Consider the following 57,671-nt stretch of genomic DNA (forward strand, 5'->3'; position numbering starts at 1 on the left):
CTCCGAACGCACCCGCTTGTAGTGGTTGTACACCGCCACCGACAACGCCTTCTTGGCCTGCTCCTGACCGATCACGTACGAGTCCAGGAACTCGTAGATCTCCCGAGGCTTGGGCAGGGAATCCCAGTCGGCCTCCGAGGGGAGGACGCCCTCCTCCTCTTCCATGATCTCGTTGCACAGGCCGACGCACTCGTCACAGATACAGATGTGACCGGGCCCGGCGATGAGGCGGCGGACCTGGCTCTGGTCCTTGCCGCAGAACGAGCACTTGAGCAGGGGCCCACTGGCACCGGTGCGTGTCACTAGAAACGTTCTCCTCACACGGGCAGCGCCCGGGTGGTTCGGCGGGGTCGCCCCCCGAGGCCAGATGATCTCAACATCCGGATTCTCACGGTAGCTCCTGCCGGGACGGGCCGCAAAGCAGGACCGCGTCGCATCCGCACCCGAAGGCGTGCCGCGGCCCTTCTCCCGCCACACCGCCCGCCAGTCAACTTCGATTGACTTTTCCTCCGAGTCAACCTACGTTGACTCATGGGGGCACGACCCTCCCTCACCGGCGGGACGCGCGCACCACGCGCCGCTCCGCCCTGCCCGCGCACCCTCCGGAGGACCAGATGACGTCCCGTTCCGCCGTCCGCACGGCACTCGCGCTCGCCGTCCGCGCCGACCTGCCCGTCCTGTTGTGGGGCGCGCCGGGGACCGGCAAGACCTCCGCGGTGACGGCGCTGGGCCGCGCGCTGGAGCTTCCCGTGGAGGTGGTGGTGGGCTCCATCCGCGAACCCAGTGACTTCTCCGGGCTGCCCGTCGTCCGCGACGACGGCACCTGGTTCGCTCCCCCGCGCTGGGCCGAGCGCCTGTCCGCGCTGGGCTCGGGCCTGCTCTTCCTCGACGAGCTGACCACCGCGCCCCCTGCGGTCCAGGCGGCCATGCTGCGCGTGGTGCTCGAACGCGCCGTGGGAGACCTCACCCTGCCCGAGGGGGTGCGCGTGGTCGCCGCGGCCAATCCGCCCGGGCTGGCCGCCGACGGCTGGGAGCTGTCCGCACCCCTGGCCAACCGGCTCGTCCACCTGGACTGGGAGGTCAGCGCCGCCGACGTGGCCGATGGCTTCGTCCGCGGCTTCGCCTCCGGGCCGCACCGACCCGAGCCGCCGGGCCCCGCGCGCGTGGCCGCCGCCCGGGCGACCGTGGGCGCGTTCCTGCGGGTGCGCCCCGAACTCGTGCTCTCGGTCCCCGGCTCCCCCGAGCGCTCCGGTCGCGGCTGGCCGAGTCCGCGCAGCTGGGAGATGGCGGCGGTGGCCCTCGCGGCGGGCCGGGCCAACCCCGGCACGGAACAGGCCGTGGCCGCCCTGGTGGTCGGGGCGGTGGGCGAGGCCGCGGGTTTCGAGGCGCTCTCGTGGCTGCGCACCCTGGACCTGCCCTCCCCCGAGGAACTGCTCGCCGATCCCGCCACCGCGCTGCCCGACCGCGCGGACCGGCTGTACGCCCTGCTCGGCGCGCTGGCCGCGCACGTGGTCGCCGACGGGGGTGCCGAGGCCTGGGAGCGGTCCTGGGAGGTCGTGGCCCGGGTGGCGCGGACCGTCCCGGACGTGGCGGCGACCGCGGCGCGCACCCTGGCGGCCGGGCGGCCGGAGGGCGCGGCCACACCCCGGGCGCTGCTCGACCTGGCCCCGGTCCTGCGTTCGGCGGGGATGCTGCCGTGAGCGCGCGCGACCCGCGGGACCCGACCCTGGACCGGTTCGCGTCGGCACGGCTGTGGGCGGCCGCCCGCGCCCCGTACCTGGCGCACGCGCTGTTCGCGCTCACCCCGGTCGTCCTGGAGCCGCGCCTGGACGAGGAGACCGGTGAGCCGGTGGCCGACCCGGACCTTCGGGCGCTGCCCGCCGACACCCGGTGGAACGTCCACCTGGACCCCGGCACGGTGGCCACGGCCCCGGTGGAGGAGCTGGGCTGGTGGCTGCTGCACGGGATCGGACACCTGGTCCGCCGCCACGCGGACCGGTCCCCGGCCGCCGCTGGATCCGCACCGGGGTCCGCGCCGGGTCCGGGCCCCGGTCAGGCGGCCGGCGGGGACGGGGGCTCCGAGCGGGAAGCGCGCCTGTGGAACCGGGCCGCGGACGCCGAGGTCAACGACGACCTGGAGGCCGACGGGCTACCCGTCCCGGACGGGGTGCTCTCTCCGCGCGCGCTGGGCCTGCCGGAGGGGCGGTTGGCCGAGGAGTACGTGTCGCTGATCGAGGTGCTGGAGGAGGCCCACTCCCGGGGCGGGCGGGGCGTCGCCGACCCGGTGGACTGCGGCGGCGCCGTCCACGGGACGCTGGGGCGGCTGGCGTCGGCGGGGGGCTCCAGCGGCCTGGACCCCCTGGAACGGGACCTGCTGGAGCTGACGCTGGCCAGGGAGATCACGGCCCGGGCCGCCGCGCGGACCGGGGTTCCGGGCGGGTGGCTGCGGTGGGCGCGGGAGCGGCTGCGTCCGTCGGTGGACTGGCGGGCCCGGCTGGGCTCGGTCGTGCGGCGGGGCGCGCACCGGGCGGCGGGCCGGACGGACTTCTCCTACCGGCGCCCCTCGCGCCGCCCCGGACCGCGGCTGCCCGGCGGGACGGCGGTACTGCCGTCGATGGTCGCCCCGGCTCCGGAGGTGGCCGTGGTGGTGGACACCTCCGGCAGTGTCCCGGATCCGGTGCTGGAGGTGTTCCTGACCGAGGCAGCCGCCGTGCTCGCCCGGGTCTGCGGCCCCGGCCAACGGATGCGGGTGGTCTGCTGCGACCTGCGCGCCCACCCCGTGCAGACGGTGCGCCGGGCACGGGAGATCCGGCTGGTCGGGGGCGGGGGCACCGATCTGCGTGAGGGGATCGCGGCGGCGGTGGCGACGCGTCCCCGTCCTGACCTGCTGCTGGTGCTCACCGACGGACACACCCCCTGGCCGGGCGAGCGCCCGCCGGTGCCGGTCGCGGTCGGGTTGGTCGGCGGCCCGGCCGGGCCGCCGCCACCGCCGGAGTGGGCCCACGTGGTGCCCCTGCCCGCCGACCCGCGACACGAAGGAACGGTTGCCGGTGTCCACGGCACGGCGCCGCCCACGAACCCGGGCCCCGGCGGGGGCCCTGACGAACGGAGGAGACCATGAACGTCGCGTTCGACGACCACGAGCCCGGACCCGAGGACCTGCACCTGTGGACCGCACGCGGTTTCACCGTGGCGGACGCCCGGCGATGGATCGACGCCGGGTTCGTGCTGGACACCGCCGAGCGCTGGCGCGGCAGCGGCGTGTACCGGCCCGGCCCCGCCCTGGAGTGGCGCTCGGCCGGGATGACCCCCTACACGGTCCGCCCCATGCTCCGCGCGGGGATGACCCCGAAGGACGCCGTGCGCTGGCACGAGTTGGGCTACTCCCCCGCCGATGCGGCCGAACGGCACCTGGCGGGCGAGCGTCCCCGGCCCCGGCGGCTGTTGGGTGCCCTGTTGCCGGTGCGGCGCGCCCCCGGCCTGGACCTGAGCGAGGGACAGGCCCAGACCATGGACGCCCTGCTGTCGGCGGGGGTGCCCGCGGCGACCGCGCGCGCCTACCTGGACACGGGCTGGGACGGGACCGACGCCGTGCCGTGGGCCCGCGCGGGGGTGGACCCCGCGCAGGCCCGGGTGTACCGGGCGATCGGGTTCTCCCCCCGGGAGGGCGCGGCGCTGGCCGGGGACGGCCGCGACGCGTTGGCGCTCATGTGCGAGTGGTGGGACGCGGGCGTGCCCCGCGGGGAGGTCGCGGCCTGGGCGGTGGCGGGGTTCGGCTCGGCCGAGGCGGCGCGCGCCCGCGCGGAGGGTGCGGACCCGGAGGGTGCGCGGGTGCTGCGCGCCCTGGGCGGTCGGCCCCCGGCACCGGAGGAGGAGCCCGACCGGTGACGGGGCCTCCTGACCCGGCCGTCTACCGGCAGCCCGCCTTCGCGCCGAGGCCCGCGGCGACGGCGTGACCCGCTCCGCGGGCGTCGGAACGGGCGGTGATCCGGCCGTCGGCGACGCGGACGGCGGTCTCGGTGGCGTCGCCGACCACGGGCACGCCCGCCGCGGCGGCGATCTCACCGGAGGCGTCGAACACCACACGCAGGCGCGGCCAGGCCCGCTCGGGGAAGGCCTGGCGCAGACAGCCGCACAGGTCGGCCACGGCCAGCCGCGCGAGCGGGGTCAGCTCGTCCGGGTCCTCGGTGACCACCACGGCGGTCACCGAGGACCCCGCGGGCGCGGAGCGCAGCGCCTCCTCCGCGGCTTCGAGGCGGTGCGTGCCCAGGACCGCCACGACCCCGTCCTCGGCCAGGGACACGGCGCGCCTGCGGACCGCGTCGAAGGCCTCCGGCGGCGACCACTCCTCGTCGGCGGGCAGGGCCTGGCGCACGTGCGCCAGGTGGGGCGGTGGCCAGGAGTCCTCCAGGTCCAGGTCGGCCAGGCTCTCGCAGGCGCGCACCACCGTGAAGGGGTCCGCGAAGCCGGGAGCGACCCCGGCCAGTTGGCCGGTCCCGTACAGGGTGGTGAGCACGGTCCCGGCCACCCGCACCCGGCGCCGGCCGGGGTCGGACGGGGGTTCCAGCGCCTCCAGGGACAGGCCGAGCAGGAGCGCGTTCAACCGCATGAGCTGGGCGAAGGCGGCCCGGACCGGTTCGTCGGAGAGGACCTCGGGTGGAAGCGCCGTCCCGGTCAGCGGGGACTCGCCGGTGGTGGGGAGCCGGGAGGCCCAGGCGCGGGCGAGCGCGCCCAGCGCCGTGCGGGCGGTGTGCCCGGGTTCGGGACGGGCGGCCTGGGCGGAGCGCTCGGCGGCGTCGGCCAGCACCGACAGGTACAGGGCGCGTTTGCCGGGGAAGTTGGAGTAGACCGCGCCCCGGGTGAGGTCGACCCGTTCGGCGATACGGTCGACCTTGGCGTCGCGGAAGCCGTACTCGGCGAACTCCTCCCCGGCCGCGGACAGCACGCGCGCCCGGTTGCGGGCCTGGCGTTGCGCCCTGGTGAGCCGGACCATCGTGTTCCCCTCGCTTCGGCGTCCACCCATCCTACGGCGGGATGCCCCGGGCACCCGGGTACCGGGGAAATCCCGATGCCCCGGGCATCCGAACGCGGGCTGGGGCCGCCTCCGCGACCGGGCCGCCGCCGGGGACCGGGCCGCCACGGCTGGCCGGGTTCCGGAGAAGGACCCCCGGCAGGGCGCCGCAGGTCAGAAGCGCTCCTCCAGCCACCGCGCGCGCCGCATCAGGTGGCGGGCGTCGGCGAGGGCGTGGTGCAGTCCCGACTTCTGGGGCGGAAGCCTCGGGTCCCCGAGCCGGACCGCCTCCTGTTTGAGGTCGTGGGTGAGGAAGGGCACCTCGCGCGGCATCTCCCTGGGCGTTCCCCACAGCTGGCACAGCAGCACGTGGTCGTAGGAGCCGTGCCACGCCCACAGCTGCGGTTCGGGGGTGGCGCGGAGGAACTCGTGCACCATGCGCGCGATCTCCCCGCGGGTGCGCACGTGCGGGTGGCCGGTGTCCAGGACGGAGCCCTCCGGTCCGCCGCGCAGCGGCAGCTGCGGCCAGACGTGCTCGGACAGCCACGGGTGCGAGCGAACGAGGTCCTCGTCGAACTCGGAGCTGACCGCGTACAGCTCGCGGCCGTCCTCGGCCACCATGCCGATACTGACCAGGACCAGCGGGTGCTCCGGCCCCCGCTCGACGAACTCGGTGTCGTAGTACACGCGCATGCGCGCTCCCCTCCGGGCGGCCGGACGGGCGGGTGCGCCCGCGCCGCGTGGAGTCCGGCCCGTCGGACACGGTCGCACACGCGCGGGCTCCGCGTCAGCCGGTTTCCCGCCTCCGTTCGGCGGCCCGACCGCTCGGGGAGCAGGTCCACCTGTCGCGCGCCGAGTACGAGTTACCTCGCCGCCTCACGGACAACACGGGCCGGATGCTCTCCGGGAGCAGGTCATCGGCCACGTGCGGTGCCCGGACCGCAACGGCGGCTCCCATATCGTCGCTACCTGCCGCACACGCCCAACGTGCTGGGGCCCAACGCCGTCCACACGCCCCCGGAGGGCTTCGGTTACACCAGGCGGGACCACCCCGGGGAGGCGACCGCGGCGCACGGCCGGAGACGGCCCGCCGGGCACCGCGGCACGACGCGCCCGGTTACGGTTCACACCGGTGGCGTCCAACCGAGCCTGCGACGCAGCCAGGCGGGGGTGTCCTCCACCTCGCGGGGGAAGTGGAGGGCGTCCAGGGCGTAGCTGAGATCTCCCGGAGCGAGGCCGAAGGCGGGCTCGGTGTCGTAGTCGTAACGGACCCGGAACCGACCGGGCCGCTCAATGACGTACTCAAGGCCGAACCACGTGCCCTTGCCCGAAACGTACATGCCCTCCCGCAACCCGGACAGGATGTGGCGCAGCCGGGAAGGGGTGCGCAGTGGTGTCTGCGCGCCGGACCCGTCGACCTCCCGCAGGTCCAGGCTCGTGTACGAGACCAGGGACCAGCAGGACAGACGGATCTCGTGCCAGTCCTCACCCGCGGCCCTCAGGATCTCCTGGCCGGCTTCGACCAGGAGGTCCTGCTGCTCTTCCCGGGACATCGGGGTCAGGGTGACGCTCGGTGCCCCGCCCGGTTCCACGGCGGGCACGAGCCCGCACATGCGGGTCTCCTCCGAGGCCAGACGGGACCAGTCCGGACGCCAGCGCGGTTCACGCCCGTCCAACTCCTCCATGACCGACCGGGCCCAGACACGTCCGTCCATCGGATCGCGCGGAGCATGCCAGTGCGGCCAGTGGTCGTAGGCGCGTTCGACCTCGACCGCCCCGGCCGTGACGACCATCCTGAGAAAGAACCACCGACCGTGTTCGGGGTGGGCCTCGGCCTCACGAAGGGCGCGTAGCAAGGACCCCGCCTCCACGCCCCCGAAGACCGTCTCTCCCGACTCCTTGGTGATCCTCCACCCCCCGGTAACGCCGTAGGTGAGCGTGGTGCTCGTTCCCGCGTCGAGGGCGTTGGCCCGGATCCAGTCCGCGACGTCGTCCAGGGCACCGCTCGGCGCGGGGGTCGGGCGCTCCGCCTCCCGCCCTCGACGCATCGCGTCGCCGACCAGCAGTCCCCACTCGGGTTCGCCAAGGCTTGCCGGTCGGGACCTCTCGGGCCTGCTCCGCCCCGCCCGCATCGTGGGGCGCTCCGTCCCGGGCAGCAGTCCGCCGTCCCGGGCGGTCGCCAGTACGGCCCCCGCGTCGGGTTCCGTGGTCCCGGTGAGGTCGAGGAGCGCCTCCACCCGGGTCTTGTCGAGGCTGCCGGACTCCGCGTCGAGCACCACGCGCCGGGCCGTCTCCCTCGCCGCGGCCCGGAGCTCCCCATGCGGACGTCGGCCGGGCAGGAGGCAGTCCAGCATCTGCTCCACCGTGCCGTCGAGGGAGGACGTCTTGGACAGGACCGCTTCCAGCCCGTCATCCTCCAGGTCGTCGGGGTAGGGCGTGCGCGCCCACGCACCGTCCCACCAGTAGACGAACGCGACGCACTCGGCGGCCTCCAGCTCTGCGATCCAGGTCCAGGGCAGCCACACGGGGGCGTCCTGGAGAAGGTCGAAGGGGCGCGACACGTAGTCGAGGGTCTCGCTGAACTCGTGGTCATAGCCGACCAGGACGGCCCGGTCCCCCTCGACCCACGCCAGGCGCCAGGTGTTCCCGCCCCCGTCGTCGTAGAGCAGGGACTGGCCCTCGAACGACAGGAGGCCACTACGCCGGGAGACGCCCAGAGCGGCCAGGGCCGCGCCGCGGGCCCACAGCACATGGGGAGGGGGAAGGTCGTCGGGGCGTCCGGGCCGGTGGAACTTCACGAGGGCTCTTCCTGGCGGAGTCGTCTCTGGGAAGAGGCGGGGCGGCCTCTCCCCAGGAGGCTACGGTGCCCCTCGGACGCGTCCGGGCGAGGGGGCCGCGCCGAGGAGCCCGCGTCCGGACAGCGCACCGAGGCCGTTCCGAAACGGAGCGGTCCGCGACCGAGGCGGCACCAGCGGCCCGTTTGCGGCGTCGACACCGGAAACGGCCGGTCCGTCCGAACGAATCGGGCGGACCGGCCTGTGTCCGGTCGGCTCAGGTGCTCTCGGCCGGACCGGTTACGGGTCGGCGGCTAGCCGGCGTAGGTCTCGAACTCGGCGACGCGCGGCGTGCCGTTCGAGCTGGTGATCTCGAAGTTGATCTTGCGCAGCGTCGTCGGGCCGACGTTGATGACACCCGCTCCGCTTCCGGTGGCCAGGACGTCACCGGTGTCGTGGTCGACGACCCGCCAGGAGCCGATGTTGCCCTCGGCTCCGGCGGCCTCGCGGATGTTGATCGTGGACACCGTGGTGTCGGAGTCCCACTTGACCGAGATGCGACCGGTCGAACCGCTCGGCGACCAGTAGGTGCCCATGTCGCCGTCGACGACGTTGCCGTAGCTGGTGCCGCTGGCCTTGCCGGAGCCGTCGGCTCCGGCCCCGGCGCTGAGGTTGGTCCCCTCCGGCGGGTCGGTCGGGTCGGGGTCCGGCGGGTCGGTCGGGTCGGGGTCCGGCGGGTCGGTCGGGTCGGGGTCCGGCGGGTTCTCCGCCTCGCAGTTGCCGTCCGAGACCTGGTTGCCCTTGTTCGCGCCCGCGATCTGGCCCAGCATCCCCGGCACGCATCCGGCGTCGTCGAGTTCGTAGGAGTAGGGGATGCTCACCGACGTGGTGGACTCGGGGTTGGGCCCGGCGGGGTAGTTCTCGTCGCCCTGGCTGGACCAGGTCACGTTGTCGAAGACGTTGCCGCCGACCTCCCAGGTGCCCCTCTCGTCGGTGTAGAAGGTGCCCAGGACGTCCTTGGAGTCCTCGAAGTAGTTGTTCTCCACCTTCGCCCTGGCGCCGGCACGGGAGTTGATGCCGGACTCGTGGATCTCCGTGTAGTGGTTGTTGTACATGTGGCCTACGCCACCGCGCAGCAGGGGTGCGCGCGAGTCCAGGTTCTCGAACCGGTTGTGGTGGTACGTGACGTAACCGTTCGAGCGGTCGCTCTCACTGGACCCGACCAGGCCGCCGCGGCCGGAGTTGCGCAGGATGCTGTAGGAGAGGGTGACGTACTGGGTGTTGTTCTTCATGTCGAAGAGGCCGTCGTAGCCCTCCGACTCCCCGCCCGACGCCTCCAGGGTGACGTGGTCGACCCAGACGTTGCGGACTCCGCTCTCCATGCCGATGGCGTCGCCGCCGTTGGACGTGGGCGAGCCGGACTTCTTGACGTTCCGGACGGTCACGTTCTGGATGATGATGTTGCTGGACTCGCGGATGTGGATGCCCAGCTGGTCGAACACGGCTCCGCTGCCGGTGCCGACGATCGTGACGTTGCTGATGTTCTTGAGCTCGATCACGTCGTCTGCGGTGTCACAGCTGTCGCCCGACACCTTGGAGGTGTTGCCGTGGTTGATGGTCCCCTGGACCTCGATGATGATCGGGGTGCTGGCGCTGGACCGGCTGCACAGGGCCTCGTGGATCTGGGTCCCTGTCGTGGCCCGCACCGTCTGTCCGCCCGCGCCGCCGGTGGTCCCGCCGTTCTGGGTCGCGTAACCCGTGGCGCTGCCGGTCTGCGCGGCCGCCGAGGACATCGGCAGGGCCAGACCGGCCGCCACCACCGCCGAGGCGGCCAGCGTCGACAGGAGCCGACGCGTGGTTGATCTTCTCACCGCTTGCCTTTCCAGTAGGGATGAGTACTGGGGTGTCCCAACTCACATTAGAGAAAGCGCTTTCCATGTCAAGGGGGTTAATGCAAACGCTTGCAGGAGGGACAAGTGTTGCTACAGCATTACAAGCTCGTGAACTGCGGACTTACTGGCAGCGGCGAAAAAATTGGGATCGAGTCCCTCAAAGCATGCAACCGGTTGGTGCACCCCACCGACCGCACCGCAGGGCTGGAAGGCCTTCCCCGACCGTCCCCGGGCCGCCCCGACGACTCCCCCGCCCCCTCGCGGTCCGGACCGTCTCACCTACACGCCTGCGCAAGCACTTCATGAGCCATGAAGTGCTTCACGGACTTCGATACCGATGGGGGGCCATGGACGGACACGATCGCGAGTCGGCCCAGCGGACCACCACCGAGGCGGCGCGTCTGCGCGAACACGCGACCGCCGCCGGACGCTGGTACGGCGGGTACCTGCTGTTCCTGGGTGTGGCCTCGGCGGGGCTGCTCATCCTCACCGACGCGGCCTCTCCCGACGGCTTCGGTCAGGGTCTGGCCGCCGGCGGATGGTTCGTGACCGTCATGCTGGTCTCCGTGTGGGCCCAGCGGCGCAGGGCGTTCCCGGCGGGCGCGGCCCGGGCGACGGCGCTGGCGAACGCGGTGTGGTTCGGTTCCTACCTCGTGGTCGTCGGCCCGCTGGTGCGGTGGCGGTACCAGGACTCGCCGCTGGCGTGGGCCCCCGCCGCGGCCGCGATGTCGATGCCCTTCGCCGCGGCCGCCCTGCTCGTGGGGAGGACCGGGCGATGAACCACCCGCGCCGCGACCTGGATCCGGTGCTCCAGTCGGCGGTACGGTTCTCCATCGTCGCCGTCCTGGTCCCGCTGGAGGGAGCGGAGTTCTCCTACGTGCGCGACACCGTGGAGGTCAGCGACTCCTCGCTCTCGCAGCACGCGACGGCCCTGGAGAAGGCCGGGTACATGAAGGTGGCGAAGGCGCAGGTGGGGCAGCGGGCCGGGACCTGGCTCAGCCTCACCCCGGACGGCAAGCGGGCGTTCGAGCGCCACCTCGCCCTGTTGAACGAGATCGCCTCCTACACCCCGGCCCAGGACGCCTCCCGCTCCGAGTGAGCCGGCGCCGCGACCCTCCGCGCCGATCACCGTCGGCACGAGCACGCGGCCCCGGCCGCAGGGGGGTGCCCCCGGGGGGGGTCGGGGGGGCTCCCCCCGGGAAACACGAAGGACGCCCCGGCGAGGCGGCCGAAGGCCACCGAGCAGGGTCGTCCAGGGTGGACCCTGGGCAACCCAACCACAACCCACGAGGCGCAACCTCGCGTTGTGAGAGAGTGCCCCGCCCACCTCACCGATCAGCGCGACCCCGACCAGAGGGGGGTACCTCGGGGGGTTCGGGGGGTCTCCCCCCGGGAAACACGAAGGACGACCCGGCGAGGCGGCCGAAGGCCACCGAACAGGGTCGTCCCGAGTCCGTGGACCCTGGGCAACCCAACTACAACCCACGAGGCGCAGCCTCGCGTTGTGAGAGAGTGCCCCGCCCACCTCACCGATCGACGCGCCCCCGACCACAGGGGGGTGCCCCGGGGGGTTCGGGGGGTCTCCCCCCGGGAAACACGAAGGACGACCCGGCGAGGCGGCCGAAGGCCGCCGAGCAGGGTCGTCCAGGGTGGGCGCGAAGGGACTCGAACCCCTGACCTATTGCTTGTAAGGCAATTGCTCTAACCAACTGAGCTACGCGCCCGTGCGTCGGACGAGATCATACCGCTTCGCCGGAATCGCCGCGCCTGGGTTCTCAGGCCAGCTCGCGCAGCCGCCGCAGGTACTCGTCCACGTCGCGGGGCTCGGAGAACCCCGTGAGGGTGGACCAGCGCACGACGCCCCCGGCGTCGATCAGGAAGGTCCCCCGCCGCGCGGTGCCCCGCTTGGGGTCGAACACCCCGTAGGCCCGGGCCACGCCGCCGTGCGGCCAGAAGTCCGACAGCAGGGGGAACGGGAAGCCCTCCCGGTCGGACCAGGTGCGCAGGGCGAAGACGGAGTCCACCGACACCGCCAGGACCTCGGCGCCGAGCCCGGCGAACTCGGGGTGGCGCGCGCTCAGCTCGGCGAGCTCTCCCGAGCACACGCCCGAGAAGGCCAGCGGGTAGAAGACCAGCAGGACGGGGCGGCCCCGCACCGGTGAGGTGTCCTGGCCGTACTGGTCCTGGAGGGTGAAGTCGGGCGCGGGGGCGCCCACGGGGGCGGTCATGGTTCCCTTTCGTCGGCGGGCACTCCTCAGCGCCGCGCGCCCGCCTCCGGGACGCGCGGCACCGGATGCCTCACCCTTCGCGGGTGATGTCCGTCACCGCTTGGGAACGACCAGGCGCGTACCCGACCAGTCGGCGCCGATGCTGACTGCGCTGGTCTGGGAGAGGCCCGACGTCGACGCGGCCTCGGCGACCTCGTTGGGGGACACGTGCAGGTCACGCCCCGCCTTGGGCGTGAGCACCAGGATGGTCCCGCCGTCGGCGATGGTGGTCACCGTGTCCATCAGCGCGTCGGTGAGGTCCTCCTCCTCGTCGGACCGCCACCACAGCAGTGCCGCGTCGACGTCGCCGTCGTAGTCCTCGTCGACCAGCTCCTCACCGGTGAGTTCGGTGATGGATGCGCGCAGGTTCTCGTCGACGTCGTCGTCGAAGCCGAATTCCTGCACCACCTGACCCGGCTTGAATCCGAGTCGGTCAGCCAAGCCGCGTTCGCTCTGTGCCTGGCCCGCGGTCGCGCTCACGAAAGTTCTCCTCCACAGATGGTTTTTCTCAATCTTGCCTGCACGAAGCAGTTGTCACAACGATGCCGGGCTGTTTGCGCGCCCGTCACGTGGGTCCGCTGACCATCGCTGATGGCCTAGTTCACACGCTAGCGGCATGTTCCGTCAACGCGCTGCCAAACCTTCGCCGTCAGGACGAGAGGTAGGACAGGCGCACCCTCCGGTCGGGGTTGTCCACGTTGAGGTCCACCACGGCGATGGACTGCCACGTGCCCAGTTCGAGTCTTCCGCCGACGACCGGGACGGTGGTCTGGGGTGCGACGAAGGCGGGCATCACGTGCGACCTGCCGTGACCCCGCGAGCCGTGCCTGTGCCGCCACCGGTCGTCGGCGGGCAGCAGGTCGGCCAGTGAGGCGAGGAGGTCGTCGTCGGACCCCGCCCCGAGTTCGATGATCGCCACACCCGCCGTGGCGTGCGGGACGAAGACGTTGAGCAGTCCGTCCCCTCCGGTCTCGGCCACGAAGTCGCCGCACTGGCGGGTGATGTCGGTGACGCTCTCCGATCCACCGGTGTGCAGCTCCAGGATCTGTGTCCTCATAGCGCCACCTTCGCGCAGGCGCGGCGCTCGTGCAACCATCCCGGTCCCGGCTGTGGATGGCGCTCGGCCCCGCGAGGGTCCATACTCGTCCCCCACATGTGCGAACCTGGTCGAAGGGAGGCGAAACGGTGACTGCTTCTTTACTTCTGGGGCCCCTGCTCAGGCACCCGGGGGAGACCAGCGCCACGGTGTGGGTGGAGACGGACGCCCCCTGTGCCGTGCGTGTCGTGGTCGACGGCGCCGTCGAGGCGACCGCGCGGACCTTCACCGTGCACGGCCACCACTACGCCGTCTGCACGGTCGGGGGGCTGGCCCGGGGCGCGCGCCTGCCCTACGAGGTGTTCCTGGACGAGGACCGGGTCTGGCCGGAGCCGGACAGCCCCTTCCCGCCCAGCACCGTGCGCACCGTGGACCCGGAGGCGCCCACGCGGCTGCTGTACGGGTCCTGTCACACGCCCACCCACGACTCCCCCGAGGGCGTGGTCCGCTACGGCCCCGACATGCTGCGCGCCACGGCCCGGCGGCTGGCCCGCGAACCGGTCGGGGGCAACCTGGCGCTGCTGCTCATCGGCGACCAGGTCTACGCCGACGAGGTGCAGGAGTCGATGCTCGCGTTCCTGCGCGATCGGCGCGCACGCGGGAGCGCCGACGACGACCCCGACGACGAGGTCGTCTACTACGACGAGTACGCCGAGCTGTACCGGCAGGCCTGGAGCGACCCGCAGGTGCGGTGGCTGCTGTCCACCGTGCCGACCCTGATGGTCTTCGACGACCACGACGTCCGCGACGACTGGAACACCTCGGCCGCCTGGCGGCGCGCCATGGACCGGCGGCCCTGGTGGCGCAGGCGCATCACCAGCGGCCTGGGCTCCTACTGGGTGTACCAGCACCTGGGCAACCTCTCCGAACAGGAGAGGGACGGGGACCGGCTGTGGAAGCGGGTGCGCGACGCCGACGGCGACGCCGGGGACCTGGTCGACGCCTTCGCCTGGCAGGCCCACAGCGAGCCGTCGAGCTACCAGTGGGGGCACCGCCACGACTTCGGCGGGGTCCGGCTGGTAATGGTCGACACCCGCTGCTCCCGCGCCCTGGGCGAGGGCGACCCCTCCGACGGGTCCAGGTCGATCCTGGGACCCCAGGGCCACGACTGGCTGGACGGGCACCTGGCCGGCGGACCGGACCACGTCGTGGTCGCCTCGACCGTCCCGGTGCTGCTGCCCCCGGCCGTGCACCGGTTGGAGGCCTGGAACGAGGCGGTGTGCGCGGGCGCCTGGGGGCGGTGGCTGAGCGGGCCCGCCGAACGGCTGCGCCAGGACATCGACCTGGAGCACTGGGCCGCCTTCCAGTACTCCTTCCGCCGCCTGTCCGACGCCGTGGGGGAGCTGGCGCGGGGCGAGCGGGGCCCGGAACCCGCCACCGTGTTGTTCCTGGGCGGGGACGTGCACTTCTCCTACCTGGCGCGCGCCCGTCACCGCGGGGGCGGCACGAGCCGGGTGACCCAGCTGGTCTCCTCCCCGCTGTGCAACCAGGCCCCGACGAGCATGCGCCGCATGGTCCGGCTGTCGGTGAGCCGCCCGCTGCGTGCGATCGGGTGGCTGCTGACGCGGCTGGCGCGGGTCCCCGAACCCGATCTGAGCTGGGACCTGGGGTCGGCCCCCTACTTCGGCAACACCCTGGGCGAGGTCGACTTCGACGGGCGCGGGGCTCGGGCCTCCTGGTACCACTGCGCCCGGGGCGGGGGCGACGCGCTGCCCGACGTGCGCATGTCCGCGGACCTCTGATCCCCTGGCCCCGTGTCCGGCCTCCCGTCCGGGGCGGGCGCGCAACGCCGCCGGGGGCGCCGCGGGTCAGGGCTGACCGGCGGCGCCCCCGGACGGGTCAGGGCTTGTTGGGCGTCGGGCGCCGACTGGGCTGGGCACCGCGCCTCGGCTTGCGCACCGAGAGCCCGAGGGCACCGCTGCCCTGCTCCAGGATGTGGCGGGCCCGGTTCACCGTGCCGCGGGGCGTGCGGGCGGGGGCGGCCTCCGCCCTGGCGTCGTCCTCCCCGTCGTCCTCGGCCCTGGCGTCCCCGTCCAGGTGGGGCATCGCCCGGGTCGGCCGGACCTCCCCGCCGGACTCCCCGTCCCCCGACGGGGCGCCCAGGTGCGGCAGGACCTCGGTCGGCTTCTCCTCGTCTGCGCCCGGGGACGCCTCCGGGCGCCCGGGCTCCAGGTGCGGGAGCACGTCGGTGGCCTCCTGGTCCACCGGCCGGATGGGCCGGGTGCGCTCCGTGGCGGCCGGATCGGCGGCGGTGTCGCGCACCTGCTCGTTCTCCTCGCGCACGGCTTCCTTCCAGGCCCGCTCCTCCTCCGACTTGCGCCGGTCCTGCCGGGCGTTCTCGGCCTGCCAGGAGCGCCAGTTGCGCACCGCGGGGGTGATGACCGGCCAGGTCACCTTCGCCGGGCGCGACAGCGCGTGCCACAGGTAGGCGGTGGTGCCCCACGCCTCCATGGCCCGGCGCGCCTTGGTGATGGTGAAGAAGGTGGGCAGGGCCAGCAGCAGCTGCGGCCAGGCCAGCGCCAGCGCGGCGAACAGCGGGTACATGCCCCCGCCGATCACCGACGCGGCCGCGCCGATCACCACCGGGACCAGGGCCAGCGTGATGCGCAGCCCGGTGAACTGGCGGAAGCGGTGCAGCGAGCGGCGCGCGGAGACCTGCGGTACCAGCCCCTCGGGAAGGGGTGTGGGCTGCACGACCAGCGCGAGCAGCATCGTTCCCACGCCCACGCTGGCGGCCAGCAGTATCGTCCACCCCGAGGCGGCCAGTTCGCCGCCGACCAGCAGGTAGACCACGCCCAGCACGGGCAGCGGCGCGGGGATCCAGAACAGCGCCCGTCTGCGCAGCTCACCCTCCTGAGTGGGCGCGAGAACGTAATCGATCATCGGACGGAAGAGCCGGGACCCTATCCTCGGTCGCTCGACCACAGCGTTGACCCCCCAAGAACGTCGTGACGGGGCGGTGCGGGGACCTCCGCCCGAGGATGACGCAGCCTCAACGGTCCCGTCGGCAACCCGCCCACCACAAAGCTATCCCTTTTCATGTGGTCCCCGGGCGTACACAACCAGTTACCGACATACCCGGCTCTGGTGAAACTTCCATAAGGGGACGGACAACGCAGGCAACGATCGGGGCACACGGCGGGTTCCCGCCGCCGTACCGTGACCGGAACCGGCCGTCCCCGCCCGCGGGGGTCAGGCGTCGTGGGTCCGCGCGAGCCGCCCGAGGGCGACCGCCACGCGCAGGACGAAGGAGCCGCGCCCGTCGGAGGGCGTGCGCCCGGTGAGCTCGGCGATGCGGCTGAGCCGGTAGCGGACCGTGTTGGGGTGCACGAACAGCATCCGCGCGGTGGCCTCCAGCGACGATGCGTGCTCCAGGTACACCGACAGCGTGTCCAGCAGGGGCGACCCCGCGCCCAGCAGGGGCACGTACACCTCCTCGACCAGCTGCCTGCGGGCCTCGGCCTCGCCCTGGAGCGCGCGCTCGGGCAGCAGGTCGTCGGCGAGCACCGGGCGCGGCGCGTCCGGCCAGGCCACGGCGGCCCGCAGCCCGTTGACCGCGGCGCGCAGCGAGGCCCCCGCGGCCCGCAGGTCCGGAACGGCCGGCCCCACCACCACCGGGCCCGAACCGAAGAGCCCGGCCAGCGGTTCGGCCGCGGCCGCAGGCAGGTCCTCCGCCGGGTAGCGGTCCCCCACCCCGATCACCACGACCACGCGGCGACCCTGCATCCCGGCCAGCACGTCGTGACCGAGGCGGCGCGCGGCCGAGCGCAGGTCGTCCAGGACCTTGCCGCCGTCGTCTTCTCCGACCTCCCCGACCACCGCGACGACCGGGGTGTGCGACCAGCTCAGCGCCGACCCCCAGGTCTGGAGGCCGTCCTCCTGGTCGCCGTGCAGCAGGGCGTCGACGATCAGGGCCTCCAGGCGCGCGTCCCACGCGCCCCGCGCCTCGGCGGCGCGCGCGTAGACCTTCGCGGAGCTGAAGGCCACCTCGCGCGTGTAGCGCAGCACGGCCTCGCGCAGCTGCTGGGCGCCGCCGGGGGCGGCCAGCTCCTCCACCTGGCCCTCGACCACGTCGATGACCACGCGGATCATGTCGACGGTCTGCTGGAGGGAGACCGAGCGCGTGAGCTCGCGCGGCGCGGTGCCGAAGACCTCGACGGTGATGGCCGGACGGCCGCGCACCGGGTTGCGGAACCAGTCGACGAAGGCGGCCACCCCGGACTGGGCGACCAGGCCGATCCACGAGCGGTCCTCGGCCGACATCCGGCGGAACCAGCCGAGGCGCTGTTCCATGCGCGCCACGGCGGCCGTGCCGAGCGCGCCCATGGAGCGCTCCAGGCGGCGCACGGTCTCGGCTCGGACGCGTTCCTGCTCCGTGGGAACGGACATGTCCGCGCCCTCCGGGGCTGCCGCGGTGCCCTGGTCGTCCGGGGTCTGGTGGGATTCGGTGTTCACCTCTCCAGGTTCGCATCCCGCGGCACCCGCCCGGCGGGCCGCCCCGCGTCCGCGGCGGACGGGGACCGTTGGCGTGAGCGGGCGCGCGCGCAGCGTACCGTCGAAGGGTGACCTCTCCCACCGGTTCCGGGCCCGTGGACGCACGTTCGGCACCGTTTTGTGGAGTCCCAACAAACGGTGTCGAGTAAGTTCGTGCTCCTCCCCCTCTGACCGGTGATCTTCTACAGGGCAAGGTTGATGTCGTGCTTGTAATCGTTGCTCCCGGCCAAGGCGCCCAGGTTCCCGGCTTCCTCTCCCCGTGGCTCGAACTGCCCGGTGTCCCCGCGCAGGTCGAGGCGTGGTCCGAGGTGGCCGGGCTGGACCTGGCGCGCTACGGCACCACCGCGGACGCGGACGAGATCCGCGACACAGCGGTCGCCCAACCCCTGCTGGTCGGGGCCGGCCTCATCGCGGCCTCCGCCGTGCTCGGCCCCCTGTCCGCCCCCTCCCCCGCGCTGCCCGCCGAGGGCGCCCTGCTGGACGCCGTCGCCGGTCACAGCGTCGGTGAGTTCACGGCGGCCGCGATCGCCGGGGTCCTGTCCCCCAAGGACGCCCTGGGGTTGATCGCCGAACGCGGCCGGGGCATGGCCGACGCCGCGGCGCGGACGGAGACCGGGATGACCGCCGTGCTCGGCGGCGACCGCGAGCAGGTGCTCGCGGCGATCGCCGCCGCCGGGCTGACCGCGGCCAACGACAACGGCTCCGGCCAGATCGTGGCCGCCGGTACCACCGCGCAGCTCGCGGCCTTCGCCGAGAACCCGCCCGAGCGGGCGCGACTGCGCTCCCTGCCGGTCGCGGGCGCCTTCCACACCGAGCACATGGCCCCGGCCGTGGAGCGGGTGCGGGCGGCCGCGGCCCCCCTGTCCCCCTCCGACCCCACGGTGCGCCTGCTCTCCAACGCCGACGGCGCCGTGGTCGAGAGCGGAGCCGAGTACCTGGAGCGCCTCATCAGCCAGGTCTCCTCCCCGGTCCGCTGGGACGCGTGCACGCAGACCCTGGCCGACCTGGGTGTGACCGCGATGATCGAGCTCACCCCGGCGGGGACGCTCACCGGCCTGGCCAAGCGCGCGCTGCGCGGGGTCGAACTCCTCGCGGTCAAGACCCCCGACGATCTCGACCGCGCCGGCGCCCTCGTCAAGGAGCACGCCGGGAACCCCGCGGCCACCGACCAGGAAGGCTAACCATGTTCAGCTCCCCGAGAGCTCCCGGAGGCGCGATGATCACCGCCTTCGGCGAGTACCAGCCCTCCCGGGTCATGACCAACGCCGACCTCGAAGAGCGCGTCGACACCAGCGACGAGTGGATCCAGAGCCGCGTGGGCATCCGGGAGCGGCGCATCGCGGGCCCCGAGGACACCGTGACCAGCATGGCCGTGGCGGCGGGCGGCAAGGCCCTGGCCGCCGGCGGCCTGTCCCCCGACGACGTCGACCTGGTGATCGTGGCCACCTGCACCGTGCAGGACCAGATCCCCAACACGGCCGCCACCGTCGCCGCCAGGCTGGGCATCACCGCACCGGGCGCCTTCGACCTCAACGCCGCCTGCGCGGGCTTCTGCTACGCCCTGGGCGTGGCCTCGGACATGGTCCGCGGCGGCAGCTCCCGCAACGTGCTGGTGATCGGCTCGGAGAAGCTCAGCGACTGGGTGGACTGGGACGACCGCGGCACCTGTGTGATCTTCGCCGACGGCGCCGGGGCCGCGATCGTCTCCGCCTCCGAGGAGCAGGGCGTCGGCCCCGTGGTGTGGGGCTCCTCCGGTGAACGGGCCGACAAGATCCACCTGCGCGAGGGCAAGTACCTGTGGCAGGAGGGCCAGTCGGTCTTCCGCTGGACCACCACCGAGCTGTACAAGGTCGCCCTGGAGGCCATGGAGCGGGCGGGCGTGGAACCCTCGGAGCTGACCGCCTTCGTCCCCCACCAGGCCAACCTGCGCATCGTGGAGGCCATCGCCAAGAAGCTGGGCGCGCCCCAGGCACTCGTGGCCCGCGATATCGTCACCGCTGGCAACACCTCCTCCGCGTCCATCCCTCTCGCGCTCTCGCGGATGATCGGACGCGGGGAGCTGCCGTCGGGGAGCACCGTACTCACCCTGGGCTTCGGAGCGGGGCTGGTCTACGCCGCCCAGGTGATCCGCATTCCCTGATCACCCGCCCGAACCCGCGGTCACACCACACCAGTCGGGTCCGCGAGTCCGCGGCTCACGTGGTGTCCCTGAGCCGACACGAATCACCGAGCAAGGAGAAAGACGACATGGCCCAGCACAGCGAGCAGGAGATCCTGAAGGGCCTCGGCGAGATCATCGAGGAGATCGTCGGGACCGAGCCCTCCGAGGTCACCCCTGACAAGAGCTTCGTCGACGACCTGGACATCGACTCGCTGTCCATGGTGGAGATCGCCGTCGCCGCCCAGGACAAGTTCGGCGTGGAGATTCCGGACGACCAGCTCAAGGACCTCAAGACGGTCCAGGACGTCATCAACTTCATCCAGAAGTAGAACCGTTCGGGGCGGCGGGACACACCCCGTCCCGCCGCCCGGCCCGCCGTCACGACCGGCTCCCCCCACATCCGCCAACGCCCCCGGCCCCGCAGCCGGGAACGACCCACGAGAAGGGCGATCGGATCATGTCCAAGACCGATGTCGTCGTCACCGGCCTCGGCGCCACCACCCCCCTCGGGGGTGACGTCGCGACCACATGGTCCGCGCTCCTCGACGGCCGCTCCGGCATCAGCATGCTGCCGGAGGAGTGGCACGAGAAGCTCCCGGTGCACTTCGCCGGCCAGATCGCGCAGGAACCCTCCGAGAAGCTCCCCAGGCCGCGCCTGCGCCGCCTGGACCGCACCCAGCAGTTCGCGCTGATCGCCGCGGAGGAGGCCTGGCAGGACGCCGGCTCCCCCGAGGTGGACCCGATCCGCCTGGGTGTGGTGGTCTCCAGCGGGATCGGCGGTATCCTCACCATCCTGGAGCAGTACGACACCTTCCGTGAGAAGGGCTGGAAGCGGGTCTCCCCCTTCACCGTGCCCATGCTCATGCCCAACAGCCCCGCCGCCGCGATCAGCCTGGAGTACACCGCCCGGGCCGGTTCGCACGTGCCGGTGAGCGCCTGCGCCTCCAGCGCCGAGGCCATCGCCAACGGTGTGGACATGATCCGCTCCGGCCGCGCCGACGTGGTGATCGCGGGCGGTACCGAGGCCGCGATCCACCCGCTCAACATCGCCTCGTTCGCGTCCATGCGCGCGCTGTCCACGCGCAACGACGACCCGCAGCACGCCTCCCGCCCCTGGGACAAGGACCGCGACGGCTTCGTCATGGGCGAGGGCGCGGGCATCCTCATCCTGGAGTCGGCCGAGCACGCCGCCCGCCGGGGCGCCCGCGTGTACGCGCACGCCTCGGGCGTGGGCTACACCAACGACGCCTACGACATCGTCCAGCCCGAGCCGGAGGGCACCGGCCAGGCCCGCGCCATCACCCAGGCCCTGGCCGACGCCGACCTCACCCCCGAGGACGTCGTGCACGTCAACGCGCACGCCACCTCCACCCCGGCCGGGGACGTGGGCGAGACGCGCGCGATCCGCACCGCGCTGGGCGACTCCGTCGCCGACCGCGTCGCGGTGACCTCCACCAAGTCCATGACCGGTCACCTGCTGGGCGGCGCGGGCGCCGTGGAGTCGATCGCGACCATCCTGGCGCTGCACGACGGGCGCATCCCGCCGACCATCAACATCGAGGAGCTCGACCCGGGCGTGGCCGTGGACATCGTCCGCGACAAGCCCCGGGACATGCCCACGGGCGACGTGGCGGCCATCAACGAGTCCTTCGGGTTCGGCGGCCACAACATCGCGGTGGTCTTCCGCCGCGCCTGACCCCTCGCCGGACGCGGCCTCCCCGCGTACGCGCGCACGACACCGCCCGCCGGGACGAACCCGGCGGGCGGTGTCGTGCGCGCACCCGGCGACGCCGTACGCGGACCAGCCGGGACGGCCCGGAAGGGTCCGGACGGGCCGCGCACGTCCGGGAAAGCGCCCCTCACCGTCGGTACGCGATTGCCTCCGGACGTGAACGCCGTCGAGCCGCCCTCCCTACACCCCGGTGAAGGTGAGGGGAACAGCCGAGAACAAGTCTTCAGGTGGGACCGATTCGGGGTCACCATGAGGACTGTGACTGCGCTGCATCCCCAACACACTCCCACGGCGCATCCGGACGGGCCGGGTGCGGTGGCCCGCCGTGCCCCGGGCGCCCCCGGCTACCAGCCCGTCGTCGACCTGGACTCGGGGACCGTGGTGGCCGTGGAGGTCACCGCCTCCCCGCCGCCCACCGCGCGGGGCTCCTACGCGGAGGTGACCCCCCAGGAGGAGTCGGCCGTGGCCGAGTGGCTCCTGGCCCTGGTCCGGGAGACCGCCGTGTCCGAGAGCCTGCTGCCGATGGTCCTGCCGCTGCCCGCGCGGATCCTGGCCGGGGAGGGGTTCGCCCCGCTGGTGGAGAGCCTGTTGCGCCGTGCGGGCCGTCGGCCGCGCGACATCACCTTCATGCTCAGTCCGGACATGGCCGAGCTGGCGCGCAGGACCGTGGTGGCGGGGGTCTCCCGGCTGCGTGCGGCGGGTTTCCGGTGCGGGTTCGGGACGGCGATGGTGCGCCCGGACCTGGTGGTGGAGGCCGCGCCGTTCCTGATGCGGATCGACCCGGCGATCGTGTCCGGGGTGGCCGGGGACCAGCGGCACGCCACCGTGGTGGAGGGCCTGGCGCGGATCGGCCGGGGCAGCGGCGTGTACGCGCTGGCCTCGGGAGTGGGCACCGCCGAGGACGTGGTGCGGCTGCGCCGCTGCGGGATACGGGTGGGCACGGGGCCGTTCTTCGCCGACCGCGCGTGGCGGCCAGGCGAGCGGGTGACCCCGGTGCCCGAGCCGAGCACCGGGCAGGGCGGGGAGGAGGACTCCGGGCCCCGGGTCACCGAGTTCATGGTGCCGCCCGTGGGACTGGACTCCGACGCGACCGCGGAGCAGGTGCTGGAGTCCTTCACCGGGGATCCGGCGCTGAACAGCGTCATCCTCATCGACCACCGGGACCGCCCGGTCGGGGTCGTCGACCGCACGCGCTTCCTGTTGTCGGTGACGGGCCGCTACGGGCACGCCCTGCACGCCAAGCGTCCGGCGCTGCGGCTGGCCGAGCCCCCGCGCACGGTCCCGGCGTGGATGTCGGCGCTGGCGGCGCTGCGGGTGGCGGGCCAGGACACCGAGCGGGTCTACGACGACCTGATCGCCACCAACTCCTACGGCCAGTGCCTGGGCGTGGTGCACATCAGCGACCTCATCCAGTCCCTGTCGCGCAGTTGAGCGGTGGACGTGGCGGCGCCCCGCACCGGGCCCGGTGCGGGGCGCCGTCGCACGTCGGCGAGCGGTCGGGTCAGTCCACCGGGTCGGGGCCCTTGGTGCCCGAGGGGCTGCTGGTGGGCGCGCTCTCGGCGGGGTCGAAGCCGTTGTAGGTGCCCTCCCGGGCCTTGCCCTCCTCGATGGTCCTGGCGATCCGGGACCGGGTGTCCTCGTCGTGCAGGTAGTCCAGCTCGGGGCGCTTGGGCAGGCGGCCGTCCCCGGAGGAGCGGCCCATGGCGCGGCGGCGCAGCCACGGCACCAGGTACTGGCGGGCCCAGCGGCGGTTCTCGCGGCGGCGCAGGATGCGGGGCAGCTGCCGTGGCGGGGTGGTCCACGGGTCGGTCCAGGACTCGGGCGGTCCCATGGGGAAGCCGAGCAGGTCGGCGATGCGCGCGGCGACGATCTGGTGGCCCGCGCCGTTGAGGTGCAGGCGGTCCTCGCTCCAGGCGCGGGAGTCGGTCAGGGCGTTGAGCGCCCACAGGTCGACGATCTCGGTGCCGGTGCGCTCGGCGACGGCGCGCATGTGCATGCTGAACACGGCGATGCGGCCCCGGTAGTAGCGCAGGACCGGGATCCACCCGGTGTCGTGGCCGGACAGGATCACCACACGGATTCCGGCGTCGCGCAGCTGGCGGATGCCCCACTCGAAGTGCTCGGCCAGCCGGTCGAGGTCCCCTCCCGGGCGCAGGACGTCGTTGCCTCCGGCCAGGACGGTGACCAGATCGGGTTTCCAGGCCAGCGTCTGGTCGAGCTGCTCACCGAAGATGTGGCGCATCCGGCGCCCGCGCACGCCCAGGTTGGCGTAGCGGAAGTCGGGGGTCACCGTGGCCAGGTGCTCCGCCAGTCGGTCGGCGAATCCCCGGTACTCTCCGTCCGGGCCGCTGTCGTCTTCCATCCCCTCGGTGATGCTGTCGCCGATCGCCACGTAGGACCGGATGGGTTCCGGTCTGTGGGGCCGAACGGCCGCTGGGGGATTCGTCTCAAGGTCTGTCACGTCAACCAATCATCCGGCTCGACCGTCCCACGCCTGCGCGCGCCGAGGGTGCGCGGGTACGGCAATCGTGGTGTCGGGCCGCGGTCCGGCCACCACCCGTGTCCGAACACCGTCGACCCCTGTCGGCCACCAGGCGCGGCCGTCCGGCCGGAAGGTCGCCCGGGCGAGGGACAGTGCCCGTCCAGCATACCCGCGGCCGACGGCAGAGCGCCTGGAACGGAGTGGGTCGGCACACCCCGCCACGGTCCATCCTTCCCGGAGGGGTCGCGCGCGTCCGTTGCGCGCAGGGGACGCCCATGTGAAGGCGCCGTGAATACCAACGACCGGTTGCCCCGGGAAGAACCCGGGACCCCGTATGAGGTAACTCACACGCCCGCGCGGGTCCGAACCCCGGAACGCCCTCGTCACGGTCATCACACAGCGCAGTCACGGTCCGGTCGCGGTGGACCTGGCACGCCCGGGGGTACCCATGTGGCCTCAGGGGACGTACGATCTCGGGGAAGTGCTCACGGCACCCCTGTCCCCCGGCTCGCCGTGCCCGCCCGTGGCACACGGACCGGCCTCCCTTCCGGCCTCCACGCGGGTGAGGGGCGCGTACTGTGGTGCATCGAACCGAAGGCCCGTGCGGTTCCTCCCCAATTCACGTGCAGACACCAGGAGGTCGAGGTCCCCAGCGGATGAACGCCGTCTCTCCGATCTGCCTCGTCGACCTCGCGCCCGCACTGCGGTGGTCGAGGTCGCCGGACGTGGCACCCCTGCTCCACCACGACCGCCTGATCGACGGCTGGTGGCACTCGCTGCCCGTCGCACGCGTCCTGGACATCGCGGGTCCGCCCTGGCTCGCGCACGGCATCGCCCGCCTGGCCCTGGAGCAGTGGTCGCACCTGCCCCTGGCCGAGTTCCTGCCGAGCCTGCGCACCCAGCTGGTGGACTGCTCCGACCTCTCCGAGCCCGTGCGCGGCGCGGTCGTGGCCACCGCCGGGGACTGGGAGCGCCTCATCTCCACGAGCCCGCAGGAGATCGGCGCGTGGCCGCTCGCCGACTGCGACCCCATGGACATCCTGAGCACGGTGGCCTGGCGGGCGCTACAGCCCTGCTGCGAGCTTCCCGGAGGGCCCACCCCCTCCCCCGCCCTGATGATGGAGGCCGTGCGCACCATCGCCCACTGGCTTCCCGACTCCGCGCCCGAGCACGTGCACAGTGCGCTGGAGTACCTCACCGCCGCCACAGGCTCCGGCGCGGGCGGCGAGGGCTCCGGGCACGCGTCGCCGCCGCAGACCCCGGCGACCCGCGCGATCCGCACGCTGCGGGCCCTGCGCGCCCAGCGCGGCGAGGAGTCCGAGCCCTCCGGCGCCCCGCTCCGGGAACAGGCGGCCACGGCCATGGTCAGTTCGGCCGCGATGATCCCCGGCTCCGCCCTGCACACCGAGGCCGTGGGCGGCGACGGCGCGCACAGCGAGGGCGCGGGCGACCTGCGCTCCCAGTTCCGCAGCTCCCTGCTGGGCCCCGGGCGCACCCTGCGCCGCCCCAGCTTCGGTCCGCCCAAGGCCATGCGCCCCGACCACGCCGAGGAGCGCCCCCCCGCCCCGGCGCTGGGACAGCACCCCCTGGTGGACCTGGTCGAGGAGATGTTCCGCTCCTGGCCGGATCTGGAGCGCACGGTGGCCGCCGAGCGCCTGTTCGCCACCGACCCCATCAGCATCCGCGTGCTCTCGGAGCAGATCGCGGTGGACGTCACCGAGATCCGCTCCGCCCAGCGCAAGGTGGAGGAGCGCCTGCTGCGCTGGCTCAACGCCCCCGAGGGGGCCGCGGTCACCAAGCACCTGCGCGAGCTGTCCGAGCAGCTGGGCGCGGCGACCACCATCGACCGCCTGATCAACGCCCACCCCGACCACCCGGTCGACGTGCCCACCCTCAACACGCCGCTGTGGCGGGTGATCATCACCCTGTTCACCGACCGGCGCATGCACAACGGCTGGCTGATCGCCGACGACCCCAACCGGCTGCGCTGGCAGACCCGCGAGCTGCTGGGCGACGCCCCCAGCATGACCGAGGCCGGGATCCGGCTCAGCCGGATCGGCATCCGTCAGCAGGAGCTGCGCGCCTGGCTGTTGAGCACCCCCGGGGTGAGCCTGCGGGACGGGCACGTGTTCACGGACCCGTCGGTGCCCATGGAGATGCCGACCAACCACCCGGGCCACACCGCCCCGGAGGACTCGGGGGCCACCACCGAGAACGGGCTGCCCATCCGGCGGCGCATGGACGCGCAGCCGTCCGCGGCCCCGGCCGACCCCGACCCCGCGCCCGCCCACCAGCACAGCCCCGGGCCCGAGCAGGCTCCCGCGGCCTTCGGCGCCGCCGCCCTGGACCCGCACCGCGTCGTACCGCTGGGCCCGGCGCCCGGACAGGCCCACGGCCTGCCGCCCACGTCCCCGATCGCGCCGCCCGCTCCGCCCTCGCGGACCGGTGCGAGCGACCCGGCCACGGCGGCCCGCTGCTTCCGCGCCCCCGACGGGCGCTGGTGGCACCGCATCGACATCACCGCCGACCACCTCAACGGCGCGCCCGTGGCAGTCCCCACCGGGTACGCCACCCACCTGGGCCTCCAGCCCGGACGGCTGCTGTGCCTGACCGCGCCGGGCGCGGACCTGCTGGTACTGGTCTGGCGCGACCAGCCGGCGTTCGACTCCCTGCGTCCCCTGCTGCGCCGCCAGGCCGCCCAGCCCGGCGACCGCGTCTTCATCACCGTGGCGGGCGACCGCCTGGACGCACGCAAGCTGCCCGCCACCGACCTGAGCGGCTACTCCCCCACGGCACGGGCACTGCACCTGAGCGGCTACACCGCGCCCGCCTCCACCGAGGACGCCCTGAAGATCCTCTCCCGCCGGATCACCGACAGCGACGACGAGGCGTTCGCCGACCCCCAGTCTCTGGTCGACCTGCTGTCCCTGCGCGGTGACAACGACATCGCCGCGGAGCTGCGCGCGGGCATGTTCGCCGCGCACTAGGCACGCGCAGCGAAGAGCGCCCGCCGCCCCCGGCCGCGGGCGCTCTTCGCGTTCCGGGCCCTTCGCCCCCGGCCGTCGGGCCACTCCCGCCCGAGGACCGGGGGCGGCGGTTTCGGGGCACCGGGGGCCTTCTCCGCGTACGCTCCCCCGCCTCCGCCGCGTACGCCCCCGCGGTGCCGCGGAGCGCGGCGGTGATGCCGCGTTTCCTGTGCGAACGGAGCGTTGCAACACGCCAAGGTCACACGAAGTCCTCATGAACACACACAAAGACAGAGAGAAAAGCACACAAAGCCTAGAAGTGGCCTTCCGCGTGTGGTTGACTACGCACCGCCCCCTTTCCGGGTGCGGTCCTACTCCTGATCCACGACCACACTGAGGAGTTCCATGTCCGCCGCGCTCTCACGAGGCAAGTCGCTCGCCCTCACCCTGGCCCTGGGCCTACTGCTCTCCCTCGGCCTCACGGTGGGCACCGCCGCCCCCGCCGCCGCCGCGGGCACCTTCCGCCTGTGCAACGTGTCCTCCGACTACACGGCCTACGCCGACTTCGGCGACTTCACCACCTTCGTGGTCAACCCCGGCCAGTGCACCAGCACCGGTCTCCACTCCTCCTACTCCTCCTACTCCGTGACCATCCGGGGGACCTGGGCCAACTCCGCGTACAAGACCACCCGCCTGTACCCGATCCCCTCCGGCCGCAGCGTCGACTTCCACGCCGGCGGCAGCTTCGCCGCTCCCCAGTTCACCCCCCTCGTCTACTGACGGCCCCGGGCGCCCGCGCCCGAAGGCCCTGACGCTCCGCGGCCCCCGCGCCCGACCGCGCGGGGGCCGTTCGCCGCACGGTATGACTCCCGCGCACGCGAACGGGCCGGTCCCCGAGGGGTACCGGCCCGTTCGTGCGACGGCGCGGGTCAGACGTTGAAGCCCAGCATGCGCAGCTGGTCGCGCCCGTCGTCGGTGATCTTGTCCGGGCCCCACGGCGGCATCCAGACCCAGTTGATCTTGACGTCGCGCGCGCTCAACATGCCTTTTACCTGGCTATACGTGGTGACGGAGATTCAAGGTAGACCAAATACCGCACAGGATCCCGCACAGTGTCCGGAAACGATGCGCGGAGTGGTTCGCTCTGGAGATGATGGGTGATCACGGGTGACGGTAGGGCTCAGGCGTCGTCCTCTCCGACGACGAGGGCTGGCATCGGACCGTAGTCCTCGAACTCGACCATCGGCTCATCGTAGACCTCGGCGGAGGCAGCGTCGTCGTAGGCCTCGGCCAGGCTCGCGCCGTGCGCACCGAGAATACCTTCCCAATCGAATCCCATGCCATCGACGCTATCCCAACTCTGCGAACGATCAGCGGCTCGGGCGAGGACCTCGTCGGCCCGCGCGTGGATCTCGGTCTCCTCTCCGTGGGGCCGATCTGCCGAAGAGAAGGCCCGGGCGCATCGACCACCACAAGTACGGGCTGGCGGGTAGAACGCGGATCGCGCGCACAAGCCCGGAGACCAACGCAGAACGCATTGGGGTCCAGGACTCGATCCAGCCCCAGCGGTCGATGCTGACCAGGGCTACCGGGTTCATGCGCCAGCCGGGGTATGGGTCGGGTTGCTCGTGCCGGTGAACCGATTCGCGGCCAGGGTCTCTGCGGCAGACGATGTCGCGCACGAGGGAGCGCAACCAGTCGTAGTTGGCACCGAGGACCTCGATCCCCGACTAGATCACGCAGGCGGGGACGGCCCCAGTTTTCCGTGCGAGGCCGGAGCGAGGAGGCATCTGGCGAAGTGCGGTCGGCGTAGGCGCAGTCGGAAAGGTAAGTCGGCGTCCGGGTGGTCGAAGAGCACAGTGCTGCGGGCCAGGAGGCGACGCAGAGAGCCCTCGTCCTCTCTGTGTTCAGCGGGCTGGGCACGGACAGGTCAGGCGCAACGGTGCGAGCGCTGAGGAGATCATGCGCGCCGACAGGTGGAAGAAGACTGAGACGGTCGACCTCTACGACTGCGAGTTGAACTCGGCGGCGCGCAACTCCGCGATGAGGCTGGACTTGTAGGCCTCAGTCCTCGTCCCCCCAGGTCGGCTCCTCTCGCTCCCAGCCGCGGCTCTCGTTCTCGTCGAGAGGGATGCGGGCGTCGATGGCCTCGGCCAACTCCGGGTCGAGCGGGGGCGTGGACGGCTGAGCGCGGGCTAGCTGGATGCGCTCGTCGGTCAGCGCCTTGATGGCGACGGTGAGCCGGTCGATCTCAGCCCGCGAGCGGCTCCACTGTCCCTCAGCGGCGGAGAGCTCGGTGAGGTATTCGTGCAGACGCCGCTGGTTCTCCGCAGCTGGGTCCTCGACCAAGAGCATCATCAGGGGCAGGTCGAGGGCCCGGGCTGCGGCGACGGCCTCGTCGAGGCGCACGGCCCTCTGCTGCTGCTCAATGCGGGTCACGGCCGAGGGGTCGACCTTGACGCCGAGGACGGCGGCCATGCGTCGGGCGAGTTCCGCCTGGCTGATCTCGGCGCGCTCCCGCTCGGTGCGCAGGCGGCGGGCGAAGAAGTCGGACGGCATGGGTGGCGTCATCGGTCGAGGGTCTCTTTCAGGGGTGGTGTACAGGCGGCGCGGAAGTGAGCAGATCGCACTGTACACACGGTCTCATGCGCCGACCGCACTGATTCGCCACCTCGGCCGTGTCGACCCAGGAAGGTCCTACGGCCTCGATCATCATGCCGTCGATTGAATAGATCCATCCCGAACGAGTATTGATCATCATTGGAATGATGTAGATTGATGATCGAGGACGCATACGTGGACGAGGACGACAGTGGGACGACCGATGATGCGGCCGAGGAGGACACGCCCATCTCCAGTCAATCGCATGAGAGAAACATACGAGTATGTAGTCATCACATGCTTGCATGATGCGAGTGAGTCGCCCATGTCAATCGGTGGCCTGTCAGGTGTGCATCGGAGATGGAAAGGCGAGAGGAAGACATCATGACGACGATCGAAAAAGCGGGGGTTCAGACCATCCCGCTGCCGAGCGCGGCTTGGGACATCGGCAGCTTTCTGCAGAACGCGACCGGCACGATCCAGGGCTGGGGCGGCTCCCTGCTGATCCTGTTCGGCTGCATCGGGCTCATCTGGGGCGCCGTACTGGTCACACTCAAGCTCATCGCCAGCCCGCAAAAAGAGCAGCAGCAAGCCGGCTGGGGCAAGATCGCGCTCCTAGTGCTCGTCGGCGGCGCTCTCTTCACCGGCGGCTTCAACATCGTCCAGACCATCGGATCCGGCGGCCAGCAGACCATCGAAGAGCTCGGCGGCGGGTCCGTCATCGTCTCCGCCTGGAACTGACCGGGACCACAACACGGGCCATCAGCGATCGGATCGGGTCGGTCGGGGCCATACGGCCTCAGCCGACCCGATCCGTCATTCGCGCATCGAGAGGGAAAGCGGCGCAGGGGTGTAGACGGACATGGCGTTCAAAGACACGATCATCGCCTTCGGCAAGAGGTTCAAGCTCGACTCGCACCACACAATGGAGCGCTTCGGCGTGGTGTGCGGGATCTTCGCGGTCACGGCGGTGGCCGTCTTCGGCGGGTCAGCCTTCGCCGCTTGGAACTCCGGCAAGGAGGCCCTGGCCAACACCTCGGTGTACACCCCCACCTTCACGACGTCGAAGACGAAGCTCAAGGGCGACGTCGACGGGGTGTACACGAACGAGCTGGGAAACAAGGCCTTGTTGATCATGCACTTCGACAAGGGCGCGAAGATCTCCTACAACGCCGCCGACTACCAGGGCTTCCTCATGGGCTCTGACGAGAATCTCAACACTGAGACGGTCGCGACGCCGGGTATCTCCTCGTCCTTCCACGTCTTCGGCTCCACCGGCTACATCGGCGTCCTCTTTGAGGCCGACGAGCCCTTCGCCCAGCAGGTGCTCAACCTGACGATGCGGGCCAACCAGGAACTGTCGTTCAAGGAGTCCGACGACAAGCCCACCGACGAGCTGGCCGGGGACAAGTCCTTCGCCCAGCACGACCAGTGGCGGGTCTTCTTCAACCCCGGGGCGATGGAGGCGGAGACGATCGCCTCGCTCGACGCGGCGACCTTCGACCCGGCCCGGGCCTTCTACGACGTGGCCCTGAAGTCGGACGAGCAGACGGCGCGCGAAGCCCTGGACTCCAAGCTCGTCGAGATGCGCACTGCACTGGCGCGCATCGACTCCTACACCACGGACCTGGAGACGACGAAAGTCGACGGCCTCTTCCTGCGCCCACCACAGGTGCCCGACCTCATCGCCGGTGACGCGGTCACCGGTGAGTCGAAGTCCGAGTCGGAGAACGGCAAGTCGAGCCTGGCGTTGACGACGAAGACCGTCGTGCCCGGGGGGTTCGACTTCAACTGGCGGCCGGGCAATGTTTACAACGGCTACCTCGACGTCCTCGTCCCGGTCGGCCAGAGCTATGGCGAGTTCCTGTCGGAGAAGTCACTCGAGAGCACGGACGAGCACGGATTCGGAGTGGACGACATCGAGTGGACGCTCTCGGACGGGTCGTCGTTGGCGCAGGACTACCGCACCTCGGACGTGACCATGCGGCCGCTGACGAACGTCATGAACAACCTCTCCCAGGCCTACGCCGACTACTACTCCGCCAAGAACGAGTATCAGTCGAGCCTCCTATTCGATCTGCTGGCCCTCGACGTCGATCTGCGCGACGTGCAGTCCAACAGCTCGGCCAACAGCGACGAGAAGTTCCTCTTCATCAATTACTGACCTTCGGCCCGACGAAGCAGGAAAGGAGCATCGATGGCCACGCAGCGGCCGAAGGGCACGGACGAGCCGACCGGTTCCGGGCAGAACGCGTCGGCTCCTGGCGGTAAGGCTCCCGCGCCCTCCTCTCCCAGGAGATCTCGGTCGAGTACGACAACGGAACCGGGGCCCCAGCAGGCACAGTCCGGAGGAGCAGGGAGGGGTACGAAGAGCCTTGGACCCGCCCCGGCAGCCCCAGCCTCGACCGGGGGCCCCGGCCCCTCCCCCAGGGCCGGGTCGAAGCCCCTGCCAGGAGACGGGGACCCGAACGGCGTGCAGCCCGCGGGAGAGGGCGCGTCGGCGGCCGGTCGGTCGGTGGGATCGGCGACCAAGGCTGCCGACGGCGCTCAGGCGCTGGACAAGGTCGACAAGGCATCGAAGGGCCTCGACGGGGCCGGTGCCAACCTCGCGGGATCGGCCACGCAGAAGGCGATCGAGGGCGATGGCGGCTCCAAGGGGCGCAGGACGGCGGGCCGCTACGCCGGTTCGGCCGTCTCCGGTGCGATTGGCGGTGCCGAGAAGGGCGCGGCCGCAGGCGGGATCGGGGCGGTGCCCGGCGCTGCTATCGGCGCGGCTAAGGGAGTCGCGGTCGAGGGCGGCAAGGACGCGATCAAGGGCGGGAAGAAGACTCTCGGCGCGGGCGGGACCGGTTATGTCCGCGAGCAGGAGGACCAGGAGACCCCGGGCTCGAAGGCGGCCAAGGGCGTCGCGGTGGCAGGCGGTGTCGCCGCAGCCCCTCCGGTCGGGGCTGTCATCGCGCTCATGACCCTGCTCAAGTGGCTGAAGATGCTGATGATGCAGCTGGCCGCGGCGACGCTGGGCTTCCTGCAGTCGCTGCTGGCCTGGGTGCTGGCGATCCCGCAGATGATCGGAACGGCCGTCGGCGGCGTCTTCGGCGCGATCGGCTCGGCCATCGCCGGTGTCGTCACGACCGTCGTGGGTGTCACCATCGCCCCTGCAGCGGCGACCGCATCGGCAGGCGTGGCCACGGTCGCGGCGATCGCACTGGCGGCGGGCACGCTCGCCAGCGCCGTCATCGACTCCCAGACGGCGGCAAACGGGGACGCAAACTCCTCGCACAGCTGCATTGTCAACACCGGGTCGGGCCCGATCAGCGTCGGCGACATCGACCCGGACCAGGAGGCGCACGCCCAGGCGGTGTACAAGGTGCTCTCGGGCATGGGCATGCCCGACGAGAACATCGCCGGGATCCTTGGCAACTGGGAAATCGAATCCGAGCTCGACCCGACCGGCGTCGAGGGCATCTACGACGAGCCTTACGAGCTCGGCCCGAAGAAGAAGGCCAAGCTCGACGGTGGCGGGACGAACTACGGGATCGGTCTGGGCCAGTGGACGGCTGACCGCAACACCAAGCTGCAGGAGTACGCCGAGGCGGCGGGCGGCGAGTGGTACGACATGGAGATCCAGCTGTCGTTCATGACCGATCCCGACGGCGACAACCCCGCAGATGTGGCGATCATCAAGGGCATGGTCTCCGAGAAGAAGGGCTCGCCGTCGGAGGCAGCCGAGTACTTCCTGACTCAGTGGGAGCGAGCCGGTGTGCCCGCCCTCGACGCTCGGCAGGAGGCGGCCGAGAAGTGGTTTGAGGCCATGGATGGTTGGGAGGAGGGCTCCGACTCGGCCGACGTCGAGCCCGTCAGTGACGGCCTCGAGCAGCTCGACCTCGGGCAGGTCAAGCCGCATGTACAGAAGGCCGCTGACCTCATCTACTCGAGGTTCAAGGACGGGCCGGGGTCCGGCATCGAGGGCGCTGGGGGCTACCGCAGCGGCGGCGGCTCGTACGACGATGACGCCCACGGTCACCACGTCGGACTGGCCGTGGACTTCATGGTCGCGCTCGATGGCGAAGGCAAGAGGACCGGAGACGCCCTGGCGCAGTACGTCATCGACAACCACAAAGAGCTCGGCGACGTCCGGTACGTGATCTGGCAGCAGCGGATCTGGAACCTCAGCGCGGGCGACACCGGCTGGCAGCCGATGGAGGACCGCGGTTCTCCGACGCAGAACCACATGGACCACCCGCATGTGAGCTGGAACTCGTCCGGCTCGGTCACCGACGTCGCCCCGGTCTCGACCGTCTCCTGCTCCGGCGGGGACTCCGACGGCGGGGGCGGAGGCGGGGGCTCGGTCGGTCTCAAGGATGGCGGTATTGACCTCAAGGCCGCCGAGAAGCTCATGGAGCTGTACAACGAGGAGGCCGACGAGGTCCTGGGCGAGGCGTTCGCCGACGGAGGCGGACCGGCCAAGTGCAACGGTTCCTACGTGCAGAACTGCACCTCGTTCTCGTGGTACTTCGTGCACAAGTACGCGCAGTGGGACAAGGGATACGCGAGCAACAACGGCAAGGACACCGCCCGCGTCATGGCTCAGCTGCTGGCCACGAACGCCTCGGGCACACCGACCCCGTACTCGGTCTTCTCCCACGGCAACTCCTCGGCTGCCGGCCACACGGGCATTGTCCTCGGTGTCGACGGTGACCGGATCCTCATCGGCGAGGCCGCGTACTGCGCCTTCCCCGGCCGCGCCCGGTGGGTCGAGGCCAGCGAATGGAAGAACGCCGGCTGGTCGTTCACCGATCTCTCCGACCGCATCGAGGGAGGCGAGCTGAAGGTCTGATCGAGCGCAGGCCGCGTCCTTGGGCCCGTGATCGCTTCGAGCGGTCACGGGCCCTTTCGCGTCTCGATGTCGAATGGCCTTACCACTCGGATTCCAATGGTCTTTCGTTGTAGCATTGAGTCACCTGTCAATGATGACGAATCGTCATAAAGGGATTAAGTGTGAGTAGAGACGAGGATGCCGACCCGCAGCTGGTCGAGGGAGAGGGGACCGCCTCGGACCGGGACCTGTCGGTGAAGGCGAAACTGAAGGCCATCGTGGCCAACCGTAGGCCGGTACGGAGGATGACCGGCGCAGAGCTGGAGTCGGCCTTTGACGGCTGGGTCACCGAGAAGCGGGCGCAGCTGGTCGCGCGCACGCCTGAGGACAACACCCGTGCCCTGCGCAAGGCAGGCGTGGCCACTATCAGCGTTTTGATCCTCGCCCTGCTCGCGGTCGCGGCCGTTTCCGAGGAGGGCTACCGAGCCGAGCAGGCCGAGAACTCTGAGCGGATCGCATCATTGACGCACGACGTCGCCCAGGCCGAGGAACCCCGGGACGACGAGGAGTCCAAGACCGCGCTCACCACCCTGGCCACAGACGTCTCCGAGAAGGCTGAGTCGGTCGCGAAGGAGCAGCAGGGCTTCATCGATCTCTACCGCCGGGCCGCATCAGCGCCCTCGCCCGACGACGGCGCTCCGAGTCCGGAGATGGAGGACGTAGCCGAGCACCGCCGAGCGTTGGCACCATACTTCGCCGACGAAACCCTCGTCCTCGACGACGCCGAGGCCTACCAGTGGTCAACGGCCGTCTCGCACGGCCCGGGCACGATCGATCCTCGCTACGCCTGGTACGTCCGCCACGACGGGCGCACCCCATCGCCGGAGTCGGCCTCGACTTGGTCTGTGGAGTCGGCGATGCCGGTCGTGGGCGAGGAAAGCCGTGCCCACGCGGTGTGGACGTGCACCGACACGAGGACCGAGGACGTCCTGGCATGGGCGAGCGCCGACTTCGACGGCGAGACGGGCACGTTCGTCGACCTCGATCTCGTCGTCACCACCGCTGGCGTCGAGCACCTGAGCGCCGACGAGTCCGGTATCACGCCGAAGAAGACCCCGAAGAAGGACGGGGGAACGCAATGAGTGAGAGGCCGACGAGTGACCGCCCGGGGTTCCTCCAGCGCAACCTCTGGGTGCTCATAACCGCCACGGTGTTCGTGGCCGCGTGCATCGGAGTGGGACTGCAGCAACTGGAGCGCAGCCGCGGGCTCGACGCCCAGTCCGAGGAGATCGCTGGCCTCGAGAAGCGGCTGGCCACGGCCCGGGCCGCTGAGGACGAGGCCGCCGAGGCCAACACCTACGAGGCCCTCGGAGTGACGACGTCGAGACTGGTCGCCGACCGGGCGGTCATCGACGACGTGGTCGCCACGGCTTTCACCTGGGACGACGGCAAGTCCTACGAGGCGGCCCGGACAGACCTCATCGACAGCTTCGGTCTCGACGAGGAGGGCTCCTTCCTTACCGAGTTCATGCCACCGGCGACCCGCACCGTCCTCGATGGTACGAGCGAGTACTACATCGACGCCGTGGGCTTGGTCTTCTCCCTCGGCGAGGACATCGACGTCGACCCAGTGAGAGTCATCGGCACGGACTACGAATACGTCGTGGTGGCCGACATCGACGTGAGTTCGAGCAACGTGCGCCCCGGCTCCGATGGGTCAACGCCGACCGCGACGAGGCAGGTGCTTCTGCGTATCACCGTCGACGAAGAGGGAGAAGTCTCGGCGCTGACGGGCGCCCCTCCCTCAGGGACGATCCAGTCGAGTTGATGACCATCCATCCGCCATTAAATCATTGGCGCTAATACGATTAATCTGCCGAACGAGTGAACGAGTGACTTGGGGAACGAATGGCGACAAAAAAGACGGACAAAGCCGCCGCCGTTGAGGATGTAACCGAGTCCGCGTCGCGGCGGACGTTCGTCACGCCTGCTGACAGGCGAGTCGAGACGAAGACGGGGCCGGACGAAGACGAGCCCTTGCACGAGGACTCGGAGGACGACGAACAGCTGCTGGCCACACGCGCCGTGGTTGCCGGAGTGATCATGGTCGTGATCGCCCTCGTCGTCGGCGTGCTCGCCTTCGGCTCCTCCGGTTCGACCAGTACTGAAGTGAGCAGAGCCAACGCGAAGGAGATCTTCAACCTGCGCGAGGAGATCCATCTTGCCGAGGCCCGCGCTGAAGAGCTGCCCGAGGGCCGAGACGTTGAGCGCGGACTCGTTAAGGCGATGGCCTCGGCCGACCGAGTCGCAACCCTGCAGAACGACTACCGACAGCTCACGCCGCGGATCGAGGCCGCCGACGGTGTGCTCGACCCCGTGCTGGTCGCCTCGACCCGCCGCGACCTCACTCCCCTGTTCACGCCTTCGGTCGACGCTTCAACACTCGACCCCTGGTACCTGCTCGCCTCCGACGCCTCGGTGCCGGAAGCCGTGGGCATCCCCGCCAGCTTCGACTCAGGCTTCGAGTGGATCCCGTCGACCCCGGCCACCGTCGAGGTCGACGGGGTGATCCCGGTGGTCTGGCAGGCCATCGAGCGCCACCCCGCCAAGGGCCAGGGCCCGGCGGTGCTCGCCTGGGCGTCGGCGGACTACGACCTGACCGGCCAGACCTTCTCCGAGATTCGCACCGGCATGACGGTTCAGGGCTCAGCCCGCGGCATGGAGGTGAAGCAGGGGTGAAGCAGGGGTGAAGCAGGACTTGGGCACGTGGATCAAGAAGCGCGCCAACACCATCTTCCTTGGCGGCTGCGCCAGCCTCCTGGCACTGTCCATGGCCAGCCTGGTCATGGCGCTGGGCCCCGGCGACCAGGCCTCGTCGGCCGAGCAGGCCGCGGGCATTAAGGCCGGACTGGTCGAGGACAAGGAGGGGGCCGAGGCCGTACTGGAGACCAGGCACTCCGAGCTGCTCGCCGAGCTCGGCGGGATCGACGCGGACAGGGTCAAGCGCGACAGGAGAGTCATCAGGACCTTCGTGCTGTCGCTGGCCGAGGCACCGGCGTCGTCGAGGTCGGTGCGTGACGAGCAGATCAGCCTCGATGCCCGCTGGGACGTCCTTGGACCGGACTCGCGCACGCTCACCGAGTTCTTGCCCGAGTGGATGGCCGCGGGCGAGGACCGGCACTACCGGCTGGCCGACCTCGACATCCAGGTCGCGGGCATCAGCGGCCTCGACTACAGCTACACCGCCCTGGCACGGCTCGAGCCGGACGAGGACACAGACGGGGCCGAGTTCGTCTTTCTGACCGCGACGACCAAGCAGGACGGCGCGCTCACCGAGGCCGTGGCCTATCGGGCCTCGAACGCCAGCCGGGCCGAGCTTGAGGCCGCAGACGGAGGCCGGGCGCCGAAGCACGAGAGTGCTGAGCCGACGACCGAGCCCTCGGCAGGAAACGGCCAGGACTAACCAGACGGACGCCCACCCATGACGACGAAGAACGAGAAGGTCGAGGACGCGATGACACCGACCGCCGAGCGCACCGAGGCGACCACCGATGGCAAGGAGACGGACGACGCCCCTCGCGCGGGTCTATCGGACCAAGAGCCCTGCCCGAGCCTGGGCAAGCGACTGCTCGACGATCTCAAGGGCGCGAACAAGTCCAAGGGTCGGGCGACCAAGGAGAAGCAGTGGGCCAAGGCCGGGGTCATTCGCGCCTCGATCCTCCTCTTCGACTGGCTGCTCGTGTTTACGACCGCCACCTCGCTCGTGCCCGCCTTGGGCGCGTGGCTGCACATGAAGTCGGGAGCGGCCGGGCCCGGTGTAGGCGTCGACGGCCTCATCGCGGTGTGGCTGGTGCCTCTGCTGTTCATCGTCGGGATGCTCATGATCGGCGAGGTCGCGATCATGCGGGCCCTGTGGCGGGCCGGGAGACAAAAGATCGAGCGGATGCGCGCACAACTGGAGTCCGAGGCCGACGGTCCTGAGCGCGCCGGTCCGGGGCGGAAGACCACCACGAGCAGTGGAAGCAAGCAGAGGAACCGGAAGCGGAGGAAATGATGCGGACTGCAGGACTGACGATGGCCGACGTGTGGGCCGAACGCGTGCTCAACCTGAGAGGGGTCGAGACCCAGCGCTTCGAGCGGATCCCGGCCACGGTCGGGGTGCTCGTTGACACGATCGAACTGGCCCACCACGGCCAGGACCAGAAGTACCGGCCCTACTTGCATGTCATCGGCGAGATGCGCACCATCGCACTGCCCGAGAGGATGCCCCACGGGCTGACCGAGCTGACCTACCCGGTCGGCTCGGAGCAGATCGACGTGTTCTATGAGTTCGATGACGCCCAGCTCGTCCACCTGGCTCAGAAGGGCTACTTCCAGACTGGCTTCCGCGTGCCCGACGGACGGGTCACCGGCGTGGAATGGGAGCTGCCAGCAGAGATCGACGCGGTCGTGCTCGCCCCCGACCCCGGCGTCGACGGCGGCCAGCTGCCGGTCGTCTTCGCCCACGTCCACCGCCGAGGCGACCTGCCCGCCAGTCTGGAGACCTCCGGCTACGACCTGGCCGCCTATTTCGATGACTTCTCCCGTTCCGGAGCCGAGGTCGCCCGAGTCACCGGTGAGCGCGCGGCGACCACCCGCTCCGGCGAACTCGACAGCCTCTTCGGCGAGGACGTCTACGACGTCGAGTCCGTCCGTGAGGACCGCGAGGCCGTCGCCGCGCCCACGGCCGTCGACGAGTTCGATGGACGCAAGCGGGAGATCGAGGACGCCATCGAGGCCGAGAGGGCGGCCTTCCAGGCCGGACTGGCCGCAGAGGAGGGCACGCCCGAGCACCTCTACGCCCAGCAGGTGGCGCCCTCACTGGACGAGAGCGCCGAGGACGAGAAGGACAGCGACCGGGAAATGGCCAGGTGGACGGCCCCCTCGCTGGTGCGCAAGCCGGCCGTCGAGGCCGACCCGGGAGACGTCGACTTCGGCGACGAGGCCTTCTCCGCGACCGGCCCTTCCTCGCTCGAGCGACGCAAGGCCGAGGTCGTCGCCCGCGCCGCCGAGCTCGAGCATGCCTCGAGCGAGGACGGGCGGGAGTACTGAGGCTCGCACAAGCACAACGCCAGACCGACCAGCCCCGGAACGCGTGGACTTCGTTCGCGGGCCGGGGCTGGTCCCATCACAGGGAGGGCCAGGACCGTGGGACTGAAACAGGACGTGGTCATCGTCAATGAGTTCAGCGTCCCCCTGTCCGGAGGCACGGGTTCGCGCGGCGGGACGCCGGGGGCGTACGTGAGTCGGTACATGGCCAGGGAAGGGGCGACCGAGTCCCTGGCACCGATCCGGCGTCTGCGCACCGACGACTTCATTCTCCGTTACATGGCGCGCGACTCGGCGGTGGAGCGAATGCCCTCGCGCAGGGAAGCGAAGTACGAGATGCGCCAGGCCCAGGGAGACGGGGGTGTGGCCTTCGGTTATGGCTCGGTGTCCCTGTCCGATGAGCAGCTGGGGGCCGCCAGCGCCGACATCCAGCGCCTCTTCGAGGACCGGCACACGGTGATGAAGACCGTGCTGTCCTTCGGCGAGACCTACCTCAAGCGCCACGGCATCCTCGACCCCGACTTCCGCTGTGAGAAGGCCGGCGACTACCGCGGCCATCTCGACCAGATGAAGCTGCGGTTGGCGATCATGCACGGGCTCGAGAGGATGGCCTCGGGCACCGGCGGCTACGACGACCTCCGTTACGTCGGGGTCGTGCAGGTCGATACCGAGCACGTCCACTGCCACCTGGCCATGGTCGACGCCGGCCCGGGCAGGCGGGCCAAGGACGGCACGCAAAAGGGCAAGTTGCTCGACCGGCACAAGGCCCGGCTGCGCCGGGGCATCGACGCCTGGCTCGACGAGAAGCAGGCAGTGGCCCACCTGTCCAGTGCCGTCGGCTATGAGCGGCGCAATGTCACGACCTACATTAAGCGTTGGGCCCATGACCGGATCCGGTCCGAGGCCCTGCCGCAGTTCATCCTCGCCTGCCTACCGGCCGACCGGGGCCTGTGGCGAGCCGGGTCGAACGCGGCGTCGATGCGCAAGGCCGATGCGCTGGTGACCGAACTGGTAGCCGAGCAGCTGGCCCGCCCCGGCTCGCCGATGCCAGCGGCCATGGAGCGCATCCGCGACTACGCCGACAACCGACGGGCCAACGAGGACCTGTCGACCGAGCAGTGGCAGGCGCTCATCGACCGCGGCCGATCCCAGATCGTCGAGCGCGCCGTCAACGGCGTCTACCAGCTGCTGCGAGCAATGCCCGCCGAGGAGCTGACGGTGCGCACCCCGATGCTCGAGCTCATGGGGATGGACTACGAGCGCATGGCCGTCGCTGCCGCCGACGAGCAGGTCCACGGCGAAGGGGCGGGCGACCTCATCCACTTCGGCTTCCGCCTGCGCAGCTACTCCTCGCGCCTGGCCCACCACCGCCGCCAGGCCGAGCACAACCGCAGGCTCGCCCTGCGCTGGGAGCGCTCGGAGGCCGCCGACGTCGCCGCAGCGGACTCGCGCCCCCTCTACGACCACTACCGCTTTGAGCAGCGCTGGCACGAGCAGGTGATAGCCAAGTACCAGCACTTCCTGCCCTTCCTCGCCGACTCCAGTGCCTGGCAGGAGGAGCAGCAGGCCATCTCCGACTACGGGGCCCGGATCCTGTCTCTGATTAGCCTGCGTGCCGACGCCTCGCTGGCGCGGATGAAGGACGCCGAGGAGGCTGAGCGGATCGGCCGTGACGTCTACGACCAGCCCGGGGGCCGGCACTTGACCCAGGGCAGGGCTGGGCGGGCCGTCCTTGACGGCCGGATCGCGACGATGAAGCGGGTCTACGACGAGCGGGTTGCCGAGCTGCGCAGCCGATTGGCGAGCTCGGGTCTCGTCCTCGAGCTCGGCGTCGATGAGACCAGGGCCGAGGCGGTCACCGACGAGGCGGTCATCGTCGAGGGGATCGGCCACGACTTCGCGGAGGTCAAGGCACTCGACCTCCATCACCTCGGCTACGACTTCGTCTCCGACGTCGAGGTCGGGCAGCGGGCTGGGCGGGCGTTCCTGGCCGCGGCACGGACTCGGAGACAGCTGGTCTTGGCGGCGATGGACTACCTCGAGGGATCGGGTCAGTCGGCGACGATCGTCGAGCTGCCCGTTGACGACGTGGCGGCGATGACGCGCACGGCGCGGACGCTGTCGGCGGGGCGGGTCGAGATGGGCAGGTTCGTCCTGCCTTCGCGCATCGCCGAGCTGCGGACGGAGCAGGAGCGCTCCGAGACGGCACGCCGGTCGAAGGCGTCCTCGCTCGACGTCGAGCTGGCGGCGCGGGTTACTGCCCGGGTCGACCAGGCCGCACTCGAAGCGAGCATCGAACCATCCGATGCCAACCAGATCGTCAGTGCGACTCCTTCAAGTTAACCCCTGAAAGACCAATGATCATCATTCAATGGTTGCCAATGGCCTATAGCAGTACTATGGTGAGGAGCATTGTAGGACGACTCAATGGATCGATCCAGACGACGGCACGGGTCACGACCGATCTGATTGCAGGCAGATTGATTGAGAGGAACGATCATGGCTTACCTCCAGGGCGAAGGCGCGATGACCAACATCAACCTCATCGTCAAGACCCACTTCAACAACGTCACCAAGAACGGCAAGAGCCAGTTCCTCGACGCCATGGTCGACCACAGGGACCCTCGTGGCCCCGGCCAGACCAACCTCCACCTGGTCTCACGGAGGCAGGAGCACAACGGCAAGACCTCCTACAACAACGGCGCGGGCTACTCGATGGACCAGTTCGAGAAGATCAAGGCCGCCGCGGGGCCCAACACCGAGCCCGTGACCAACAAGGACGGCGAACAGATCGGTGAGGCCTTCGCGGTCAAGGCCAGCGTCATGCCCGCCAAGGACGGCCTGATCATCAACACCAACAAAAGGATCGACCAGTCCGACTTCAAGATGGAGCCGAACACCCTCGACATGCAGTTCGAGTCGATGAAGGCGGCCAAGAAGGCCCGCCAGGCCGAGAAGACCGCCGAGGCCGAGCAGGCGCAGACCGCCCAGCCCGAAGCGTTCCCGGCCCACGCGGCCGAGGCGCAGGCCGCAGAGCCGGAGCCCTCGATCGGCTGATCGGGACCGGTCGCACAAACGGAAGGCCCGCACCAGGGAGGCATTCCCGGGGTGCGGGTCTTCGCCCATTTCGAGGGGCTGATGCCTGTGAGAGGAGACACGACATGGGGCCCGAACAGATCGAGGTGCCGTCGCTGATAGACGCGGCCGAGGCCTGGCTGAACGACTCGGTGCCACCCGTATCGGCCGAGCAGGCCCCGGTGTCTGAGACCTACCCGTACAAGTTCGAGATCGGCGCGACCGGCCGTCAGCAGGTGGTCAACGAGCACAAGCCGGGCCTTGGCGAGTGAAGGAGTGTGGAGACGATGGCAGGAATCAATGAGGTCCAGCTGCGCAATGTCCAAGAACGCAGTACCGGGGACGTGCCGATCCATGGAGGACCCGCGACCGGGGCGCGCCATGAGGCCAAGCCTGGTCGCGCACCCGTCTACGGGACGGATGCGACAGCTCCGCCGCCCTCGCGCGCAGCCGGGCGCCAGGAACGGACGGGCGACGTCCCTGCCTACGGACGCTCCAGGGCGGGAGTGGGCCGAGGGGTGAGGAGTGGGGGCGTGCCGGGCTACGGCCCGGCTTCGGGGCGGGGTCGGTCCCAGAAGCCGTCGCGGACCGAGCAGGTGGAGGCCGAGAAGCAGATGCTGTCGGCGGGCCTCAAGGGAGGGGTCGCGGGCAGCAAGCTGGGGGCGAAGGCGGGATCAGTCGTGCCGGGCCTCGGCACGGTAGCCGGGACGGCGATCGGAGCGGCTGCCGGGGCGAGCGTGGGCCAGGCCGATACCGCGAGGAAGGCCGGAAACCCGGGTCGAGCCTTCGCCACGGCGATACCGCTGGGCGGAGTCGTCGGAGGCGCGGTCAACGCCAAGCTCGCCAAGGACGCGCGGACGGCCAGGGAGATCGAACAGGCCGCGGCGAGCGGTAAGGCGCGGCCGGCCCAGCCGGGCGGCGCGGAAGTGTCGACGAAGAAGCTGCCGGCCAGCCAGCGAGTCAAGGATTTGCAGGTCGGTCAATCGCTCCAGTCCGAGAGCTTCAGGGCCGGAGCCCAGGTGGTCCGGGACACGGCTACCACCGCTGATCGGCCGCGCGCCTTCCATGCGCAGATCAAGGGCGTCGCCGCCGCGGCGACGAAGGGAGCGGCCACCGGCGCCTACCGCGGAGTGCGCACGGAGAGGGCGAACCGGTCCGGCGCCCAGGCCGAACCCGAGATGGCCGACGAGTGGCTGTCGAACACCGCATCGCGGACGCGATCGGTAGGACGGCCGGTCTCGGAGATGTACGACTACCGGTTCGAGGGTCAGGACCAACAGGACGTCGACCGGCAGTACGGCGGCTGAGTCGCAGGGCCGAGGACCGACCAAAGGATCCCGGGGAGCCACTCCGCGAATTCCTTTCATATGAGCATATGAATGATCATCGTCATAGTGTTTTTACTGACGTTTCAATTGAAACAGCCAGATGGCCAGGGGGTCGATCCGGTAGATGTTCAACGACGAGAGGCTCAATGCGGCCTACCCGACTCTGTCGAAGCTGTCGGACCCGCTCAAGCCGGCCGGGCGCGAGATCGTCGGCCGCAAACGGGAGCAGATGCAGGTCATGGCGGGAATGGCGCGGCCCGAGTTGTCGAACGTGCTACTGCTGGCTGAGGCCGGCACGGGCAAGACCGCGCTCGTCCAGGCGGTGTCGGTCCAGGATTCGCAGCGCCGCTACCTCGAAGTCGACCCCGCGCGGATGATCGCCGAGGCAGGCGACGGACAGCAGATGGCCGCCCTGCTCAAGCGCTTCTTCGACGAGGCTGAGGAGTTCCACCGGGTCGAACAGGAAGAGCTCGTGCTCTTCGTCGACGAGTTCCACCAGATCATCCAGCTCTCCGACGCCGCGACCGAGGCGATCAAACCGGTGCTGGCGGCCTCGGGCACGCGCGGGATTCGGATCATCGCCGCGACGACTTATGAGGAGTTCCACAAGCACATCTCGTCGAATCAGCCGCTCGTCGAGCGCCTCCAGCGCATCAACCTCTCCCAACCGGAGCGGGCGACGACAGTCGAGATCCTCAAGGGGATGGCCGGGCACTACGAGGTCGCCGACCAGTTCTACGACGACCACATCTTCCAGCAGATCTACGAGTACACCCAGCGCTACATCCCGGCCAGCTCTCAGCCGCGCAAGTCGATCCTCGTGCTCGACTCGATGGTCGGCTGGCACCGGATCACCGGCCGGGCCATGGACCGTGAACTGCTGGCCGACGTGATCATGGAGTCGACGGGCAACAACGTCGACGTCCGCGTCGACGGGGCGAGGATCAAGGCCGAGCTCGACAAGCGGGTGTTTAGCCAGGACCTCGCCACGAGCATGCTCGCCCGTCGCCTGCAGCTGTCGGTGGCCGATCTCAATGACAAGAGCAAACCGAGAGCTTCCTTTGTATTCACTGGGAGTACAGGCACTGGCAAGACGGAAACGGTCAAGCAGCTGGCGAACCTCATCTTCGGTGACGACGAGCGACACCTCATCCGGTTCGACATGACCGAGTACGCGAGCGAGGAGTCCTACGCGCTATTCCGCTCGGAGCTGACGAAGCGGGTGTGGGACCGGCCCTACTCCGTGCTGCTCTTCGACGAGATCGAGAAGGCAAACTCGATCGTCACGCGTATCCTGCTCCAGGTCCTCGACGACGGTCGGCTCTCCGACGACAACAACCGGACAGTGAGCTTCCTCAACACCTACATCGTGCTCACCACCAACGCAGGCTCCGAGATCTACAAGACGATCGCCAACTACGCCTCCTCTGATACCGGCTCCGGCGAGAACCTTGTCGAGTATCAGAAGCTCATCCGGCGCTCCATCTCGCAGACGACCGGGGGCAACCGTTTCCCACCCGAGCTGCTGGGCCGCATTGACGCGATCGTGCCCTTCCAGCCGCTGTCGGAAGAGACCCAGAAGAAGATCGTCGCTGGCAAGCTGCGCGGGGTCGTCCAGGAAGTCGCCATCAAGCACAACGTGCGGGTCGACGTCTCCAAGAAGGTGTTGCAATACCTCGTCGAAGACAAAGGCGAGTCGGACTCCGACGCCGGCGGCGCGCGCGCCGCGGTCGCCAAGCTCACCGACGAGGTGACCACCAGCATCGCGACGTTCATCAACGAGCACCCGGCCGAACGACGGGTGCGGGTCGAGGTCGCAGGGAAGCTTGTCAGCGACAACAAGCGCCTGCTCAAGTCCGACGCGCGCATCATCGTCAGCGCCCACCGAGGCTGATCATTCCATTGACCCATTGGATCGTCATTGCATAGTCGAACGACTGGCGCGAACGGTAGGATGTGAATAAACCAGTCAAACTGCGTTTCATCCAGTGAAGGGGTCGACATCCATGGCCAATCCAGGCATGACGGAGGCCAGTCGCAAGAAAGTGCGCAAGAAGAAGCCGGACGAGCTGTTGTCCTCGGTCGTACATGAGACCGCGACGGCGGGGGCCGTGGACCTGCTCAAGAAGAACGAGAGGTTCGTCTTCCCCTCCGGGAGCGCTTGGGTGATGCTCGGCCTGGCCTCTGAGGCCGTCGGCGGGCTCAATCGCCGTCAAAGTCGGCACGAGGCCAAAGGTTCGATCATCAAGCTCATCGAGAACGATGAGATAGAGACGGTCGCCACCGCAGAGATGCTCGCCGAAGAGGTCTTCGGCATCATTCCCACCGCCTCAACGCTCGATCGGATGGACGAGTACTCGCTGCTCACAGAAGCTGAGTACTCCTGGGCCGTGGTCTGGGAGACCGTCGAGGGGGACCTGCACGTCGAGTTCGTCGGCAAGGCGACCTTCCCCCAGACGCAGCAGGTCGCCGCTGGCACCCTCAGCCTCGAACAGGCGGTGGGACGGCAGGCCTGGGCCGACCACTCGGGGCTGTCGGGCGCCAACTCCGCCGATGCCGCGGCCTCTGATCCGACGCAGGCGACGAACGGTGACGAAATCTTCGCTCCGCTGGACGAGGACGACTCCCCCACTGACGACGATGATGAGCCGGTCTTCGATGACCTGGCCGCCGATGAGGAGCCCGACTTCGAGGCCCCCGAGCCGGAACCGATAAGTGAGCCCGCACCGGCCTCCGAAGCCCTTGTGGCGACGGAGCACCCCGGGGACGAGGGCTTCGGCATCGACGAGATCGACGAAGACGCCGCCGTGGATGAGCCGATGCCCGCCGAGGCAGTTGAGGGCGTCTACGCCGACGACCAGGAGACCGTCCGCGACGGCCTGGCTCGGCGCTTCCTGCCCGAGGACCTGGATCTGGGCATCCGACTCGACGAGTTCAACCACACGTTCTCGATCGGCGCTCCGGCCGTCCAGATCGAGGTGCCCGAGGGCGCGAGCGAGTGGCTGGGCGACCAGGTCGCCCAGCTCAGCCGGCAGGCCAACGCCGACCTGGCCGGTCTGCGCTATCAGCACGAGGACGAACTGCGGGCTCTCTACGTCAATCTCATGTCCACACACATCGAGCAGGTCATCCGCGCGGTGGCCACCGATCGCGAGGACAGCCGCTACAAGCAGCTCATGGACAGCATCGAGGCCAAACAGGCCGAGAGGGTCTCGGAGAGGGACGAGAAGGTCCGCAAGGCCAAGACCCGGATCGTCACCGCCTACGAGGAGCACGTGAAGGTGCTCGCGGAGAAGGCCGCGAAGGACGCCGAGGCCCACTACCGGGAGCGTAACAAGTCCCGGGTCGAGAGGGATCAAGCTGATGCGGTCGTCGAGATCGATCGGGAGATGAGCAATGCTCACACCCATGATCTGCAGGAGATCCTGCGGATCCGGCGCAACGACGCCAGCCTCAAGCTCCAGGTCGGCCAGACTCAGATCTTCAAGGTGCTCGCCGAGCGGCAGAGCGAGAACCTCGCTGCCGAGCAGGAGCGTCTGGACCGCTGGAAGGACGAGATCGGCCGGATCGTCGCAGATTACCGGGGCGATGACATCGCCCGGACCGAGGCCCTGACCGAGCAGCTGGCGCGTACCGACGAGCTGGCTGCGGCCCGCTCCGAGTACGCCGCCGCGCTCGAGGCCCAGCGAGCCGAGCACGCCGATCGGATTCGCCGGACCGAGGACGAGCTCGACCTCGTCCGCCAGGCGGCGGTCACGAGGATCAAGGAGCGCGACGCCGAGTGGGACAAGGACTTGTCGGTGGAGCGGACCAAGACCGAGACGCTGACCAAGCTGGTCCAGGACCTGCGCGAGGAGAACGCGGTGATCGAGACCCGCGCCGCGGAGTTCGCCGACCGTCGTCTGCAAGCAGTCATGGCCGATCGGGACGCCGCTGACAAGAATCTCGAGCGCTTCGCGGTGCTTCAGCGGCACGCGAGCTGGCTCATCCTGAGCATCATCGTCGGCGGCGTGATCCTCGGCCTGGGGGTCGGATTCATCGCAGGGACGCTCGTGACCACCTGAGGACAGGGGCGACGAAGCGCATGGAACGGAAGCCACGGCGGTGCTCCAGGTGGACCGGGCACCGCCGTCGGCATCAGAAGGGCATCCGAGAACGCGGGACAGGATTCGCACGCCATGGGACTGAAAGCAGTGCGGGCCAAGCGGCCCACCGCTTCCACCTGGGACAAGATCAGGGCGAGGCGGCCGGACGAGACGCTAGGCAACAGGGACGTACACGGTGACCAGCAGCTCGACCGGTCGACGCTGGGCACCCGGCGCTCGCGCATCCCGGGATTCATCGGAGCGGCCATCACCGGCGCCGCCGTCTTCGCGGCGGCCTGGTTGCTCTACTCAATCCTGGCCACCCTGTTCATCGGCGTCTCCGGCGCCCTGGGCGCGGTCAGCATAGGCGCTCCGGCCGAGCAGCCCTACTACGTCAAGACCCAGGTCAGCGAGGGCGGAAAGTCGGTGACCTGCTACAAGCAGACCGACCAGGCCGGGTTACCGGCTCCTGGCGGGAAGTGCTACGGCAGCGCCGAAGAGGTGCCAAAGCCGGACTGGTACCAGGGCGAGTCCGAGACGAGGGGCACCGACGAGCCAGCGAGGACGACCATCAGCGCTCAGCTGGCAACCGTGACCGGCTTCAAGCTGTTCATGACGGTGGGCACGGGATTGATCGTGGCCCTGGTCATCTCGACTCTGGTGACCCGACGGGTCAGCGCCGAAAATCTCATGCACAACACCGACGACATCAATCAGCACCAGAACGACCAGCACATTGCGCTGCCCGAAGAGATCATGGAGAAGTTCGACTACTTCCCTGACGCTGGTGCGCACTCGGCTGTGCAGGTCTCGTCAGTCATCAGCCACACCATGCTCAAGAAGAAGGGCCTGGGTAGCGTCGATCTCATCGAGCGGGCCGAGGCCGACATCATCGACGAGGACGGCGAGATCCTCTATTACGCCGGTGACCCCCTTGAGGACGCCGACGGCAACGTCATGACCCGGACCGTCCCACTCATCGACGAAGACTTCGGCGAGGCCCTGTTCGAAGCATCCGGCGTCCCCGACGTCAAGGGCGGCGACGGCAAGCCGCTGCGGAAGCGTTTCGACACCACCGCCATCCCGTACAACCCGGACGGCAAGGCGCAGGAGAAACTCGGGAAATACAGGACCGTCGCCGACCTCATCAAGAACGACTGGACGTTCCCCGACTACGAGGTCCAGCGCCCGGCCGGGGCCTATATTGTCGACACCGCTCCGGTGAACACCATGGTCCTGGCGATCACCCGAGGTGGCAAGGGCCAAACGATCATCGAGCCGACCCTGGACATGTGGAGCCGGGAGAAGCGGCCGTCGAACATGATCATCAACGACCCCAAGGGCGAGCTGCTGGTCAAGAACTACGTGCCCTTCGTCATGCGCGGGTTCGAGCCGGTCCAGTTCAACCTCATCAACCCGGTGAAGACGAACATCTACAACCCGCTGGGCATGGCCGCCGACGCCGCCCGAGAGGGTGACTCGACCAAGTGCGCCCAGTACGTGGAGAACATCGGCGACGTCTTCTTCCCCGTCTCCGGCGGGGAGGACCCGGTGTGGCCCAAGGCTGCCGGAAACTCATTCAAACGCGCGGCCTACGGCCTCATCGACGTTTACATGGAGGAGGAGCGAGAGCTGCGCGAGTTCGCTATGGCCGCCGACATGCCCCCGGAGGTCCTCGAGCAGCGCCTCGACGAGATGTGGGGCAAGGTCACGCTCTACAACTGCTACCAGATGTTCGTCCAGCTGACGTCGAAGAAGATGAAGAACCCGGAGGCCGAGCTCGAGAAGCGGGTGAAGAAGGGCGAGTTCGACAACGACGAGGAGGGCCTGCAGGCCGAACAGCGCCGGGTCGAGGCGCAGTCGCCGCTGTGGGAGGGCAAGCCCGAGCAGGACATGCTCACGCTGTACTTCAACGCCACCGCGGCCCTGCCGACCAACACGGTGCGCACCCTCATCGGCAACGCCGACAACGCGCTGCGCGCGATGGCCGGAGCCGAGAAGATGATCGCGAGCGTCTACGGCATCGCCCTGACCGCGATGTCGTTCTTCTCCGACCCGACGATCTCGCGTCTGACCTCGGGTAGGCCGTCGCAGACGACTGACTTCGGCAGTCTGTCCTTCCCGCGACGGATGGGCGTGCGGTTCTCGCAGAACTACCTCAAGCGCGACAACCTCATGCGCGAGATGCTGGCGAAGTGGTCGGCCTATTCCGATCCAATGTTCTCCGAGTCGCTGGGCAAGGACTTCGACCATCAGGACGTCGTCACCCCTGAGGGCTGGGCCCGGTACTACTTCGAGGGAAAGTTCCCCACTGACGAGGCCTGGGTCAAGCTCGAGCTCGTCGACGCCCAGAAGCAGATGCTGGTGCGCACCTTCTACTTCCACTTCAAGAAGAGCTACCAGCTCTCGCTCAACGGTCGGCACTTCGTCAAGGAGCAGGTCACCGGCGAGAAGATCGTCAAGGACGGCGTCATCCGCGAGCTGCGCCCGGTGCGTGAGGGCGGTAAGGCCGACGGGACGATCCTGTCGTTCGAGCCGTCGAACACGACGTACCCGCAGGACAAGCTCAATCTGGCCGACTCGGTCGTACCCGAGCGGGTCCAGGGCAGGGCGCGGGCAATCCAGCAGACGATGGTGCGGTACTCGGAGAAGACCAAGGCGGTGTTCCTGGTGACGCCGCCGCACCTGACCAAGTACGCCCAGATCGTGCTCATCCTCATCAAGCAGCTCGTCGACCTCAACTTCGACAAGAGCTACATGACCAAGAGCAACCAGAAGCCGTTGTACAAGACCCGGTTCATGCTCGACGAGCTCGGCAACCTGTCCAGCGACGGCGAGGGCATCCAGAGCTTCCAGACGATGCTGTCCATCGGACTCGGCCAAGAGCAGCAGTTCACGCTCATCCTTCAGACCCTGCAGCAGCTGCGCGACGTCTACGGGGACTCCGTGGACAAGATCGTCCAGGGCAACACCTCGAACATCATCTTCCTCAAGTCGACCGACGACTCGATGCTCGAGACCCTGGAGAAGATGAGCGGCAAGACTCATCGGGTCTATCGCGACTCCAAGCAGATCACGCAGGACATGAACAAGATCATCGGCGGCAAGACGCAGGGGGCCGTGTCGTACACGATGAGCGCGCAGGAGGAGCCGCTCATCAAGTTCAACGACATGTACTTCATCCCCGAGCGCAACAGCATCGTCTTCCGCGCCGGCGACGCGCCGGTGTGGAACCGCAACGAGACGATCCTGCCGATGAGCTGGCGTCTGTTCGAGAACACGATCCGTCACGCTGGCCACGACGAGTACACGTTGCAGACGATCCCGACCCTGTCGACGGCTGTCGACTTCGACGTCAAGCTCAATCAGCCAGACTTCAAGAAGTTGCTCGACAAGCGGATCGCCCAGGCGATGTGGGCCAGTGAGGCCAAGCAGCAGTACCAGGACGCCTACGGCTATGAGGACATCGAGATCGCCCGGCTCGACCCCGACCTCTACGCCGATGAGGTCATGGAGATCATCCGTGGCCTGGCGGCCAAGGACGAGGGTCTGGACCCCGATGCGGCGGTGATGATGGACCCGGACGACTACGAAGCCTCGATCATGATCGACGATGACCAGTTCATCGAGAACGTCGAGCTGGCGGCCGAGGTCCACGATCTCGAGGCCGACGAGTCCAGGCGCGAGGAGCGCATCTACGCCGAGGGGCTGGTGAGCAAGGAGATGCTCGTCCACCGCAACGGCGTGGCCAAGCTCAAGACGCTCGACGTGCCGCTAGCCGAGGCCTACAAGCACGTGATGCTCGAGATGCAGCATGACGATGAGCACTTCTCGGTCGGCGGCGACGGAGAGCTGCGCAGCGCCGACGGGTCGGTGGCCTACATCTCGCCGGTGCGCTCGGCGACGTACTCCGACGCGGCCCAGCGGATCAACCGTCACCTCGACGGCGAGGGCTCCAGGGCCTTCGCCGAGCAGGAGCTGACCGAGGAAGACCTGCGCAGCCTGGCGACGGTGAAGATCCACGCGGCCTTCTACCAGTACCTCGCTTCGCTGGAGTCGTGGGAGGTGCTCGCCGAGGGGGAATTCGATCGGGCTATGGCCGTCGAGATGCGCCAGGAGACCCATCGGGCGTAGCGCGGTGTCGATGAGGGGACGCCCCCGGCCTGGATGCGGCCGGGGGCGTCCGGTCGTTTCTGGGGTCTTCGGGAATCGACAACCAATGGCAACTTGAATGCACATCCAAACCTGTCACCAATGATTGATAATGATCAGTCGAATGGACTATACATGATCATGTAACCCGTAGCCCCAGAGGAGGCAGAGACATGAAGAGCGCGCACGGCCTGCGGAGGTACTTCTACGAATACGTCCTCCACCAGGCCATCGACCGCGCCCGCGAGCAGACGTCGGAGATCGTGCCGATCTCCCAGGCCAGAGCCATCCGGGCCCGGGTCGACGGGATTCTCTCCGGGCTCCCGGCGATCCCCGAGGCCAAAGGGCTTCCAGCGACAGCACAGCGCCTGGCCCATCCCAAGCTGGGCATCCGGGACTGCCTGAGCGCCATCGACCAGGCTCTGGGCGAGTCGGTGCGCGACTACGAGCCCCAGTTCGGCGACCACTCCGCGGCCGACGAGCGCTACCGAGCGCTGCAGCGGGACTTCAGCCGGGCCACTGGCGTCGGCGGCGAGACGAACCCAAAGTCGGCGCGGCTGCCGATTAGCCCCTACGACCCCGAGTGGGCCGAGCGGGCGACGATCAAGCGTGGGGGCACCGCGCTGTCCTACCTGCCCGACGGGGCCGTGGCGAAGATGACCGGCGGCGAGGTCGACCGGGTCGCGGCCCCGCAGCACGGCAACGCGATGCTGTGGCGCATCGACGACGGCAAGGCCGTCGAGGCCGGTCGGGCGATGACCTATGACGACGCCTCGGGGCTGACCGCCCTCATGGACAAAATGAGCGAGGCCGAGTACAACCAGGTCCGCGGCTGGGTCCTCGACGGCGGGCGGGACCCGCGCACCGGGCGCATCGACCGCAACCGCTTCATGTCCCAGGCCGCCGTGGCCCGCTCGGTGGCCGTGCTCGACGAGCTCAAGGCCCAGGGCACGGCCTACGAGGTCGTCCGCGACATCAACCCCGGCCAGATCAAGGCCGTCCTGGTGGACACGGGCCTGGAGATCCGCCTCACCGAGCCCCGGGAATCTGAGTCCTTCGCCGGGGCCCGCATCTACGACAACGGTCTGGTCTCGCGCTACAGCACCAACCACTCGGTCAACGGCAGCGTGGCCCTGTACTCGGCGAGCCCCGACGAGGCCGTCGCCCTGCTGCGCTTCGCTCAGGGGCGGCCCGTCGAGCGCAGAGACGTCCCGGGAGCGATCGCCGGGGTGCTGGGCACCACGCACACGGAATCGAGCCGCTCGGGCCCCGTCGAGGTCCCCGACGCCTACTACACCGACAAGGAGTCGATGTTCGTCGTCGACGACTACGCGCGCGGCGCAGGTTCGAAGGTCCTACTTCGGCGGGAGAGCACCTCGCGGACGTTGCCGACCTACTTTGTCGATGCCGCGGCGGCCGAGGCCTTCGGCCAGGCGGCCGTGGAGTCGGCGCGGGCGAACCTGCAGTCGGCCCTCGATGTCGAGGGCATCATTGACTCATTCCACGCCCAACGCTGGCAAGGCCTCAACCTCGTCGAGTTCGAACCCCCGGAGTACTCGGCTGACGCCGAAGTCGCCGCGATCCAGCGCTCCTACTGGGACGTGCTCACCGGCGATCGGGCCTGGCTGCTGCGGCCGGGAGCGACCGAGGAGATGTACGCCGAGAGGCTGGAAGCCATCGGCGAGTCCGCCGAAGCGGGCCTGGGCAACCTCGTCTACGGTGGCTCGCCCGAGGAGATCATCCGCGACCACGCGGCCGACGTGCCCTTCGAGGTCATCGGCACCTGGGAGGCCGAAACCCACCAGATCGACGGCGAGTGGGTCGACCAGCGCTTCGACCCGGGCCGCGTGGCCAGGTACATGACCAGCTCGGTCGGCCAGTGGTCGAACCTTGACGACCTCGCCGCGGCGCTGCGCCGGGCCGAGGTCGATCCGGCGGAGATGATGGGCACCGGCTTCCAGACCACGCGGTTCAAGGACCGGCTGGTCCGATTCGACGCCCAGACGGCCGTGCCGATCGAGACCCACCCGTCGGAGTTCATTCAGCGCGTCGGCACAACCATCTACGACTCGCTGGCCCGCTCGGGCACCGCGCCCGGCCCGATCCTCATCGACGACAAGGGCGTGGTCTCCTACACCGCCGAGAAGCAGCGCCGCGGCGGGTCGCGGGTGCCGGTATCCGGTCAGATCGGGCAGGTCTTCGACGTCGGCGACCACGGCGAGATCGTCACGCGGTTCGCGTCCGGCGAGAACGCGCTCATCGTGCCTGGCTACCAGGCGCGGATTCGGGCCCAGCCGCCAGGGCAGCGGCCGACCTCAGTCGAGGAGCGTACGGTACTGCGCGGCTACGAGCAGCTCGTCCACGAGCGCATCGCCCACCAGATCGCCGGTGACCTCGTGGCCACCCGGAGCGAGGTCGGCGAGCCGGCGAGTCTCAACGGTGTCTACTCCCAGCTCTACGGCACCAAGTACCCAACCGACTTCATCGAGCGGGCCACCGAGCTGAGCATCGATCCCGCCACCGGTGAGGTCAGCTCCCGCCTGGACCCGTGGGTCGAGACGATTCTGTCGACCGAGGCGAAGCGGATCCGCTACAGCAACGAGGTCAAGGCCGGCTCGACCATCTACGCCGAATACCGGGCCGGGCGGGACCGCACCGACCCGGCCGACGACAACCGTTTCGAAGCCTGGGCGCTGACCGGCGGGCGGAACATGACGGTGCTCACCGGCACCGATGCTAACCGCGTCCCTGCACCGGAGGGCTACTTCGACCCCGTGATGACCGGCGGGGCGACCAACCAGGGCATCGTCCGTTACCTCACAACCGACGCCGAGGTCTCCCCCGACGGCTCGATCGTGCCCGGCGACCCGAAGACCCTCACCGGTGCCCGCGCCCCACTCATGACCCGGTCCGAGCTGGAGACTTTGGACTACGACCCTTTCGACCGCCAGCAGATGACGGCCTCGACGATCATGCAGTCGTCGAAGGTGACCGAACCGGCGGGGACGGCGATGATGACCTTCGGCGGCTGGACGGCCGACGACCCCATCGTCGTGTCCAAGGAGTTCGCCACGGCCCACCAGATCCGCGGCGCCGAAGGGCAGCTGCGCGACCTCGTCGTCGGCGACAAGCTCTCCGACCTGCACGGCAACAAGGGCGTGGTCTCGCTCATCATCGAGCGGTCGATGAGTATCGAGGACGCCGAGGCACAGGGCATCGCCGAGGAGGTCGCGTGGTTCCGCGAGAACCCGCAGATGGACGTGGTGATGAGCCCGTTCTCGCTGATCTCGCGCCGCAACGCAGGATCGGCCCGGGAGCTCATGGCCGGCGACGTCGAGACGCTGATGGCTCCGGCGATGCGCGGGAAGGAGCTCAGCGAGCTCTCGAGCACTGCGGCCGCGGCTGGTGTCGGCCGGATGCGCTTCGTGGTCACCCACATGGCCGTCGACGAAAAAACCAAGATCTACGACGACGAGGCGATCCAGGCCGGACGCGGCCGAAAGGCCTCGAGTCAGCTCGCATGGGCGCTGGGGTCGAAGGGTGGCTGCCCGGCGATCATGCGGGAGTTCTACGGGCACAACACCGGCCCGGAGTCGAACGTGCGCGAGTACCTGCGGGTCGCCGGTCTCGATATGGACCCCGACGGAGCGCTGCGGGTAGTCGGCCAAGCCGAGCCCCGCGGGGGGTCGCCGGCGCGCCGGTTCATCCCGATGCCTGAGCTCGTCCGCACAAAGCCAGGCAGGTCGACCCGGACGCCAGGGCTGAACACCACAGCGATGCGCAAGTCCTTCGGCGACCTCATCGGTGACCGCGGGGGCGACCTCGAGCTGCCCTTCGCCCTGACCTTCCCCACCGGTGAGCAGATCGAGCCGGCCTCGGCGACCAGCTGGAAGCTGCCCGTGCTCTCCTCGCACCTGCGCAGCGGCCAGGAGTTCGATGACGGGACCTCGGTGATGCACGACTACACCCGGTCCTACCAGGAGGTCTTCGTCGAGTCCTGCCGGTATCGGTTCATGCAGGAGAAGCTCGCGAACGAGCGGCTCACCGACGACAAGCGCTCGAAGCTGCTGGCGGATATGTTGACGACCGTCCAGCGGGCCCAGCGTTCCTTCGAGGCGGTCACCGCCGACGTGACCTCGCGGGTGCTCACCGGCAAGAACAACGCCTTCAAGACCGGACTGATGGCCTCGCGGCTGTCAGACTCAGCCACGATGGTGTGGACGGCCGACCCCAGACTGGACATCGACCAGGTGGCGCTGTCGCCGGACAAGGCGGCCCGGCTCGGCCTCGAAGAGGGCGACCACGCCCTGGTCTGGCGCGACCCTATCCTGCGCGACTCGGGCGTGCGCTACATGCGTGTGACCCTCGACGAGCGGCTCACCGGCGCGGCGATCAACCCGGTGATGGACAAGTGCTTCGACGGCGACTTCGACGGCGACGCAGTAGCCGTGGTCAAGCTCCATTCGCAGGCGGCCAAGGACGAGGCGATGGCCAAGTTCTCGGTGCCGGCGAACCTGCTCGACACCGGCGTCGTCGGCCCTGATGGGACGCACCCGCTGACGGCACACGTCGCGCTCGACACCCAAGTCGCGGTGTCGAAAGATCCAGAGCTGGCCAAGGAGTTCGACAGCCTGAGGTCGGAAGCGAACCTGCTGCTGGCCGCCGAGCGCGACGGCGAGTCGGTCGAGTCGATCGCCGCCCGCCGCCTCGGCGTCACCAAACAGCTCTCCAACCTCTACCGCAGTGCCCAGTCACGCGAGTTCGGCTCGGCCCTGGACTTCTCCAGCGCCTACAACCATGTCGAGAGCCTCAAGGCCGTCTGCGTCGACACCGGGGCTAAGGGCAGCCTCAGAAAACTGGCCTCTTACGCCGAGAAGCTCGGCCTGCAGGTCGACGATGCCGGTGACTGGCACGACGTCGACCACAAGAAGCCAGGTATCACGAAGGCCGACCAGGAGGCGTCGATGTTCGCCACGGCGATCAAGGCCCACGGCACCGGCCTCGGCGGCTCCTACAGCCAGCGGGCAGTGCGCGCGCTGCGGGGGAAGGACCTCAAGGCCGTCCTCGAGATCACCTACCCGGTGACGCAGTCGATCCTCCAAGCCAAGCACGACGCGGCCGAGGCTCGGCACAAGTACGCGATGCTCCAGGGCCCGGGACGCGATCTGTGGCGGGGTCGGAAACTCGAGCACGTCGGCGTTGGACAGTGGAAGCCCGAATTCGTCGAGGGCGAGCCGGTGCAGGCGAGCACCGCGGAGTGGGCCGAACAGTTCCAGGCCTTCTACGAAGCCCCCGACGGCTTCAACGTGCGGGTCAACCCCGCGTACGTCCATCGGGTGGCCGAGGCCCTCACCGACCCGGACACGGGCCTGGTGCGCAACCTCGAGGAAGATAAGTCGCTGGTGGGCACCGTCATGGACCGCATGGCCTACGGCGGTGACTTCGAGACCCTCGTGGCCGCGGCCGAGGCCCGGGAGAACGTCTACGACGGGCCCGGCAACGAGCTGTTCGCCCCGGCCCCCACGGCTCGAGCGCGGACCCGGTCGACCGAAGTCGAGACGGGTGTCGAAGCCACGACAGTGGAGACGGCCGTGCTCAAGCGCGACGTGCTCGCCGACGGCGTCGACCAGGCGCGCACGCGCCAAGTGAAT

Annotated in this window: 43 protein-coding genes, 1 tRNA gene and 1 pseudogene (1 of these 45 running past the window's edge); 30 read left to right on the plus strand and 15 right to left on the minus strand. The window is 69.8% G+C overall.

Annotated features, from left to right (window positions below):
* A partial coding sequence (locus tag HGB44_RS02220) for a ClpX C4-type zinc finger protein (protein ID WP_325096928.1) occupies nt 1-303 on the minus strand: 303 nt, incomplete at its 3' end.
* Nucleotides 304-614: 311 nt separating this feature from the next.
* Here HGB44_RS02220 and HGB44_RS02225 point away from each other — a divergent pair.
* Genes HGB44_RS02225 through HGB44_RS02235 form a run of 3 tightly spaced genes read left to right on the plus strand, consistent with a single transcriptional unit; the run spans nt 615 to nt 3,888 of the window.
* Nucleotides 615-1,700, plus strand: coding sequence for an AAA family ATPase (locus HGB44_RS02225; RefSeq protein WP_061083682.1), 1,086 nt, complete (start codon nt 615-617; stop codon nt 1,698-1,700).
* Nucleotides 1,697-3,121: a vWA domain-containing protein gene (locus HGB44_RS02230; protein ID WP_061083681.1), complete on the plus strand. Its 1,425-nt coding sequence runs from the start codon at nt 1,697-1,699 to the stop codon at nt 3,119-3,121. Before HGB44_RS02225 ends, HGB44_RS02230 begins: the two co-directional genes overlap by 4 nt.
* Complete coding sequence (locus HGB44_RS02235; RefSeq protein ID WP_061083680.1) at nt 3,118-3,888, plus strand: hypothetical protein; 771 nt, start codon at nt 3,118-3,120, stop codon at nt 3,886-3,888. Before HGB44_RS02230 ends, HGB44_RS02235 begins: the two co-directional genes overlap by 4 nt.
* A gap of 22 nt (nt 3,889-3,910) precedes the next feature.
* Here the strand turns inward: HGB44_RS02235 and HGB44_RS02240 are convergent, their stop codons facing one another.
* The 4 genes from HGB44_RS02240 to HGB44_RS02255 form a co-directional block, all read right to left on the minus strand.
* Nucleotides 3,911-4,993 carry a TetR/AcrR family transcriptional regulator gene (locus HGB44_RS02240; RefSeq protein WP_061083679.1) on the minus strand — a complete coding sequence of 361 codons (1,083 nt, stop codon included), beginning with the start codon at nt 4,991-4,993 and terminating at the stop codon, nt 3,911-3,913.
* A gap of 192 nt (nt 4,994-5,185) precedes the next feature.
* Nucleotides 5,186-5,704 (minus strand): 3'-5' exoribonuclease, encoded by a 519-nt coding sequence (locus tag HGB44_RS02245; protein ID WP_061083678.1) that lies wholly within the window; start codon nt 5,702-5,704, stop codon nt 5,186-5,188.
* 431 nt (nt 5,705-6,135) lie between these two features.
* A complete protein-coding gene (locus HGB44_RS02250) occupies nt 6,136-7,809 on the minus strand; it encodes a hypothetical protein (protein WP_061083677.1) in 1,674 nt (557 codons plus the stop codon).
* Between the two features lie 290 nt (nt 7,810-8,099).
* Nucleotides 8,100-9,656 carry a polysaccharide lyase family 1 protein gene (locus HGB44_RS02255; RefSeq protein ID WP_061083676.1) on the minus strand — a complete coding sequence of 519 codons (1,557 nt, stop codon included), beginning with the start codon at nt 9,654-9,656 and terminating at the stop codon, nt 8,100-8,102.
* Between the two features lie 368 nt (nt 9,657-10,024).
* Here HGB44_RS02255 and HGB44_RS02260 point away from each other — a divergent pair, with 368 nt between their 5' ends.
* The gene (locus HGB44_RS02260; RefSeq protein WP_061080054.1) at nt 10,025-10,456 is read left to right on the plus strand and encodes a hypothetical protein; all 432 of its coding nucleotides are present in this window, start codon (nt 10,025-10,027) and stop codon (nt 10,454-10,456) included.
* Nucleotides 10,453-10,776 carry a winged helix-turn-helix domain-containing protein gene (locus tag HGB44_RS02265; protein WP_061080053.1) on the plus strand — a complete coding sequence of 108 codons (324 nt, stop codon included), beginning with the start codon at nt 10,453-10,455 and terminating at the stop codon, nt 10,774-10,776. Before HGB44_RS02260 ends, HGB44_RS02265 begins: the two co-directional genes overlap by 4 nt.
* A gap of 551 nt (nt 10,777-11,327) precedes the next feature.
* On the opposite strand, the gene HGB44_RS02270 is transcribed toward HGB44_RS02265, so the two are convergent.
* From HGB44_RS02270 to HGB44_RS02285, 4 genes are all read right to left on the minus strand, one after another.
* Nucleotides 11,328-11,401, minus strand: a tRNA-Val gene (locus tag HGB44_RS02270).
* A gap of 51 nt (nt 11,402-11,452) precedes the next feature.
* Nucleotides 11,453-11,905 (minus strand): peroxiredoxin, encoded by a 453-nt coding sequence (locus tag HGB44_RS02275; protein ID WP_061080052.1) that lies wholly within the window; start codon nt 11,903-11,905, stop codon nt 11,453-11,455.
* 93 nt (nt 11,906-11,998) lie between these two features.
* Complete coding sequence (locus HGB44_RS02280; protein ID WP_061080051.1) at nt 11,999-12,424, minus strand: DUF3052 domain-containing protein; 426 nt, start codon at nt 12,422-12,424, stop codon at nt 11,999-12,001.
* A 169-nt stretch (nt 12,425-12,593) separates the two neighbouring features.
* On the minus strand, nt 12,594-13,001 hold the full coding sequence (locus HGB44_RS02285; protein ID WP_061080050.1) for a secondary thiamine-phosphate synthase enzyme YjbQ: 408 nt from the start codon (nt 12,999-13,001) through the stop codon (nt 12,594-12,596).
* Nucleotides 13,002-13,129: 128 nt separating this feature from the next.
* Between HGB44_RS02285 and HGB44_RS02290 the strand changes: the two genes are divergently transcribed.
* Complete coding sequence (locus HGB44_RS02290) at nt 13,130-14,782, plus strand: alkaline phosphatase D family protein (protein WP_061080049.1); 1,653 nt, start codon at nt 13,130-13,132, stop codon at nt 14,780-14,782.
* Nucleotides 14,783-14,879: 97 nt separating this feature from the next.
* On the opposite strand, the gene HGB44_RS02295 is transcribed toward HGB44_RS02290, so the two are convergent.
* Both HGB44_RS02295 and HGB44_RS02300 read right to left on the minus strand, forming a co-directional pair.
* Nucleotides 14,880-15,923, minus strand: coding sequence for a hypothetical protein (locus HGB44_RS02295; protein ID WP_061080048.1), 1,044 nt, complete (start codon nt 15,921-15,923; stop codon nt 14,880-14,882).
* Between the two features lie 309 nt (nt 15,924-16,232).
* Nucleotides 16,233-17,495 (minus strand): PucR family transcriptional regulator, encoded by a 1,263-nt coding sequence (locus HGB44_RS02300; protein ID WP_061080047.1) that lies wholly within the window; start codon nt 17,493-17,495, stop codon nt 16,233-16,235.
* A gap of 242 nt (nt 17,496-17,737) precedes the next feature.
* Here HGB44_RS02300 and HGB44_RS02305 point away from each other — a divergent pair, with 242 nt between their 5' ends.
* From HGB44_RS02305 to HGB44_RS02325, 5 genes are all read left to right on the plus strand, one after another.
* Nucleotides 17,738-18,715 (plus strand): ACP S-malonyltransferase, encoded by a 978-nt coding sequence (locus HGB44_RS02305; RefSeq protein ID WP_061080046.1) that lies wholly within the window; start codon nt 17,738-17,740, stop codon nt 18,713-18,715.
* A gap of 2 nt (nt 18,716-18,717) precedes the next feature.
* Nucleotides 18,718-19,674, plus strand: a complete 957-nt coding sequence (locus tag HGB44_RS02310; RefSeq protein ID WP_061080045.1) for a beta-ketoacyl-ACP synthase III — start codon at nt 18,718-18,720, stop codon at nt 19,672-19,674.
* A 107-nt stretch (nt 19,675-19,781) separates the two neighbouring features.
* Nucleotides 19,782-20,024 carry an acyl carrier protein gene (locus HGB44_RS02315; protein WP_017567578.1) on the plus strand — a complete coding sequence of 81 codons (243 nt, stop codon included), beginning with the start codon at nt 19,782-19,784 and terminating at the stop codon, nt 20,022-20,024.
* Between the two features lie 128 nt (nt 20,025-20,152).
* Nucleotides 20,153-21,391, plus strand: a complete 1,239-nt coding sequence (gene fabF, locus HGB44_RS02320; protein ID WP_061080044.1) for a beta-ketoacyl-ACP synthase II — start codon at nt 20,153-20,155, stop codon at nt 21,389-21,391.
* A 285-nt stretch (nt 21,392-21,676) separates the two neighbouring features.
* Complete coding sequence (locus HGB44_RS02325; RefSeq protein WP_210751110.1) at nt 21,677-22,858, plus strand: EAL domain-containing protein; 1,182 nt, start codon at nt 21,677-21,679, stop codon at nt 22,856-22,858.
* Between the two features lie 70 nt (nt 22,859-22,928).
* Here HGB44_RS02325 and HGB44_RS02330 read toward each other — a convergent pair whose 3' ends face one another.
* Complete coding sequence (locus HGB44_RS02330) at nt 22,929-23,819, minus strand: SGNH/GDSL hydrolase family protein (protein ID WP_061080042.1); 891 nt, start codon at nt 23,817-23,819, stop codon at nt 22,929-22,931.
* A 746-nt stretch (nt 23,820-24,565) separates the two neighbouring features.
* On the opposite strand from HGB44_RS02330, the gene HGB44_RS02335 reads away from it, so the two are divergent.
* Together HGB44_RS02335 and HGB44_RS02340 are read left to right on the plus strand one after the other, a co-directional pair.
* Entirely contained in the window at nt 24,566-26,896 is a 2,331-nt protein-coding gene (locus HGB44_RS02335) for a hypothetical protein (RefSeq protein WP_061080041.1), read from the plus strand.
* Nucleotides 26,897-27,280: 384 nt separating this feature from the next.
* The gene (locus HGB44_RS02340; protein WP_061080040.1) at nt 27,281-27,655 is read left to right on the plus strand and encodes a hypothetical protein; all 375 of its coding nucleotides are present in this window, start codon (nt 27,281-27,283) and stop codon (nt 27,653-27,655) included.
* A gap of 149 nt (nt 27,656-27,804) precedes the next feature.
* Here HGB44_RS02340 and HGB44_RS02345 read toward each other — a convergent pair.
* The 3 genes and pseudogenes from HGB44_RS02345 to HGB44_RS02355 all read right to left on the minus strand — a co-directional run.
* Nucleotides 27,805-27,906 (minus strand): annotated as a pseudogene (locus HGB44_RS02345) (metal-sulfur cluster assembly factor); the annotation flags it as partial.
* A gap of 149 nt (nt 27,907-28,055) precedes the next feature.
* Complete coding sequence (locus tag HGB44_RS02350) at nt 28,056-28,214, minus strand: hypothetical protein (RefSeq protein ID WP_168443890.1); 159 nt, start codon at nt 28,212-28,214, stop codon at nt 28,056-28,058.
* Between the two features lie 725 nt (nt 28,215-28,939).
* Complete coding sequence (locus HGB44_RS02355; RefSeq protein ID WP_061080039.1) at nt 28,940-29,446, minus strand: helix-turn-helix domain-containing protein; 507 nt, start codon at nt 29,444-29,446, stop codon at nt 28,940-28,942.
* A 414-nt stretch (nt 29,447-29,860) separates the two neighbouring features.
* Between HGB44_RS02355 and HGB44_RS02360 the strand changes: the two genes are divergently transcribed.
* The 17 genes from HGB44_RS02360 to HGB44_RS02440 form a co-directional block, all read left to right on the plus strand.
* Nucleotides 29,861-30,217 carry a hypothetical protein gene (locus HGB44_RS02360; RefSeq protein WP_061080038.1) on the plus strand — a complete coding sequence of 119 codons (357 nt, stop codon included), beginning with the start codon at nt 29,861-29,863 and terminating at the stop codon, nt 30,215-30,217.
* A 121-nt stretch (nt 30,218-30,338) separates the two neighbouring features.
* Entirely contained in the window at nt 30,339-31,640 is a 1,302-nt protein-coding gene (locus tag HGB44_RS02365) for a hypothetical protein (RefSeq protein WP_061080037.1), read from the plus strand.
* Between the two features lie 351 nt (nt 31,641-31,991).
* Complete coding sequence (locus HGB44_RS31725; RefSeq protein ID WP_168443891.1) at nt 31,992-34,313, plus strand: phage tail tip lysozyme; 2,322 nt, start codon at nt 31,992-31,994, stop codon at nt 34,311-34,313.
* A gap of 161 nt (nt 34,314-34,474) precedes the next feature.
* Nucleotides 34,475-35,434: a hypothetical protein gene (locus HGB44_RS02375; protein ID WP_061080035.1), complete on the plus strand. Its 960-nt coding sequence runs from the start codon at nt 34,475-34,477 to the stop codon at nt 35,432-35,434.
* A complete protein-coding gene (locus tag HGB44_RS02380; RefSeq protein WP_061080034.1) occupies nt 35,431-36,120 on the plus strand; it encodes a hypothetical protein in 690 nt (229 codons plus the stop codon). Before HGB44_RS02375 ends, HGB44_RS02380 begins: the two co-directional genes overlap by 4 nt.
* 209 nt (nt 36,121-36,329) lie before the next feature.
* Entirely contained in the window at nt 36,330-37,031 is a 702-nt protein-coding gene (locus tag HGB44_RS02385) for a hypothetical protein (protein ID WP_168443892.1), read from the plus strand.
* 7 nt (nt 37,032-37,038) lie between these two features.
* Complete coding sequence (locus HGB44_RS02390) at nt 37,039-37,755, plus strand: hypothetical protein (protein WP_061080032.1); 717 nt, start codon at nt 37,039-37,041, stop codon at nt 37,753-37,755.
* Nucleotides 37,756-37,773: 18 nt separating this feature from the next.
* Complete coding sequence (locus tag HGB44_RS02395; RefSeq protein ID WP_061080031.1) at nt 37,774-38,346, plus strand: hypothetical protein; 573 nt, start codon at nt 37,774-37,776, stop codon at nt 38,344-38,346.
* Nucleotides 38,346-39,383, plus strand: coding sequence for a hypothetical protein (locus HGB44_RS02400; protein WP_168443893.1), 1,038 nt, complete (start codon nt 38,346-38,348; stop codon nt 39,381-39,383). Before HGB44_RS02395 ends, HGB44_RS02400 begins: the two co-directional genes overlap by 1 nt.
* A 96-nt stretch (nt 39,384-39,479) precedes the next feature.
* A complete protein-coding gene (mobL, locus tag HGB44_RS02405) occupies nt 39,480-41,723 on the plus strand; it encodes a relaxase MobL (RefSeq protein WP_168443894.1) in 2,244 nt (747 codons plus the stop codon).
* A gap of 156 nt (nt 41,724-41,879) precedes the next feature.
* Nucleotides 41,880-42,437 carry a hypothetical protein gene (locus HGB44_RS02410; protein WP_061080028.1) on the plus strand — a complete coding sequence of 186 codons (558 nt, stop codon included), beginning with the start codon at nt 41,880-41,882 and terminating at the stop codon, nt 42,435-42,437.
* A gap of 104 nt (nt 42,438-42,541) precedes the next feature.
* On the plus strand, nt 42,542-42,727 hold the full coding sequence (locus HGB44_RS02415) for a hypothetical protein (protein WP_061080027.1): 186 nt from the start codon (nt 42,542-42,544) through the stop codon (nt 42,725-42,727).
* Between the two features lie 261 nt (nt 42,728-42,988).
* Nucleotides 42,989-43,762: a hypothetical protein gene (locus HGB44_RS02420; RefSeq protein WP_061080026.1), complete on the plus strand. Its 774-nt coding sequence runs from the start codon at nt 42,989-42,991 to the stop codon at nt 43,760-43,762.
* A gap of 145 nt (nt 43,763-43,907) precedes the next feature.
* Nucleotides 43,908-45,677 carry an AAA family ATPase gene (locus HGB44_RS02425; protein ID WP_061080025.1) on the plus strand — a complete coding sequence of 590 codons (1,770 nt, stop codon included), beginning with the start codon at nt 43,908-43,910 and terminating at the stop codon, nt 45,675-45,677.
* Nucleotides 45,678-45,789: 112 nt separating this feature from the next.
* Entirely contained in the window at nt 45,790-47,847 is a 2,058-nt protein-coding gene (locus HGB44_RS02430) for a coiled-coil domain-containing protein (protein ID WP_168443895.1), read from the plus strand.
* Between the two features lie 114 nt (nt 47,848-47,961).
* Nucleotides 47,962-52,002 (plus strand): type IV secretory system conjugative DNA transfer family protein, encoded by a 4,041-nt coding sequence (locus HGB44_RS02435; protein ID WP_061080023.1) that lies wholly within the window; start codon nt 47,962-47,964, stop codon nt 52,000-52,002.
* Nucleotides 52,003-52,193: 191 nt separating this feature from the next.
* Nucleotides 52,194-57,671 carry the 5' portion of a hypothetical protein gene (locus tag HGB44_RS02440; RefSeq protein ID WP_061080022.1) on the plus strand. The gene runs 108 nt beyond the window's last position, so only the first 5,478 of its 5,586 coding nucleotides appear in the window; its start codon is at nt 52,194-52,196; the stop codon falls past the right edge of the window.

Origin of the sequence: Nocardiopsis alborubida, assembly GCF_012396365.1 — a bacterium.
In the GTDB taxonomy this organism is placed as follows: Bacteria; Actinomycetota; Actinomycetes; order Streptosporangiales; family Streptosporangiaceae; genus Nocardiopsis; species Nocardiopsis alborubida.

Coding starts and splice junctions, on each gene's coding strand:
- HGB44_RS02315 (WP_017567578.1), top strand. CDS start 19,782: ATGGCCCAGCACAGCGAGCAGGAGATCCTGAAGGGCCTCGGCGAGATC.
- HGB44_RS02240 (WP_061083679.1), bottom strand. CDS start 4,993: ATGGTCCGGCTCACCAGGGCGCAACGCCAGGCCCGCAACCGGGCGCGC.
- HGB44_RS02380 (WP_061080034.1), top strand. CDS start 35,431: ATGAGTGAGAGGCCGACGAGTGACCGCCCGGGGTTCCTCCAGCGCAAC.
- HGB44_RS02410 (WP_061080028.1), top strand. CDS start 41,880: ATGGCTTACCTCCAGGGCGAAGGCGCGATGACCAACATCAACCTCATC.
- HGB44_RS02295 (WP_061080048.1), bottom strand. CDS start 15,923: ATGATCGATTACGTTCTCGCGCCCACTCAGGAGGGTGAGCTGCGCAGA.
- HGB44_RS02325 (WP_210751110.1), top strand. CDS start 21,677: ATGAGGACTGTGACTGCGCTGCATCCCCAACACACTCCCACGGCGCAT.
- HGB44_RS02225 (WP_061083682.1), top strand. CDS start 615: ATGACGTCCCGTTCCGCCGTCCGCACGGCACTCGCGCTCGCCGTCCGC.
- HGB44_RS02360 (WP_061080038.1), top strand. CDS start 29,861: ATGACGACGATCGAAAAAGCGGGGGTTCAGACCATCCCGCTGCCGAGC.
- HGB44_RS02285 (WP_061080050.1), bottom strand. CDS start 13,001: ATGAGGACACAGATCCTGGAGCTGCACACCGGTGGATCGGAGAGCGTC.
- HGB44_RS02260 (WP_061080054.1), top strand. CDS start 10,025: ATGGACGGACACGATCGCGAGTCGGCCCAGCGGACCACCACCGAGGCG.
- HGB44_RS02395 (WP_061080031.1), top strand. CDS start 37,774: ATGACGACGAAGAACGAGAAGGTCGAGGACGCGATGACACCGACCGCC.
- HGB44_RS02340 (WP_061080040.1), top strand. CDS start 27,281: ATGTCCGCCGCGCTCTCACGAGGCAAGTCGCTCGCCCTCACCCTGGCC.
- HGB44_RS02430 (WP_168443895.1), top strand. CDS start 45,790: ATGGCCAATCCAGGCATGACGGAGGCCAGTCGCAAGAAAGTGCGCAAG.
- HGB44_RS02365 (WP_061080037.1), top strand. CDS start 30,339: ATGGCGTTCAAAGACACGATCATCGCCTTCGGCAAGAGGTTCAAGCTC.
- HGB44_RS02425 (WP_061080025.1), top strand. CDS start 43,908: ATGTTCAACGACGAGAGGCTCAATGCGGCCTACCCGACTCTGTCGAAG.
- HGB44_RS02415 (WP_061080027.1), top strand. CDS start 42,542: ATGGGGCCCGAACAGATCGAGGTGCCGTCGCTGATAGACGCGGCCGAG.
- fabF (WP_061080044.1), top strand. CDS start 20,153: ATGTCCAAGACCGATGTCGTCGTCACCGGCCTCGGCGCCACCACCCCC.
- HGB44_RS02355 (WP_061080039.1), bottom strand. CDS start 29,446: ATGACGCCACCCATGCCGTCCGACTTCTTCGCCCGCCGCCTGCGCACC.
- HGB44_RS02335 (WP_061080041.1), top strand. CDS start 24,566: ATGAACGCCGTCTCTCCGATCTGCCTCGTCGACCTCGCGCCCGCACTG.
- HGB44_RS02235 (WP_061083680.1), top strand. CDS start 3,118: ATGAACGTCGCGTTCGACGACCACGAGCCCGGACCCGAGGACCTGCAC.
- HGB44_RS02350 (WP_168443890.1), bottom strand. CDS start 28,214: ATGGGATTCGATTGGGAAGGTATTCTCGGTGCGCACGGCGCGAGCCTG.
- HGB44_RS02265 (WP_061080053.1), top strand. CDS start 10,453: ATGAACCACCCGCGCCGCGACCTGGATCCGGTGCTCCAGTCGGCGGTA.
- HGB44_RS02245 (WP_061083678.1), bottom strand. CDS start 5,704: ATGCGCGTGTACTACGACACCGAGTTCGTCGAGCGGGGGCCGGAGCAC.
- HGB44_RS02275 (WP_061080052.1), bottom strand. CDS start 11,905: ATGACCGCCCCCGTGGGCGCCCCCGCGCCCGACTTCACCCTCCAGGAC.
- HGB44_RS02400 (WP_168443893.1), top strand. CDS start 38,346: ATGCGGACTGCAGGACTGACGATGGCCGACGTGTGGGCCGAACGCGTG.
- HGB44_RS02310 (WP_061080045.1), top strand. CDS start 18,718: ATGTTCAGCTCCCCGAGAGCTCCCGGAGGCGCGATGATCACCGCCTTC.
- HGB44_RS02435 (WP_061080023.1), top strand. CDS start 47,962: ATGGGACTGAAAGCAGTGCGGGCCAAGCGGCCCACCGCTTCCACCTGG.